General features: G+C 43.9%; 46 protein-coding genes and 1 pseudogene (2 of these 47 running past the window's edge). 32 read left to right on the forward strand and 15 right to left on the reverse strand.

What is annotated here, in order from left to right; translation table 11 throughout:
- The 7 genes from ACVC7Q_RS06745 to ACVC7Q_RS06775 form a co-directional block, all read left to right on the forward strand.
- On the forward strand, positions 1-89 hold the final stretch of the coding sequence (locus ACVC7Q_RS06745; RefSeq protein WP_447265301.1) for an SGNH/GDSL hydrolase family protein. The gene continues 544 nt to the left of window position 1, outside the view; only the last 89 of its 633 coding nucleotides appear in the window; the start codon falls outside the window, past its left edge; its stop codon occupies positions 87-89.
- 147 nt (positions 90-236) lie between these two features.
- The gene (locus tag ACVC7Q_RS06750) at positions 237-632 is read left to right on the forward strand and encodes a CopY/TcrY family copper transport repressor (RefSeq protein WP_447265302.1); all 396 of its coding nucleotides are present in this window, start codon (positions 237-239) and stop codon (positions 630-632) included.
- A gap of 22 nt (positions 633-654) precedes the next feature.
- Positions 655-1,026 carry a cupredoxin domain-containing protein gene (locus ACVC7Q_RS06755; protein ID WP_447265303.1) on the forward strand — a complete coding sequence of 124 codons (372 nt, stop codon included), beginning with the start codon at positions 655-657 and terminating at the stop codon, positions 1,024-1,026.
- 10 nt (positions 1,027-1,036) lie between these two features.
- Positions 1,037-3,259 carry a heavy metal translocating P-type ATPase gene (locus tag ACVC7Q_RS06760; RefSeq protein WP_447265304.1) on the forward strand — a complete coding sequence of 741 codons (2,223 nt, stop codon included), beginning with the start codon at positions 1,037-1,039 and terminating at the stop codon, positions 3,257-3,259.
- A 350-nt stretch (positions 3,260-3,609) separates the two neighbouring features.
- Positions 3,610-5,385, forward strand: coding sequence for a pyruvate oxidase (gene spxB, locus ACVC7Q_RS06765; RefSeq protein WP_006148113.1), 1,776 nt, complete (start codon positions 3,610-3,612; stop codon positions 5,383-5,385).
- A gap of 254 nt (positions 5,386-5,639) precedes the next feature.
- Positions 5,640-5,987 (forward strand): VOC family protein, encoded by a 348-nt coding sequence (locus ACVC7Q_RS06770; protein ID WP_447265305.1) that lies wholly within the window; start codon positions 5,640-5,642, stop codon positions 5,985-5,987.
- A 208-nt stretch (positions 5,988-6,195) separates the two neighbouring features.
- A complete protein-coding gene (locus ACVC7Q_RS06775; RefSeq protein ID WP_447265306.1) occupies positions 6,196-7,635 on the forward strand; it encodes a 6-phospho-beta-glucosidase in 1,440 nt (479 codons plus the stop codon).
- Positions 7,636-7,761: 126 nt separating this feature from the next.
- Here ACVC7Q_RS06775 and ACVC7Q_RS06780 read toward each other — a convergent pair whose 3' ends face one another.
- Entirely contained in the window at positions 7,762-8,295 is a 534-nt protein-coding gene (locus tag ACVC7Q_RS06780) for a hypothetical protein (protein ID WP_447265307.1), read from the reverse strand.
- 203 nt (positions 8,296-8,498) lie between these two features.
- On the opposite strand from ACVC7Q_RS06780, the gene ACVC7Q_RS06785 reads away from it, so the two are divergent.
- Positions 8,499-9,188, forward strand: coding sequence for a response regulator transcription factor (locus tag ACVC7Q_RS06785; RefSeq protein ID WP_447265308.1), 690 nt, complete (start codon positions 8,499-8,501; stop codon positions 9,186-9,188).
- A complete protein-coding gene (locus ACVC7Q_RS06790; RefSeq protein ID WP_447265309.1) occupies positions 9,188-10,075 on the forward strand; it encodes a sensor histidine kinase in 888 nt (295 codons plus the stop codon). Before ACVC7Q_RS06785 ends, ACVC7Q_RS06790 begins: the two co-directional genes overlap by 1 nt.
- 293 nt (positions 10,076-10,368) lie before the next feature.
- Here the strand turns inward: ACVC7Q_RS06790 and ACVC7Q_RS06795 are convergent, their stop codons facing one another.
- The 4 genes from ACVC7Q_RS06795 to pabB all read right to left on the reverse strand — a co-directional run bounded on the left by ACVC7Q_RS06795 (position 10,369) and on the right by pabB (position 14,842).
- Positions 10,369-11,121 (reverse strand): ABC transporter permease, encoded by a 753-nt coding sequence (locus ACVC7Q_RS06795; RefSeq protein WP_447265310.1) that lies wholly within the window; start codon positions 11,119-11,121, stop codon positions 10,369-10,371.
- A gap of 54 nt (positions 11,122-11,175) precedes the next feature.
- Complete coding sequence (locus ACVC7Q_RS06800) at positions 11,176-12,084, reverse strand: ABC transporter ATP-binding protein (protein WP_447265311.1); 909 nt, start codon at positions 12,082-12,084, stop codon at positions 11,176-11,178.
- 371 nt (positions 12,085-12,455) lie between these two features.
- Positions 12,456-13,115 carry an alpha/beta fold hydrolase gene (locus ACVC7Q_RS06805; protein ID WP_447265312.1) on the reverse strand — a complete coding sequence of 220 codons (660 nt, stop codon included), beginning with the start codon at positions 13,113-13,115 and terminating at the stop codon, positions 12,456-12,458.
- The gene (gene pabB, locus ACVC7Q_RS06810; RefSeq protein ID WP_447265313.1) at positions 13,115-14,842 is read right to left on the reverse strand and encodes an aminodeoxychorismate synthase component I; all 1,728 of its coding nucleotides are present in this window, start codon (positions 14,840-14,842) and stop codon (positions 13,115-13,117) included. Before pabB ends, ACVC7Q_RS06805 begins: the two co-directional genes overlap by 1 nt.
- Before the next feature lie 118 nt (positions 14,843-14,960).
- On the opposite strand from pabB, the gene ACVC7Q_RS06815 reads away from it, so the two are divergent.
- The 12 genes and pseudogenes from ACVC7Q_RS06815 (at position 14,961) to ACVC7Q_RS06870 (ending at position 30,140) form a co-directional block, all read left to right on the forward strand.
- Positions 14,961-16,016 carry an acyltransferase family protein gene (locus ACVC7Q_RS06815; protein ID WP_447265314.1) on the forward strand — a complete coding sequence of 352 codons (1,056 nt, stop codon included), beginning with the start codon at positions 14,961-14,963 and terminating at the stop codon, positions 16,014-16,016.
- 302 nt (positions 16,017-16,318) lie between these two features.
- Entirely contained in the window at positions 16,319-21,718 is a 5,400-nt protein-coding gene (locus tag ACVC7Q_RS06820) for a Cna B-type domain-containing protein (RefSeq protein ID WP_447265315.1), read from the forward strand.
- Between the two features lie 505 nt (positions 21,719-22,223).
- Entirely contained in the window at positions 22,224-22,826 is a 603-nt protein-coding gene (locus ACVC7Q_RS06825; RefSeq protein ID WP_021153833.1) for a hypothetical protein, read from the forward strand.
- On the forward strand, positions 22,826-23,617 hold the full coding sequence (locus ACVC7Q_RS06830; protein WP_175062049.1) for an energy-coupling factor transporter transmembrane component T: 792 nt from the start codon (positions 22,826-22,828) through the stop codon (positions 23,615-23,617). The genes ACVC7Q_RS06825 and ACVC7Q_RS06830 overlap by 1 nt, the downstream gene beginning before the upstream one ends.
- Positions 23,593-24,429, forward strand: coding sequence for an ABC transporter ATP-binding protein (locus ACVC7Q_RS06835; RefSeq protein ID WP_447265316.1), 837 nt, complete (start codon positions 23,593-23,595; stop codon positions 24,427-24,429). Before ACVC7Q_RS06830 ends, ACVC7Q_RS06835 begins: the two co-directional genes overlap by 25 nt.
- Entirely contained in the window at positions 24,416-25,216 is an 801-nt protein-coding gene (locus ACVC7Q_RS06840) for an energy-coupling factor ABC transporter ATP-binding protein (protein ID WP_447265317.1), read from the forward strand. The genes ACVC7Q_RS06835 and ACVC7Q_RS06840 overlap by 14 nt, the downstream gene beginning before the upstream one ends.
- A gap of 166 nt (positions 25,217-25,382) precedes the next feature.
- Positions 25,383-25,748, forward strand: a pseudogene (gene pnuC / locus ACVC7Q_RS06845) (nicotinamide riboside transporter PnuC); the annotation flags it as partial.
- Positions 25,749-25,867: 119 nt separating this feature from the next.
- Entirely contained in the window at positions 25,868-26,806 is a 939-nt protein-coding gene (locus tag ACVC7Q_RS06850; protein WP_447265318.1) for an AEC family transporter, read from the forward strand.
- Positions 26,807-26,901: 95 nt separating this feature from the next.
- Complete coding sequence (locus ACVC7Q_RS06855) at positions 26,902-27,333, forward strand: Rrf2 family transcriptional regulator (RefSeq protein ID WP_447265319.1); 432 nt, start codon at positions 26,902-26,904, stop codon at positions 27,331-27,333.
- Positions 27,334-27,411: 78 nt separating this feature from the next.
- The gene (locus tag ACVC7Q_RS06860; protein ID WP_447265320.1) at positions 27,412-28,416 is read left to right on the forward strand and encodes an NADP-dependent oxidoreductase; all 1,005 of its coding nucleotides are present in this window, start codon (positions 27,412-27,414) and stop codon (positions 28,414-28,416) included.
- 13 nt (positions 28,417-28,429) lie between these two features.
- The gene (locus ACVC7Q_RS06865; RefSeq protein WP_447265321.1) at positions 28,430-29,266 is read left to right on the forward strand and encodes an alpha/beta fold hydrolase; all 837 of its coding nucleotides are present in this window, start codon (positions 28,430-28,432) and stop codon (positions 29,264-29,266) included.
- 1 nt (position 29,267) lies between these two features.
- On the forward strand, positions 29,268-30,140 hold the full coding sequence (locus tag ACVC7Q_RS06870; RefSeq protein WP_447265322.1) for an SDR family NAD(P)-dependent oxidoreductase: 873 nt from the start codon (positions 29,268-29,270) through the stop codon (positions 30,138-30,140).
- Positions 30,141-30,202: 62 nt separating this feature from the next.
- On the opposite strand, the gene ACVC7Q_RS06875 is transcribed toward ACVC7Q_RS06870, so the two are convergent.
- Genes ACVC7Q_RS06875 through ACVC7Q_RS06885 form a run of 3 tightly spaced genes read right to left on the reverse strand, consistent with a single transcriptional unit; the run spans position 30,203 to position 31,599 of the window.
- Entirely contained in the window at positions 30,203-30,535 is a 333-nt protein-coding gene (locus ACVC7Q_RS06875; protein ID WP_447265323.1) for a glucuronide permease, read from the reverse strand.
- Between the two features lie 35 nt (positions 30,536-30,570).
- The gene (locus ACVC7Q_RS06880) at positions 30,571-31,044 is read right to left on the reverse strand and encodes an HXXEE domain-containing protein (protein ID WP_447265324.1); all 474 of its coding nucleotides are present in this window, start codon (positions 31,042-31,044) and stop codon (positions 30,571-30,573) included.
- 15 nt (positions 31,045-31,059) lie between these two features.
- Positions 31,060-31,599 carry a TetR/AcrR family transcriptional regulator gene (locus tag ACVC7Q_RS06885; protein ID WP_447265325.1) on the reverse strand — a complete coding sequence of 180 codons (540 nt, stop codon included), beginning with the start codon at positions 31,597-31,599 and terminating at the stop codon, positions 31,060-31,062.
- Between the two features lie 115 nt (positions 31,600-31,714).
- Between ACVC7Q_RS06885 and ACVC7Q_RS06890 the strand changes: the two genes are divergently transcribed.
- Both ACVC7Q_RS06890 and ACVC7Q_RS06895 read left to right on the forward strand, forming a co-directional pair.
- The gene (locus ACVC7Q_RS06890) at positions 31,715-32,611 is read left to right on the forward strand and encodes a cation diffusion facilitator family transporter (protein WP_447265326.1); all 897 of its coding nucleotides are present in this window, start codon (positions 31,715-31,717) and stop codon (positions 32,609-32,611) included.
- Positions 32,612-32,689: 78 nt separating this feature from the next.
- Positions 32,690-33,727: a zinc-binding dehydrogenase gene (locus tag ACVC7Q_RS06895; RefSeq protein WP_447265327.1), complete on the forward strand. Its 1,038-nt coding sequence runs from the start codon at positions 32,690-32,692 to the stop codon at positions 33,725-33,727.
- Positions 33,728-33,783: 56 nt separating this feature from the next.
- Here the strand turns inward: ACVC7Q_RS06895 and ACVC7Q_RS06900 are convergent, their stop codons facing one another.
- The 4 genes from ACVC7Q_RS06900 to ACVC7Q_RS06915 form a co-directional block, all read right to left on the reverse strand.
- Positions 33,784-36,498 (reverse strand): DEAD/DEAH box helicase family protein, encoded by a 2,715-nt coding sequence (locus ACVC7Q_RS06900; protein WP_447265328.1) that lies wholly within the window; start codon positions 36,496-36,498, stop codon positions 33,784-33,786.
- 154 nt (positions 36,499-36,652) lie between these two features.
- Positions 36,653-38,077: a vWA domain-containing protein gene (locus ACVC7Q_RS06905; RefSeq protein WP_447265329.1), complete on the reverse strand. Its 1,425-nt coding sequence runs from the start codon at positions 38,075-38,077 to the stop codon at positions 36,653-36,655.
- Between the two features lie 271 nt (positions 38,078-38,348).
- Positions 38,349-39,158: a Cof-type HAD-IIB family hydrolase gene (locus ACVC7Q_RS06910; RefSeq protein WP_447265330.1), complete on the reverse strand. Its 810-nt coding sequence runs from the start codon at positions 39,156-39,158 to the stop codon at positions 38,349-38,351.
- Between the two features lie 12 nt (positions 39,159-39,170).
- Positions 39,171-39,914 (reverse strand): DeoR/GlpR family DNA-binding transcription regulator, encoded by a 744-nt coding sequence (locus ACVC7Q_RS06915; RefSeq protein WP_447265331.1) that lies wholly within the window; start codon positions 39,912-39,914, stop codon positions 39,171-39,173.
- Between the two features lie 177 nt (positions 39,915-40,091).
- Here ACVC7Q_RS06915 and ACVC7Q_RS06920 point away from each other — a divergent pair, with 177 nt between their 5' ends.
- From ACVC7Q_RS06920 to ACVC7Q_RS06960, 9 genes are all read left to right on the forward strand, one after another.
- A complete protein-coding gene (locus ACVC7Q_RS06920; protein WP_447265332.1) occupies positions 40,092-40,661 on the forward strand; it encodes a sugar O-acetyltransferase in 570 nt (189 codons plus the stop codon).
- Positions 40,658-41,422, forward strand: a complete 765-nt coding sequence (locus ACVC7Q_RS06925) for a nucleoside phosphorylase (protein WP_447265333.1) — start codon at positions 40,658-40,660, stop codon at positions 41,420-41,422. The genes ACVC7Q_RS06920 and ACVC7Q_RS06925 overlap by 4 nt, the downstream gene beginning before the upstream one ends.
- A 31-nt stretch (positions 41,423-41,453) precedes the next feature.
- Positions 41,454-42,836: a TrkH family potassium uptake protein gene (locus ACVC7Q_RS06930; protein WP_447265334.1), complete on the forward strand. Its 1,383-nt coding sequence runs from the start codon at positions 41,454-41,456 to the stop codon at positions 42,834-42,836.
- A 9-nt stretch (positions 42,837-42,845) separates the two neighbouring features.
- Positions 42,846-43,520 (forward strand): NAD-binding protein, encoded by a 675-nt coding sequence (locus ACVC7Q_RS06935; RefSeq protein WP_447265335.1) that lies wholly within the window; start codon positions 42,846-42,848, stop codon positions 43,518-43,520.
- Positions 43,521-43,952: 432 nt separating this feature from the next.
- A complete protein-coding gene (locus ACVC7Q_RS06940) occupies positions 43,953-46,184 on the forward strand; it encodes a TIM-barrel domain-containing protein (RefSeq protein WP_447265336.1) in 2,232 nt (743 codons plus the stop codon).
- Between the two features lie 68 nt (positions 46,185-46,252).
- Entirely contained in the window at positions 46,253-47,860 is a 1,608-nt protein-coding gene (locus ACVC7Q_RS06945) for an alpha-glucosidase (protein ID WP_447265337.1), read from the forward strand.
- Between the two features lie 306 nt (positions 47,861-48,166).
- Positions 48,167-50,416: a 5-methyltetrahydropteroyltriglutamate--homocysteine S-methyltransferase gene (gene metE, locus ACVC7Q_RS06950; protein WP_447265338.1), complete on the forward strand. Its 2,250-nt coding sequence runs from the start codon at positions 48,167-48,169 to the stop codon at positions 50,414-50,416.
- Positions 50,417-50,529: 113 nt separating this feature from the next.
- On the forward strand, positions 50,530-51,405 hold the full coding sequence (gene metF, locus ACVC7Q_RS06955; RefSeq protein WP_447265339.1) for a methylenetetrahydrofolate reductase [NAD(P)H]: 876 nt from the start codon (positions 50,530-50,532) through the stop codon (positions 51,403-51,405).
- A gap of 131 nt (positions 51,406-51,536) precedes the next feature.
- Entirely contained in the window at positions 51,537-54,473 is a 2,937-nt protein-coding gene (locus ACVC7Q_RS06960) for an AAA family ATPase (RefSeq protein ID WP_447265340.1), read from the forward strand.
- A 152-nt stretch (positions 54,474-54,625) separates the two neighbouring features.
- Here ACVC7Q_RS06960 and hutG read toward each other — a convergent pair whose 3' ends face one another.
- The 3 genes from hutG to ACVC7Q_RS06975 all read right to left on the reverse strand — a co-directional run.
- Positions 54,626-55,618: a formimidoylglutamase gene (gene hutG, locus ACVC7Q_RS06965; RefSeq protein WP_003005508.1), complete on the reverse strand. Its 993-nt coding sequence runs from the start codon at positions 55,616-55,618 to the stop codon at positions 54,626-54,628.
- Between the two features lie 82 nt (positions 55,619-55,700).
- A complete protein-coding gene (gene hutH / locus ACVC7Q_RS06970; RefSeq protein WP_447265341.1) occupies positions 55,701-57,242 on the reverse strand; it encodes a histidine ammonia-lyase in 1,542 nt (513 codons plus the stop codon).
- A 232-nt stretch (positions 57,243-57,474) separates the two neighbouring features.
- On the reverse strand, positions 57,475-57,671 hold the 3' end of the coding sequence (locus ACVC7Q_RS06975) for an APC family permease (RefSeq protein ID WP_447265342.1). The gene runs 1,132 nt beyond the window's last position; 197 of the gene's 1,329 nt are visible here — the last part of the coding sequence; its start codon lies off the right edge, out of view — the gene reads right to left on this strand; its stop codon occupies positions 57,475-57,477.

The following is a 57,671-nucleotide window of genomic DNA, read 5'->3' on the forward strand; positions in this document are numbered from 1 at the left end:
AGTTAGCAGAAGCCTATACGACAGATGGCCTTCATTTAAGTGTATCTGGGTATCGCATCCTAGCCCAAGCTCTGCAGGAGACATTATAGGGATAAAAATAGGGAGTGAAAAAAGCCCAACCAGACAAATCTTCAAAGGAAGATTTGTTTTTTTAAAACTTTTGGTTGACAAATGTAAATCTTAGGTATAAAATAGCATCATAAGATTTACAAATGTAGATTTTGAAAGGAGAAACCATGCAAATTTCCAATGCGGAATGGCGCATCATGAAGATTATCTGGATGGAAGGCAAGCAGACCAGCACAGATTTGATCGCGGTCTTATCTGAACGCTTTGATTGGTCGAAGTCAACCATCAAAACCCTCTTGACCCGCTTGGTGGAGAAAGGCTGTCTGACCAGAGAAAAATCTGGTAAAGCCTTTGTCTACTCGCCACTGTTGACGCAGGACCAGAGTTTAGACTTGGTGGTTGAAGATGTGAAAGACAAGGTTTGCTCAAAAAGAATTGTCCAGGTGCTGGAGAACTTAATTGAGGAAAGTGACTTTACGCTAGCAGATCTTAATCACTTGCAGCTGGTCCTTGAAGGAAAGAAAGCAGAGGCTGTCGAAACAGTCCGCTGTAATTGTATGTAATAGAAAGAAAGAAGGAAATTCCATGTTTGGATTGTTGATTAGTATCATTTGTTTACTTTTGGTTGTCTTTATTGCTTGGTGGTTCTTTGCAGACCATGAAAAGGAAAGCGACCATGCGCGCCAAAAATCAGGTTATCAAGAAATTGAAGTCGAAGTCATGGGTGGCTATTCGCCTGAAACCATTGTCCTGAAAAAGAATGTTCCAGCCCGCATCATTTTTAACCGCAAGGACCCCTCCTCGTGTCTCGACCAAGTGGTCTTTCCAGACTTTGGCGTTCATGAAGATTTGCCTTTGGGTGAAAAACATGTCATTGAAATAACGCCAGAAAAAGCGGGTGAATATGGATATTCATGTGGAATGAACATGATGCATGGTCACATGATTGTGGAATAAAGGAGTAGCTATGGCAGAAAAACAAAAAGCAGTTGTGGAAAACGGAGTGCAAAAGATCCGCATTACAGCAGAAAAAGGCTATAGTCCAAAGGAATTTCAACTTCAAAAAGGGATCCCTGCTGAAATCACCTTCCATCGGGTCAATCCTTCCGGCTGTTACAAGGAAATTTTGTTTGAAGATCAGGGGATTTTAGAGCCTTTGGAAGTCGGTGTGGATAAGGTGATATCCTTTACCCCGACAGAAACAGGGGACTTCGAGTTTTCATGTGGAATGAAGATGCAAAAGGGTTCCTACACGGTTGTGGAAAAACGCCGTCGTGTCTTCAGTTTACTGGGTCGCTTTTGGATTACTAGTATCTTTACTCTTCCCTTATTGATCTTGATGATCGGGATGATGGCAGGATTTGTATCCCATCCAGTCAGTCGCTGGGGGACTTTTCTAGCGACAACGCCGATCATGTTGGTAGCAGGAGTTCCTTTTATCAAGAGTGCCTGGGCCTCATTTAAGAAGCACCATTCCAATATGGATACCTTGGTAGCTCTTGGAACCCTGGTAGCCTATGTCTATAGTGTATTTGCCCTTTTTACTGGTCAGCCAGTATACTTTGAGGCTGCGGGTTTTATCATCTTCTTTATCCTCTTAGGGCAAATCTTTGAAGAACGGATGCGTAACAATGCCTCCGAGGCTGTGGAAAAGTTGTTGGATTTGCAGGCAAAAACGGCTCAAGTTCTCCGTGATGGGAACTATGTCGAGGTGGCGGCAGAAGATATCCAAATTGATGACTTGATTCGGGTCCGTCCTGGGGAAAAGATTGCGGTTGATGGGACGATTGTAGAAGGAAGTACGACCATTGATGAGTCGATGGTGACAGGTGAAAGCTTGCCTGTGGAAAAATCAGTTGGTGATGCAGTTATCGGCTCCACTATCAACAGCAATGGGACCATTCTCTTTAAGGCTGAAAAAGTCGGTAGTGAGACCCTCTTATCTCAAATTGTAGACTTTGTCAAAATGGCCCAATCCAGTCGTGCTCCTATTCAAGATTTGACGGATAAGATTTCAGGTATCTTTGTTCCAGTGGTGACGATTTTGGCCATTGCGACTTTCTGGGTTTGGTCCGTGCTTCTGGGCGCGTCGCTTCAAGAGGCCATGCTCTATGCAGTCTCTGTCCTCATTATTGCCTGTCCTTGTGCCCTTGGTTTAGCAACCCCAACAGCCCTGATGGTCGGAACCGGACGTAGTGCCAAGATGGGGGTTCTGATTAAAAATGGAACAGTTCTTCAAGAAGTGCAAAAGATTCAAACCGTTGTGTTTGATAAGACAGGGACTATTACCATTGGCCAACCACTTGTAACCGATGTTGTAGGAGATGAAGCGCGTGTCTTGACACTGGCTGCTAGTCTTGAAACTTTTTCAGAACATCCACTAGCCCAAGCGGTGTTATCCCAAGCAGAAGAAAAAGGTTTGGTGTTATCCCCTGTGGAAAACTTCCAAGCGATTGAAGGAAAAGGGGTCCAAGGTCAGATCGACCAGCAGTTGGTGACCTTGGGAAATGGCAAACTTCATGACGGGACAGCGATGGATCCGGAGCTTGAAAAACGGATGGTAGAGTTGCAAGAGCAGGCCAAAACAGTGATCAGTTTGTCTGTGGATGGGCAAGTGATTGGGTTGATTGCCATTCAAGATGCTCCGAAGGCCAGCTCAAAAGAAGCGATCAAAAAGCTCAAAGAACGGGGCTTGAAAACGGTCATGTTAACGGGGGATAATGAACGGGTGGCCCAAGCTATTGCTAAGCAAGTGGGAATTGACACCGTCATTGCTGATGTCCTTCCTCAAGAAAAAGCTAGCGCCATCCAAAAACTGCAAGAAGCTAGCAAGGTCGCCTTTGTTGGAGATGGGATCAATGATGCTCCAGCTCTCTCGATCGCAGATGTGGGGATCGCTATGGGATCTGGAACGGATATTGCGATCGAGTCCGGTGGCATCGTGCTCACGCAAAATGATTTGCTTGGCGTTGTGCGCGCCTTTGACATGAGTCAAAAGACCTTCCGCAGGATCTTACTCAATCTCTTCTGGGCCTCTATCTACAATATCCTTGGGATTCCAATTGCTGCTGGAGTCTTTGCAGGACTGGGATTGACCCTCAATCCAGAACTAGCAGGTCTTGCTATGGCCCTTAGTTCTTTGTCTGTTTTGACTAGCTCGCTACTTCTCAATGTTGCGAAAATTGATTAAATGAAACAAAAGTGATACAGCATTTTGTATCACTTTTTTTCTCTTTTCCTTAGAGCGACGAGGGAAAAGAGAGGGTATGGAAATATAGTATAATACCCTATTGTAGGATAGTTTGTGAAAATTTCTCAAAAAGTGCATCTGTTATGGAATAGGGATTGAGCATCTCTGAGCAGATTCTTATACATGTGAATTTCTTTGTGATAAATTAATACTGTAATCGTTTTGTAAATCGTTTTCATGAGAAATGTCAGAAAAAACTCATTTTCAAAACGAAACCTGATCGCAAAGATGAAGTAGAAGCGCTATGCTGCATTTTTAAAGGATCAAAATAGATTTAAAGGAGAGTTAGAATGACTCAAGGGAAAATTACTGCATCTGCAGCAATGCTCAACGTATTGAAGACATGGGGCGTAGACACGATCTACGGAATCCCATCAGGAACACTTAGCTCATTGATGGACGCTTTGGCTGAAGACAAAGATATCCGTTTCTTGCAAGTTCGCCACGAAGAAACAGGTGCTCTTGCAGCGGTTATGCAAGCTAAATTTGGCGGCTCTATCGGGGTTGCAGTTGGTTCAGGTGGACCTGGTGCGACTCACTTGATCAACGGTGTTTACGATGCAGCTATGGATAACACTCCATTCCTTGCTATCCTTGGATCACGTCCAGTTAACGAATTGAACATGGATGCCTTCCAAGAATTGAACCAAAACCCAATGTACAACGGTATCGCTGTTTACAACAAACGTGTAGCTTACGCTGAGCAATTGCCAAAAGTCATTGACGAAGCTTGCCGTGCTGCCGTTTCTAAAAAAGGTCCAGCTGTCGTTGAAATTCCAGTAAACTTTGGTTTCCAAGAAATCGACGAAAACTCATACTACGGTTCAGGTTCTTACGAGCGTTCATTCATCGCTCCTGCTTTGAACGAAGTTGAAATCGACAAAGCTGTTGAAATTTTGAACAACGCTGAACGTCCAGTTATCTACGCTGGTTACGGTGGTGTTAAAGCTGGTGAAGTAATCACTGAATTGTCACGTAAAATCAAAGCACCAATCATCACAACTGGTAAAAACTTCGAAGCGTTCGAATGGAACTACGAAGGTTTGACAGGTTCTGCTTACCGTGTTGGTTGGAAGCCAGCCAACGAAGTGGTCTTTGAAGCAGACACAGTTCTTTTCCTTGGTTCAAACTTCCCATTTGCTGAAGTATACGAAGCATTCAAAAACACTGAAAAATTCATCCAAGTGGATATCGACCCTTACAAGCTTGGTAAACGCCACGCTCTTGACGCTTCAATCCTTGGTGATGCAGGTCAAGCAGCTAAAGCGATCCTTGATAAAGTAAACCCAGTTGAGTCTACTCCATGGTGGCGTGCAAACGTGAAGAACAACCAAAACTGGCGCGATTACATGAACAAACTCGAAGGTAAAACTGAGGGTGAATTGCAATTGTATCAAGTTTACAATGCAATCAACAAACATGCTGATCAAGACGCTATCTACTCAATCGACGTAGGTGACACTACTCAAACATCTACTCGTCACCTTCACATGACACCTAAGAACATGTGGCGTACATCTCCACTCTTTGCGACAATGGGTATTGCCCTTCCTGGTGGTATCGCTGCTAAGAAAGATAATCCAGATCGCCAAGTATGGAACATCATGGGTGACGGTGCATTCAACATGTGCTACCCAGACGTGATCACAAACGTTCAATACGACCTTCCAGTTATCAACGTTGTCTTCTCAAATGGTAAATATGCCTTCATCAAGGACAAATACGAAGACACAAACAAACACTTGTTTGGTTGTGACTTCCCTAATGCTGACTATGCGAAAATCGCTGAAGCGCAAGGTGCTGTAGGATTTACAGTTGACCGTATCGAAGACATCGATGCAGTTGTTGCAGAAGCTGTTAAATTGAACAAAGAAGGTAAAACTGTTGTTATCGATGCTCACATCACTCCACATCGTCCACTTCCAGTAGAAGTACTTGAGTTGGATCCAAAACAACACTCAGAAGAAGCAATCAAAGCCTTCAAGGAAAAATACGAAGCTGAAGAGCTTGTACCATTCCGCCTCTTCTTGGAAGAAGAAGGGTTGCAATCACGCGCAATTAAATAATTCCTCTCGTGGAAAATCAAAGATAAATTTGTAGACTTCTCTATTAGGTTACTGCCGACGATTTCATCATTGAAACCTTAATTTTCAATGATGGAATCTAGTGCGGAGCCTAGAAAAAGTCCCAAAGGATTTTTCGTAGTTTGATGAGCAAAGATTTGCCATCAAACTTGGTTCCGCCTTGTTTATTCTTTGATTTTCATAGAGAGAAACTTGAAAAGATAGGAGAAATCCGGTCTTTTTGTGGAGGACAGTAAATGAATTTAAATCAATTAGATATTATTGTTTCAAATGTACCCCAAGTCTGTGCGGAACTGGAGCATATCTTGGATAAAAAGGCAGACTATGTTGATGATGGTTTTGCTCAATTTACGATTGGCAGTCATTGTCTCATGTTATCCCAAAATCATTTGATTCCTTTGGAAGATTTTCAGTCAGGAATCATTCTTCATATCGAGGTTGAGAATGTAGAGCAGAACTACCAACGGTTGAAAGATCTTGGTATCCAGGTTTTGAACGGACCAGCTGTAACAGATTGGGGAACAGAAAGTCTGCTAGTTGAAGGGCCTGCCGGTCTAGTCATTGATTTTTATCGTATGAAATAGGATGCTTAGTCATTTGAAGTTAACCATAATCATTCTTAAAACAGAATATGAGAATATGAACTATTAAAAGATCGGAGTCATCCGGTCTTTTTGTGTTGCATGAAAGCGATAGTTACCTTAGAATAGTATCAGTTTTTCCTAGGATCTTGTAAGACTTTCGGGTTAAAGAAGGGTATAATAGAACTATCAAATCAAGTGAGGTAGAGAGATGACCGACAAACTTCAATTTCCAGATGGTTTCCTTTGGGGCGGGGCAACTGCTGCTAACCAGTGTGAGGGAGCTTATAATGAAGATGGCCGTGGCTTGGCCAATGTGGATGTGGTACCGATTGGGCCTGATCGTCACGCGATTATTACGGGTCAGAAAAAGATGTTCGACTTTGAAGAGGGCTATTTTTACCCTGCTAAAGATGGCATTGATATGTACCATCGCTACAAGGAAGACATTGCTCTCTTTGGAGAAATGGGCTTTAAAACCTATCGCTTGTCCATTGCCTGGTCTCGGATCTTCCCAAAAGGGGATGAATTGGAGCCGAATGAAGCGGGTCTCCAATTTTATGAAGACCTCTTTAAGGAGTGCCACAAGTATGGCATTGAGCCCTTGGTGACCATTACCCACTTTGACTGCCCCATGCATTTGATTACCGAGTATGGAGGTTGGCGTAGTCGCAAGATGTTAGAATACTATGAACGTCTCTGCCGGACCCTCTTCACTCGCTACAAGGGCTTGGTCAACTACTGGCTAACCTTCAATGAAATCAATATGATCCTCCATGCGCCTTTTATGGGAGCGGGTCTCTGCTTCGAGGAAGGGGAGAATGAGGAGCAGGTCAAATACCAGGCAGCCCACCATGAGTTGGTCGCTTCAGCCATTGCCACCAAGCTAGCCCATGAGATTGATCCGAACAACAAGGTCGGCTGTATGTTAGCGGCTGGTCAACATTACCCGCATACCTGTGCTCCGCTAGATGTCTGGGCTGGTCTAGAAGAAGACCGCAAAAACTACTTCTTCATCGATGTGCAGGCGCGTGGGGAATACCCTAATTATGCTAAAAAAGAGTGGGAACGCCAGGGAATCACGGTTGAGATGACTGAGCAGGATCTGCAATTGTTGAAAGACTATACGGTGGACTTTATTTCCTTCTCCTACTATGCCAGTCGGGTCGCTTCGGGCGATCCAGCTGAAAGGGAGAAAACAGCGGGCAATATCTTTGCTTCTCTGAAGAATCCCTACTTAGAAAGCTCAGAATGGGGTTGGCAGATTGACCCTCTTGGTCTCCGCATTACCCTCAATACCATCTGGGATCGTTATCAAAAACCTATGTTTATCGTGGAAAATGGATTAGGGGCAGTGGATACACCTAATGAAGCGGGGGAAATCGAGGATGATTATCGGATTGACTACCTGGCTGCCCACATCAAAGCTATGCGAGATGCTATCCATGAAGACGGCGTCGTCCTCTGGGGATATACGACATGGGGATGTATTGACCTGGTCTCTGCTGGGACAGGAGAAATGAAGAAGCGCTACGGCTTTATCTATGTTGACCGGGACAACGAAGGCAAGGGAACCTTAGCCCGCTCACGTAAGAAATCCTTCTATTGGTACAAAGAAGTCATTGCGACCAATGGGGCTTCTGTTAAATAAAAGTCTCCTCTAGAGCTAAACCATCTTCTGGATGACTCTCTGGCAGCGAACTAAAAAGCTTAGAATTCCAACCACAAGTTGGGGTCCTAAGCTTTTTGTATGTAGCTAAGCCAATTCCTTACTGATTTACTGGTCGTAGTCTAAGACATTGTTTTCGATGACAAACTTAGATTCAGCGGAAATGCTGGCTTCTCCTAGTTGCAACTGCGAACTTCCGTCTGGATTCATGATGTGCCACTGACCGTCCTTGTGGGCAAAGATAGCCTGAAATGTGACGTTATCACTCTTGTGTCGAATAGGTAGAACAAATGCTTGATCAGTATTCTCTAATAGAATCTCTTCTTTTTTTTCAAAGTTATAGATATAAAATTGCCCAGTTCTTTGTCCCAAACCATGAAGTTCATCGACTTTTTGCCAATTCTCAAACTTATTCCGAACAAGGGATTCATTATAAATCTTGTTGAAGGTTTCGTTCCGTTTCTTCGTTTCTTCCTCGTCTAGTGTTTTCTGAAACTCTGCAACCTTTTTAGTCGTTTGAATGGTTTGTCTGTTTTGCTCCCTGATTTGCTGGCGGTGGATGACTCGCATCATTCTTGCAGCAACGCCCAGGATGACGAGGATGGATACAAGGCTGATTTTAGTTTTGGCATTATTTTTCATAGATGATTCTCCCTGTTCTATCATTGGTCCTATTATACCCTTTGAAAGAAAGGATAGTCAAGTTCATCTTGTGATGACCTAACATGCAGATTTGCAGGGGTACTATAGGATCTTATCAGATTTTCATTGACGAAGGTCCCTTTATTTGATAGGCTAGAGGAATAGAAATGATTTGGAGTTCAAAGGAAAAAGGAGTGAGGCAAGTGGCACGAGTTTTATTAATCGAGGATAATAATGATATCCAAGAAATTTTATACAGTCTCTTAAGTGAAGACCATGAGGTTCTTCAGGCTTTTTCAGGTACAGAAGGGCTGCGGCTCTTCCAGCAAGAAGCCATTGATTTGGTCCTACTCGATATCATGCTTCCTGGGAAAAATGGCGATCAGGTTCTGGAGGAGATCCGTTTGCAGAGTCAAGTGCCGGTCATTATGATGACCGCTCTTGGAGACAAACACCTCATTAGCCAGTATCTCCTTGCAGGTGCTAATGATTATATCGTCAAGCCCTTTAATCTGGACGAAGTGGCAGCTCGGGTAACGGTGCAGCTGAGAAATAACAACACTCCGGCACAGGAACCTCAATCATCGAAAAAGCTGACTGTTAAAAATCTGGTCCTGAACCCAGAAACCTTTGAATTGGAGTCCAGAGAACATACGCTTCGCTTGGGCAAAAAAGAATTTCAAATTTTTGAGACCTTACTGGCGCATCCAAAGAAGATTTTTACCAAGGAAGAATTGTATGAAGCGGTCTGGGAAGAAGTTTATCTGCCTGGAGACAATACGCTCAATGCCCAGTTGAGCAACCTCCGAAAGAAAATTGCTCAGCTCGATCCTAATGAGGACTATATTGAAACCGTCTGGGGCTTGGGAGTTCGCTTGAAAGGAGACCAGTAATGTGGGGATTGGTTCTAGTTCTAGTCGTCCTTGTCCTTCTCTTTGGACTGGGTTACCTTCGCCTACTCTCTGCTCTCAAAGATTTGCAAGAGCAAATTCAAAAGAAGCTCCAAAATGGGAGTGGGGTACGGTTGACCTCTCAGGTCTCAAAAAAAGAATTGGTCGCCTTGACCAAGCAGGTCAGTGATCTCTTTGATCAGATCGAGCGGACCAATCGGATTGCCTTTCAAGAGAAGAAAACCTTGGATATGGCCATCAGTAATATTGCTCACGATATTCGGACACCTTTGACCATTGCTTCGGGCTATACCCAACAAATCATCAAGGGTGGGACGCAAGAAGAGGAAAAGCTGAAGAAAATTGCTTCCAATCTTCAAGTCGTCTCCAAACGCTTGGAATCTCTCTTGGAGTACAGACGCTTGATGGAGGGAGCCATCCAGCCTCGGCTTTCAGACGTCAATCTCAGCCAAGTGCTAACCCAACAGTTATTCCAGTATTATGATAGCTTGTCTGAGGCGGGGATTGCGTTAGAGGTAGAGCTTGAAGAACATCTCCATTATGCTACCGATCCTGAGCTTTGGGAGCGCCTCTTGCAAAATATGCTCAGCAATGTCCTCAAGCATGGGAAGGAGCAGGCCCGTCTGACCCTGAACTCGGACGCGGACACGATTCAGGTCGAGCTGCGCAATATTGTGCAACAACCGATTCAGCATTTAGAACAACTGGCTAGTCGCTTCTACTCAGAAAATCTATCGGATACAGAAGAGTCTTCTGGTTTGGGTCTCTACATCATTCAAAATTTTGTAGAGATTTTAGGGGGAGACTTGCAACTGGTAACGGAGGCAGACTGGTTTATCTTGACCATTACACTAAGAAAAAAGGCTTGAGCACTGCTCAAGCCTTTAGATGTAGACAAACTATTATTTTACATTAAAACAGCTAGATACTTTTCAAAAAAAGATTTTTATTTATAGTCATTTAAGAAAATTTATAACTTTTCGCTGTGAGAAAAGTGCCTGAAACACAATAGTTTCAGGCACTCGGGAGTTTTGAGACCTTAGACTCAAAACTAAGTCATGGAACTTCTTTGAAGTTCGTTGACGTCCGTACTCACCTATGGAAAGTTTCTAAAATTACTTTGTCTTCAATCTAAGGCTTGACCGATCGTCAAGCCTTTTTGTTATAAATCTTTGTGTTTAAACGTAGCGAGTCCCAGGAAGCCGAAAACAAGGATGAATCCAAGGGCGATAGAGAGGGTATTGTTCGTTGCTGTCGTACTTTGGACCATGGAATATTGGAATTCCAAGTTTAGATAGTGGAAAATGTCAATGTCTTTAAAGAAGAGCGCAGGAAGGCTTAAGAAGATATTTCCAATGAAGTAGCCAACGAAGGCCAAGGTGATGGATTGGCTGGCGTAAAGGAGGAAGGAAATAATGCTGACCCAAGCCAAGGTGGAGAGGAATTGCATCAGAAGGGTCAGTCCAAAATGAGCCAAGAAGTGCTCAGGAATGGTCCCGATTCCATTGTAGAAGGTCGCGAGCAAGAAGACAAGACCATAAGAAACAAGGAATTGGAAAAGAGCAATGGTCAGGACAACTGCACTTTTGGCAAAGTAGTAGCTGGTGCGCGAAACGCCGTAGGCCAGACTATTCTTGTATAAGTTTTGTGTTAAGTCTGTTCCCAGGACCAAGGTGATGACAATAATGGTAAAGAGAATGGTCACACTGATGCTAGCGGAGTAGTTGGTCAAGGCTTTAAAGCCCGTCCAAACTTCTATCGCTTGGGGTAATTTGGATTCCGTATTGACACCGACGTGACCGGTAGCGCCAAAAATGACTCCAGACAGGATGTTGAGAACGAGAATGGCTTCTGTAATCCAAAAACCTTTGGAGCGAAAAAGTCTATAAAAATCTGCTTGAATGGTATGCAACATGATAAATCTCCTAAATGAAATGTGTGGGATAAGTAATACAAGACGGTGCTTTGACTAGTCTACCAAGTCCGTAAAGAATTTCTCCAAATCTTGACGGGCATAGTAGATTTCGTCCACATCAATATCTGCTTGAACGAGAGCTTTGACAATGACTTTAATATCGTGAGTTTGTCCGAAAATATGGATTTCACCATCCTTATCGATGACCTTGATACGGTGATGGAGTTGATCTTGAACCAGTTGACTCGCAAGGGCTAGCTGGCTGGTCTTGAGGATGATGTAGTCTTCGCCTTGCTCCTCGAATTCAGCCTTGCTAATTTCTTTGATTAGGCGTCCTTGGTCGACAATGCCAAAACGATTGGCAACCAGATAGAGTTCAGAGAGGATGTGACTGGAAATGAGGATGGTCATGCCGAGTTCATCATTGAGACGCTTGATCATCTGACGGAATTCCTTGATTCCGACCGGATCAAGGCCATTGATGGGTTCATCTAGAATGAGGAAGTCGGGCTTGGCAATGAGCGCGATGGCAATTCCCAACCGTTGTTTCATCCCCAGTGAAAAATCACGGAATTTCTTTTTCCCAGTATTATTCAGGCCCACATAGTTCAAAGTTTCTTTGATGACCTGGTCGGGATTCGGAATATGGCGTGCCTTGCAATAGTAGACTAAGTTTTGGTAGGCGGTCATATGCTTGTGAGCCACGGGGCTTTCAATGACGGATCCGACCCGTTTCAGGGCTTGCGTCCACTGGGAGCGATTTGAAGAAGCAAAGAGGGAGACGCTACCGTCAGTTTCTTGAATCAGTTGGGTGATGACCTTGATGAGGGTGGTTTTCCCAGCTCCGTTCTTACCGATGAGGCCGTAGACATCACCTTTGCGAATAGTCACATTCACATCATTTAAGGCGTATTGTTGACCAAATTTTTTACTCAAATGGGAAATTTCTAATACTTTTTCCATGGTTTTCTCCTTCGTCCAAATGACTAGTTGTTTTCTTTACACTCTTAGTATACAGCTTGCTTTTCAAATAACTATCAAGCAATTCTCAAATATTTCTAAAAAAACGACTAACCTTTTAAAAGTTAGTCGTTACTTGTAGTTTAAGTTTTCTAGAGGCTTTCCTTAAGTGAGGACGGACGTCAGCGAACTTCGAAGAAGTTCCATGACTTAGTTTTGAACCTAAAGTTTCAAAACTCCCGAGTCCTTGAAATATCACTATTTCAAGGACTTTTCTCACGGCGGGAAGCCTCAAGGTATTCATGAGTAACTTTAGAAAATAAACATTTCTTTAAAGTTCTTGATTTTTTTAGTTATATAACATGAAAAATACTTTATCTACATTGAGAGGAACTGTTTTTTAAGCTAGCCTCGTCATTTTTAAATTCACCAACAAACTCCTTGATGGCTTGCGCGAGTTCATAGGGTTTCTCTGTATTGAGTAGATGGCCTCCGTCTGCGATTTCTTGATAGCGACCTTTGGGCAGGAGTTTTGCCAACTTCTTAGAAGAAGACTGATTGGCCCAATCTTTGCTACCACAAATCACCAAGCTAGGAAGAGGGCAAGCTTTAGCAGTATCGGTTAGATTGAGCCCTTTTAATTCGGTCAAGATTTGAAGCATCTGTTGTTTATTGGCATCTTGCCTTTCAAAGACATGCTTGGGAAGCAAACGAAAGAGGAGGATCTGGAGCCTGTAGAGGGGATTGGTGGTGAGTTTATATTGTGTTCCTGCAAGGACCAAGCCCTTGAGTTGTGGGAAGTCTTGGCTGGAGAGATCAAGAGCGAGGACACCACCTAGTGAGAGGCCTACCAGAATAAAGGGTTCACTCTCTTGCTGGAGGCGTTCCATCAGCCTTGCTTTGACCTCCTGATAGCTTTCGCTTGGATGAGAGAAAATATCAAAAGTTTTGGAGTGAATGGGTGAAAGGGCATATTGGACTCCTTGCCAAGAGAGGACATCCTGCCCTAGTCCATGTAAAAAAATCAGTTTCATTAGGAATCCTTTCTTTGAAAATCGAGTTCGTAGAGACCACGAAGGGCATTGCAGGCATAGACTCTGTCAGCAAGTTCTAAATCGTTCAGCGTCAAGATTTTTTCTTCAACCTGCTGGGTCTCAAGAAGATGACGCCGGTAGATGCCATCTAATAATGGGAGGTGAGCTGGTGGGGTATAGAGCTTGCCTTTGATCTCTAGGATGAGATTGCCAATGGTTGTTTCTAACAAACTGCCATCAGGTAGATAGAAGATCTGCTCGTGATGGTTAGCTGCTAGATGATTTCGCTGACTCGTTTTGAAATAAGTAAATGGCGTCGCTAAATCAAGCTTCTGCTCTGTCAGTTGGGCCTGTAGATAGCTAGCTGGCAAGTCGGTTAGCTCCGTGATCGTCAGTTGGAAGCTTCCGTTTTTCTGCAAGGCTATGCGACAGCGGTAGTCAAGGCTAGGATCTACATGAACGAGTTGTTCTTGAAGTTCGTTCAGGAGTTTTGGCTCATTATAAGGATAGGCAAAGTAGCGACTAGATTCTCTCAAGCGTGTTACATGTTGGTCTAAGAAAGTCAACTCTCCTTGGTGGATGCGGCCAGTCGTCAAAAGCTCAAATCGAGGCTCTTGCCGGTAAAGAACCGCCGATTTTTGCTTGGTTTCCTGGTATTCACCTTCCCATTTACTGTCCCAAGTGATGCCTCCTCCCACGCCATAGATGGCTTGATCCCCCTGCATTTGAAGGGTCCGGATGGCAACATTAAAAATCCGTTTCCCTTTTGGAAGAAGGATGCCGATCGTTCCACAGTAGACACCTCGAGGAGCCTTCTCCGTCTTTTGGATGATTTCCATAGTGGAGATCTTCGGTGCTCCTGTAATCGAGCCACAAGGAAAGAGAGCTCGGAAGGTTTGGACCAGGTCGATCTCAGATCGCAAGCGACTTTCAATGGTCGAGGTCATCTGCCAAACAGTGGAGTATTGCTCAACTTGGCAAAGATGGGTCACCTGCTCACTTCCAATCTCCGAAATCCGGTTCATGTCATTGCGGAGGAGGTCGACGATCATCATGTTTTCTGCTCGATTTTTCGGATCGGCTTCTAGCCAAGCAGCCTCCTGAAGATCCTTTTGGTTAGTGAGACCACGGCGCGTCGTTCCCTTCATCGGGCGCGTGGTCAGTAGCCGGTCGTCTTGCTCAAAAAAGAGCTCAGGACTGATAGAGAGGATGGAGACATCATCGTGCTGGATGAAGGCATTGTAATGGGCCTTCTGCTCTACCACTAAGCGGTTGTAGATGGCCAAAGGGTCAGACTTTAGCTCTTGAGAAAGCTGGACAGTGTAGTTGACCTGGTAGGTATCTCCTTGGCGAATATGGTGATGGATGGTCTCGATAGCTTCTTGATAAGCAGGTGCCTCTACCTCTTCCTTCCAATTGGCTGGAAGATCCACTGCCCCATAGTCCTCTGGAAAAGGAAGGGTTTCGACCTCCTTGTGGATAGTAAAATAGAGGAGATACTCTCCCATAAGAGGGGCTGGATGGATAGAAAACTTCTTCTCAAAAGCAGGAGCAGCCTCATAGCTGACATAGCCAACCGCATAAAAGCCTTGCTCCTGGTAGGCTTCGACTTCTCTAAGAAGAGCCTCTACTTGGTCGAGGTTTCTAGTTTTTACTTCCTTTATGGGCTTGGTGAAAAGGTGGCGCAATCCAAGCTCTTTAAAATCAATGATGGTTTGTTTATGCATGCTTTGAGTATATCAAAAATAGAGGAAAAAAGGTAGATAAGGATGTAAGATTCCTTGCTTGGCCTTCCCTTTCATGCTAAAATAACCATAGAAACTGCTTTGGGCAAGGAGTAGGACCATGCAAAAGAATCCCCTCTATAACACCTCTAGTATCAGCTTTTTTCAATACCTCTTTGCGATTGCAGTGATTTTGGTGCATAGTGGTCGCTTGACCTCCTATGAGCCACTGCATTTTGGTCTTAAGAGTATGCTCGGCCGGCTAGCGGTGCCATTTTTTATCGTCTGTGCCAGCTTTTTCCTCAAGCAATCCCTAGGGAATTCTAAGAAAATGAAGGCCTATCTGGTCAAAATCGTAAAAACCTATTTGTTTTGGAGTTTCGTTTACCTCCCTTATGCCTGGCTCTTTTTCTCTAGTCTCCATCTTCCTGTTTATCTCTTTCCAGCAGGTGTTCTCATTGCACTGATCTATCTGGGAATGTGCTACCAACTCTGGTATATCCCGGCCTTTTTGCTAGGCTTGTTTTTAGTCAATCAATTGGTCAAACGCCTAGGCATGGTTTGGACGGGGTTGATCACCTTGCTCCTCTATTGCTGGGGCTTGATCGAGACCTATTCGGCTTATCTGGATACCACAAGTCTTCTTAAGGGTTACCAGCTCTACAGCAATTTATTTTTCACAGCTCGAAATGGTCTCTTTTACACGCCCATTTTTATCTATATGGGTTACTATCTATATGATCATTTTCATGCACAAACTTTTAGAATTCACCGTTGGCAAAAGCTAGCCCTTGCCTTTGGTTTGCTCTGCCTCGAAGGCATCATCATTTTTCAACACGAAGGAATTGATAAGAACTTTTTCTTTCTCCTTCCCTTTGTGACCGTTTATTTTGTCAATGCCTGCCTGCGATCGTCCTTTTTGAAAAGCTATGATTTACAGTATTTGAAACAGATGAGTATGGCCCTTTACTTTTCGCATCCGATCTTTATTGAGTTGGTGCGCTATGGCTTTAGGACTCTCCCTCTTTCTTATCCAGACAGGGGCAAGCTGATTTTTGTAACGGCTTTGTTTGGCAGTCATCTCTTTGGGCTGGCCATGCTGTGGGTACGAGATAGAAGGGAAAAACAAAAGATTTTTTCAAATGGTGAAGAGTTAGATGAAATAACCAACCAATAGTAGGGTGTACAAACCTCAAACGGCTTGTTTGAGGTTTTTTGTATGGAAAAATTAAGGGGGAATAAGGATTGGTAGGTCTACTCTGCCTCATTTATAGATGTTTTATTTTCTTGCCCTTGGATGGAAGGAAGGGGAAATCATTACCAGATAGTGACTTATAATATAGACATTAATGCAAATAATGTCTATATTATTAAATACTTATTATTTAATTTGAAAAGCAAAGGATATTCTAAAAAATAAGTGATAAAATTAAAGGAAGGGCCTTTTTGGGAGGCTAACAAAAGTAGAGGAGATAAAACATGAAAAAGCTTAGTTCATTATGGAAAACCTTTTTGAAAAAAGGTTTTGCCATTTTAACGATTTTCATGATGCTAGGCCAGCTTGGTCAAGGGGCTATCACAGCCTTTGCCAATGAGCTAGCAGTCGGGGATAATGGGGCTTTGGATGTTACCCTTATGTATGGGGATAAACAGAACCATCCAGATGGGATGTCCTATTACACGGGGGCGACCATGTCTGGTTATATCCAGATCACCCCTAAGAATTTAACAACGGACATCAATGATGTTACTATTACTTTGAAGGTGCCTGGAAAGTACCTCAGTGAGGTCAGTATCCCTGAGTTTACTAGTGCATCGCAACACGATAAACCATCCGTTACGAAAGTCGGAGATGATTATCAAGTTACGCTTCACTTCACGAATTACCAAAAATCTGAGGTCTTGACCTTGCCGTTTATCGGGAAGTTCCATCGAGGATACCCACCGACCAACTATTCATTGGACATCACGGGTACCTTAAATATCAATGGGCAAGAAACCAAGCTCAATGATATTATTTGGAAACCTAAGTACAACGACTACCGTTTGACCAAGTATATCAATCAAAACTTGAACGAAGCCATGTCCAAGGACTATGCGGAAGCCATGCCTGGAGTGGTCAAAGGGGCTGATGGGAAAAATTATATTGAAACCCCATCATCTGTTCCATTTGCATTTCAATTGGAGGGAATGCAAGGACAGTATGAAGGTCAATACCGTCAATTGGAGTCAGCAACCATCACTGATAAGTTGCCGACCTATACAGATAAAAATGGCAATACCCGGACAGCTGTTTTAGATACAGCTAAGTCTGAAGGTTGGGTAGACAACGGAGATGGAACGGTTTCGAAGACCTTCACAGCCGTACCAAATAATGATCCAGCAACGTATCACATAGATCTGATGATTCAAATCAAGAATACAAGTTACCTCTACTTGAAATTCCCGGATTTGGTATTAGAGAAGGATCAAACGCTGAAGGATGTTCTCAGTAAGGATTTGACAAATACAGGTAGTGTTGTTGGGATCCCTGCTAACCGTGGAGAGGGAGAACCGGATATTACAGCTGAAGATTCTCTTATTTTCCGCTTGACCTCTCGTGACCTGGAAGGGGCTGGAAGTTTTGCCAAAAAAGCAGATGGTGATGTCTATGATTCAACTGAATACAAGGCAGCAAACTATAAGTGGATCATCGCTTTTGATAACAAAACTCCTTCGACACAAAAGAATTTTGTTTTCTATGATGAGACAGTGGACTCTCGGTTAAAATTCACCAAGATTGATTACGCTCGTCTCATGCAAGGAAATTATGGGAATGGCGAACTCGTTAGCAAATACGTGAAACGCTTGATCCTTACTTTGGACGATGGTAGTAAAAAAGAAATTCAGCCAGAAACAGACAAAGATGGCAATGGCTTGATTGATTTAACCAAGTATGGAACCGTTGTCGGTTGGCGGATGGAAATGAAGGATGATTTTGTCCTAAAATCTGGTCAAGGAATTCGCCTCAATACCTATACAAGCTTCAAAGATCCAGAAAAGACTCGTTACGATGAAAATGATGCGACCAAGAATGAATTCAAGAATACAGGTCGTGTCACTTATCAAACACAATCAAATATTGCTAAAGACCAAACATCAGATTGGACCTTTAAGCTGATTCCTTTGAAGGAAAGCTTTGAGATTTCAAAAACGACGGATTACAATGATGTTCGTTATACTGATGGACAAAATATTCGTTTTGGTTTGATGGCAACCAAAGTAGTTTTAGATCCTGATAAGGATTATGGAGACCTGCGAATCATTGATCTTTATGATCCAAATACCCTTAAAGTCGACTATAAAGATTTTGAGAGAAACCTTGCCTCTAATGAAAAAGGTATGAAATTCTTAAAGAGCTACGATGTCATTGAAAACTACCACAATTCTGGACGGACAGCTCTCATCATGCATTTGGATCAAAAAGAGTTTATTAAAGCTTCTCTTCAAGATCTTAATCGCGTGCGTCTACCATTTATCGTGGCCGATCTGAAAGGGAAAGACGATGGTGGGACCTTCACCAATAAAGTTTATGTCGCTGGAAATGGGATCCACGATCTTGAAAATGCCAACCCTGATCGGGTCACGGAAGATGTGTATGATCTGAACGGAAATGGTTCAACAACGGATAAAATTCCATATGCTGAATCAAACTATACGATTGTTGCTGCTGAAGGAATCTATGCACGCAAATATATCGCTAAAAATGATGACCTGTCAGATGCTTCGATTGTGACACGTACCTTCAAACCAGGTGAAACCTTTAACTACAAACTCACCATTAAAAATAATACGGATAAGGCAGTAGAAGACGGAGTCGTCTATGATGTCCTACCAAAAGTAAAAGACGTTAACACACTAGACGGATCTGGTCGGATGACAGAATACACGGTCAGCCTTCGTGGACCAGTGACAGCTCCAGAAGGATGGACGGTCTACTATACAACTGATACAGGCGTTACGACAGATACCATGGCGCAAGCTGCTGACAAAGATATCTGGACAACAGCTGTGGCTGATTACAGTCAAGTAACAGGAATCAAGTTAGTTGCAAATGCTGGTACTACGATTCCTGCGCGTGGTGAAGCCAGCTTTGGTGTCCCAGTTGTGAATCCAAGTGAATTGACAGATGAAGTCAAAGCTTTGATGCAAGAACGTACCAAAGATAACGAAGACAACGGCGGTCGTTCCGGTGTTGTAAAGGCACATAACCAATTTGGTTACAAGGCCAAAGGTCACGAAGGAAATCGTGAGTCCAATACCGTATCTGTACAAATCTTCTCAGCTGCTTTCCAAGTCAAGAAAGTGGATAAGGACAATCCGAAGAAAGTCCTTGAAGGTGCTGAATTTACCTTAACAGATGCAAATGGTGCTGTTGTTGCGACAGCAACTTCTGATAAGAATGGAGAACTCTCCTTTAACACCTTAACAGAAGGAACCTATACGCTCAAAGAAACCAAAGCACCTGAAAACTACAAGTTGGATGAAACAGAGCATGCAGTGGTTGTTACCTACGATGCGGACAAGCAAATCTACCACGTTACAGTGGATGGAAAATCAGTCGGCTCAAAAGCAGTCCCAGTTGAGATTGCTGATGAAGCAGATATCAAGTATATCGATCTTGAAGCTTCAAAAGTTTGGGATGACCAAGACAACCAAGAAGGGCTTCGACCAGCAAGTGTGGAATTCCAACTTTACAAGAATGGCAAAGCTCAAGGAAAACCAGTCACGGTTTCAGCAGCAACAGACTGGAAAGCTCACTTTACGAATCTTCCAGACAAAGACAGTGATGGCAAGCTCATTACCTACACTGTTAAAGAAGTGAAAGTTCCGACTCATTATACGGTCGATACAGAGGAAGCCAGCTTCACAGATGGAAAAGCCACTATCACCAACAAGCGCACTCCTGAGACAACGACGGTTACAGTCAAGAAAGTCTGGGATGATGCTCAAAACCAAGATGGTCTTCGCCCATCTACCATCAAAGTTCACCTCTTGGCAAATGGAACAGAGGTGCAAGCTCTTGATCTGACTGGTGAAGGAGATGAATGGACTCATACCTTCACAGACCTACCCGTCTATAAAGATGGTCAAAAAGTTGTCTACACAGTGACAGAAGACAAAGTGGACAATTACACCACTAAGATTGATGGAACTACGATTACCAATACTTACAAACCAGGTAAGACAAGCCTTACTGTTACGAAAAACTGGAAGGATGCCAATAACCAAGATGGCCTTCGTCCAAAAACAATCAAGGTTCAATTGTATGCTGGTGATCAAAAGGTTGGTAAGGCGGTTGAATTGTCAGCAGATAACAAATGGACCCATACCTTCTCAAATCTAGACGAGAAGAAAGCTGGCCAAGTTATCAACTATACAGTCAAAGAAATCGATGTTCCAGAAGGCTACACACAAGCTGTCGAAGCAACTAACCCAGGTCAAGTAGTCGTGACCAACACGCACGAACCAGAAAAGACCAAAGTAGAAGTGAGCAAGAAGTGGGAAGATGGAGACAACCAAGATGGTCTTCGTCCAGCCAGCATTCAAGTTCAATTGTACAAAGATGGCCTTGCGACTGATCAAGTGCTAGAACTTTCAGCCGCAAATGACTGGAAAGGTGCATTTGAAAACCTTGATGCCAAGGCAGCTGGGAAAGCCATTGCATATACAGTCAAAGAAGTGACTGTCCCAGATGGTTACAAAGTGACGGTCAATGATAAGGACAAGGCCAATGTCGTCTTGACCAACACGCATGAACCAGCTCTCACAGAGATGAAAGTTACTAAGAAGTGGGAAGATGCCAATGACCAAGACGGTCTTCGTCCAAAATCCATTAAGGTTCAACTCTATGCTGGTGATGAAAAAGTGGGAGATCCAGTTGAGTTGTCAGCAGACAATCAGTGGACTCATACCTTTAGTAAATTAGCTGAAAAGAAAGCCGGTCAAGCTATCAGCTACCGTGTGGAAGAAGTCGCTGTTCCTGAAGGCTACCAAGTCACTGCTGATACCTCTGATGCTGCTCACACGATCTTGACCAATACGCATACTCCTGCGGTGATCGATATTCCAGTGACCAAGATCTGGAATGACCAAGACAATCAAGATGGTCTTCGTCCAGCAAGTATCGTGGTGAATCTTCTTGCCAATGGTGAAAAAGTTGCTCAAAAAGAACTGACCAATGCGACAGATTGGAAAGAAAGCTTCACAGGTCTACCAAAATTCAAGGATGGAAAAGAAATCGTCTATACTCTTCAAGAAGAGAAGGTAGCTGAATATACGACTACAATTGATCAGGCTGCTTATACCATTACCAATACCCATGCACCTGGTAAGACAAGTGTCACGGTCACTAAGAAGTGGGATGATGAGAATGACAAGGATGGAATTCGTCCGAAGAGTATTCGCGTTCAACTCTATGCCAATGATCAAAAAGTCGGTCAAGAAGTAGAATTGTCAGCTGAAAACAAGTGGACCCATACCTTTGCAGATTTAGATGAAAAAGCAAATGGAAACACCATCACTTATACAGTGAGAGAAGTCAGTGTTCCAAAGGGCTATGAAGCTCGTAACGACGAGGATGGTAAAGGAAATGTTATGATTACCAACAAGCATGTTCCAAAAGAAACTCCAAAACAACCAACTCCTCCAAGTTCATCTGAACCAAAGAAACCGGGTCAACCTGAACCTAAAAAACCAAGCCAACCAGAGCCGAAGAAACCAGGCAAAATCTTAGGATTCTTACCAAATACGGGTACGACGATCTCCATTATTAGCCTTGTTTTAGCCTTTGTTTTGGCAAGCATAGCAGTTTATATTTTGAAGAAAAAGAAAAAATAAGCTAGTGCTTCCTCTATAAAATGAAACAAACACCAGAAAAAGTGTTTGTTCATATTGAAGACAAAGTCATCTTAGAAACTTTCCTCTGTGAGAAAAGTTTCAGAAGATGGTCGAATAAATCTAATAAATAAAAATATTTCATCTTTAAAGAAGTTATTAGATTTATATAAAAGAACAGTTTGCCTACGGTCTCAACAAACACCAGAAATGGTGTTTGTTTTTTTCTATCAGTTTTCTCCAATTGATTTTCTGAAGTCTTCAGGGATGTTTGATCTATTTTTTAATTCCCGAACGTTTTTAGGAAAATTTCAGAAAATTCTTGACTTCCATGAAAATAGGAGTATGATTAGTTGTGAACTGTTGAACAAGCATTTTAAAGGAGAAGATCCGATGTCGACTAAGGTGATTCTGCTAGAATGAAGGCAGTTCAACCATAAAAATCTATAGAGCGTTGCGTCCGAAAGTCTAAACAGACACGGCTCTTTAAAAACAAAAGGAGAAGATTATGAAAACAGAACCGATTCATCGTACCAGTATGTGGAAATTTAAGTTAAGTGCTGCCACCATGACTTTGATTCCCGCTGCCGTGGGGATTAACTATGTTGCCAAAGCCTTGGCGGAGGGGTTAAAGTTGCCCGTTTGGCTGGGGTCTTTGGGAACCTTTCTTGCCAGCATGTTGGCTGGGCCGGTTGCCGGTGCCATCAGTGGTTTCATCAACAACGTGATCTATGGGCTGACCTTATCGCCAATTTCAACCGTGTATGCGATTACCAGCATCGGAATTGGGATTGCTGTCGGAGTTTTGCACGCCAATGGGTGGTTCTCGTCAGCGCGACGAGTATTTGTTTCTGCTATTATTATTGCCATCGTTTCAGCTGTCATTTCAACGCCACTCAACGTCATCTTTTGGGGTGGTCAGACCGGTATCGCTTGGGGTGACTCATTGTTTGCGGTAATGGTCGCCAATCATGCACCAGTGTGGCTGGCCTCATTTACCGATGAGTTTGTCTTGGATATTTTGGATAAAGTCTGCGTGGCCTACCTGGCATTCTTCATCTATCGTCAGCTGCCGAAGCGGATGGTGCACTTCTTTAGCGGTGATAAATGATGACTGACCAAACATTGATTTCTGGAGCGCCACGGGTCAAGCTCAAGTGGTACCAGGTGATCGATCCGATTACTAAGCTCTTGTTCATCTTGGACATGACGTTGTTGAGCTTTGCCAGTATGAATTTATTGCTTCAGGCCGGATTAATTCTTGTCGCAACACTGCTATTGTTATTTTCCAAATTGAGTTCTACCATCTTTAAGGCGCTGGGATTCAGTCTGTTTCTGATTTGCACCATGCTGATCATCCAAGGGTTATTTTACAGTCGGAATCAAACTGTGCTGTTTTCTGTGCTTGGGGTGTCGTTCTACAAAGAAGGCCTGATTTACGCCACCACTCTGGGTTGTCGAGTATTGGTGATTATTTTGACCAGTGGCTTTTTTATGGTGACCACGAGTATTTCAGAAAACGCGGCCTATTTGGAACTGTCCGGATTGTCTTATAAAACCGTCTACGTTCTGATGTCGGTGTGTTATATTTTGCCGGAAATGATGCGCAATATGCGGAAAATCCAGCAGGCACAAAAAGTTCGCGGAACCAATCCGCAAAAAACGTTGATTCAGAAATTAAAGTCAGTCCTGCCGGTTCTAATTCCATTGGTGATTAAGACCTTGGATCAATCGATGGCGCGGTCGATTTCTCTTCAACTGAGAGGTTTTGATAATCTCAACCGGACTGTCAGAACCTCCCAGCGCGTGTATCGCCTGTCGCGGACGCTGCACATTGGTCTGACTGGATTGGCAATTTTATTGATTGGGTGGAAGATATGGACGAAGATAAACGGATTGTAATTGAAAATTTGACCACTCGTTATCCGGGTACTGAGCAACCGCAACTGCGTCAGATTAACGCGGAGGTTCATACCGGCCAGGTGGTTGGGATTATCGGGAATAGCCACTCCGGCAAATCGACTTTGTGCCGTGTGCTAGCAGGGGTCATTCCCAAAATTGTGTCTGCTGAGATTGAGGGCGACTGGCACATGTTTGGTCAGCGAGTGTCCGACAATTGGCCCGTTTATAATGCCATGAATGGAGTTGTACTGCAAAATCCAGCTGGCCAACTAAGCGGGTTGGCAGACACGGTTGCCGATGAAATCGCCTTTGACTTGATTAATCAGGGAATGGCTGAAGGACTGATTCAAAAACGGGTTGAAGAAGTTGCCACGCAAATGGGGCTGATTGAACAGCTGAATTTGCGTCCCGAGAGCCTTTCCGGTGGTCAGATCCAGCGGTTGGCAATTGCCACGGCGATTGTGGCTAATCCGGCTGTTTTGATTATGGATGATCCGACCAGTCAGATGGATCCCCTTGGCCGCCGGCAATTTTTCCAATGGCTGGCCCAAGTCAAAGAGACGACTGTCTTCATTGTCACCAGTGAAATTGACGATTTGTGCGAAGTCGCCGACGTTGTGTGGGTGCTGCACGAGGGTCAAATGGTAGCCCAGGGCAGGCCGGGTGAGGTGTTTAATCATTTGGCAGCTGACTGGCAGATTCCAGCCCCGACAATCCAGCAACTTGCTCAAAAAATGGATTGGCACTTGGCTGATGGCCGGTATCCGGTGAATGACGCTGATCTGAAGGAGGTTCGTTATGTCCACAATTGAACTGAGCCACCTGACGTTCACTTATCCGGAACGGTCCTTTAGCTTGGATATTGAAGACAAACACTTCGCCGATCCGATGGTGGCGATTGTCGGCCAAAATGGTGCCGGCAAATCAACGCTCTTCAAATTGTTGACGGGCTTGCTGACACCACAAACCGGTGTGATTAAGATCGATGGAGAAAATTTTAATGATTTTAAACCAGTCGAAAAGTTACTGAAGGTTGGGATTACTTTTCAGAATCCTGACGATCAGCTTTTCAACCCGACCGTTCAACGAGAGGTGGAGTGGAGTGTCGCGCAGGTCATGGATGACCACGACACGATTACGAGGCGGGCTTTAGCGGCTCTAAAAAGAGTTGGCTTGGATGATAAAACAGCTGAAAGTCCATATGACCTGTCATTGTCGGAACGCAAGCTGTTGAGCGTTGCCACAGTTTTGGCAGTGGATCCGGCGATTTATTTATTTGATGAGCCGATGATGTCGCTTGATTGGGAAAGCCGGCGCAAGTTGACCGCAATTTTCCATCAGTTGGCAGATTCGGGCCACCAAGTTGTGACCATCACCCATGACATGGATTGGGTCGCCGCCGAGTTTGAGTCGGTGTATGTTATGGAACACGGGAAGTTTGGCTTCGCCGGCAGTCCACGGGAATTGTTCAGCGATCACGAACTTGTCCAGCGAGTGGGATTACTACCACCGCGGATTATGGACATAGCGGAGTCGCTGGGTGATTCACAGACATATTTATCGGTTAATGATTATTGCCAGAAAAATCGAGATGTATAGAAAAAGTCACCTCTGCGGGTTTTCCAGGTTGAAGGATTAACTTCAGCTTCTGGCAAGAACTCACGGTTCTTTTCTACCATTTGTCAAGTCTATCAAGGCTCTAAGTAAAAAAAGAGATAAGACAGTATCTATTCTGAGGTTACTGTCTTATTTTTAACACTTTTTGATCTATCAAGCCCAGTTCAAAAAAGAACAGCAGGAATTTGTTGCCCGTAAATTGGATGCGGTGGGATGGATCAAGTACTTATCAATTAGTGTGCTTTGGTGGTTAACCATTGGTTTCATTTACCAATCCGTTGGCGCCAATCGTCCGTTCCGTGATTCTATTACCGATGCAACCAATGGTGTTGGTCAGCTCTTGATGACAGCTGTTTACCGTGAACAATGGATTTTTTGGGCTGCTACTAATGTTTTCTCGATCTACTTGTGGTGGGGAGAAAGCCTACAAAATCAAGGGAAATACTTTATTTACTTGATCAATAGTCTAGTTGGTTGGTACCAATGGACCAAGGCTACCAAGAAAGGCTACTAGTAACAATTAAAAAAATACAAGAGGTGGGCATGTTGCTCCACCTCTTTTTGTGATATACTAGAGTAGTTTTTGAGACCTTGTGGAAAAACGCTCATTTCAAAGAAGTAAAAGGAGAAAACATGGACATCTTTTTGAGGAGTATATCCGGCATCCTGGTCATTCTGGGGATGATTTTAGTGGGCTTTGTCATAGGTGAAAAAGGCTGGTTTGATGACAAGTCGCGTGGCTTGATCGCAAAATTAGTCACTCAAATCGCTTTGCCCTGCTATATGCTCTACACCATCACACAGCGCTTCACGGCGGATGCCCTCCTAAAAATGTTACCAGAACCGCGTTTTCCTGCCCTGTCTATGGTCATTTTACTTGGCATCGCGACAGCAGTAGCTAGGATCTTTGCAGTGAGACAAGACCACCGGGGTCTCTTTATTTCCATGTTTTTTAACTCCAATACGATTTTTGTGGGTCTTCCCATTAACCAAGCCCTTTTCGGTGATGCCAGTATTCCCTATGTTTTGATCTATTACATGTGTAATACAACCTTTTTCTGGACTTTAGGGACCTACCTGATCCAGCGAGATGGCGAGGGAGAAGCTCAGTTTGATCTCAAAACGAGTCTGAAAAAAGTCTTTTCACCTCCTCTGATGGGCTTCATCTTGGGACTAGTCATGGTGATGCTGCAGATAAAGCTCCCTGCATTTCTAGCCAGTGATTTGCAGTATCTGGGCAATTTAACAACCCCCTTATCCATGATTTTCATCGGTTTGTCGGTATCTCATGTAAGCGTGAAGCAGTTGGTGCTTGGAAAAGATCAGCTCCTCATTCTACTAGGACGCTTCCTGGTTGCTCCACTCCTAATGGCGACCATTGTTTACTGGGCCCCTCTTCCAAGCTTGATGAAGCAAGTTTTTATCATCCAGTCCGCTATGCCAGTGATGACCAATGCCCCAGTCGTTGCCAGACTCTACGGAGCTGATAGCGATTACGCAGCGGTCATGGTGACAGAGACGACCCTTGCTACCATGGTGGTCATTCCGATACTCATGGTGTTGATGGCCTGATCGTTTAAAAAAAAGTGAAGCAAAAGTCTTGCTTTTCTTTTTATTTGTGTTATACTTGTTCTTGAGTCAGATACAAGTTGTCTAAAGGAGTTTATATGGATACAAAATTTTCAGTAGCCTTACATATCCTAACCATGATTAGTGAGAGTAAGGATACCTTAAGTTCTCAAGCACTAGCAACTAGCGTTGGAACCAATGCGAGTTACATTCGAAAGGTAATCGCTTTATTGAAAAATGCTGGACTAATCCAGTCTCATCAAGGAAAAACGGGCTACCAACTTAGTAAATCCCCAAAGGACATCACCTTACTTAACATTTATTTTGCCACACAAGAAGTCAGCCACATCAGCTTATTTCCCGTTCACCAAAATAGCAATCCAGATTGTCCCGTTGGAAAACATATCCAAGGAGCAGTTTCGCCACTATTTGCTAGCGCTGAAGCTCAACTTGAGAAGGAACTAGCCCACCAAACCTTAGAAGATGTCATTAACAATCTTTATAAAGATGCCAAACAAAAACGAAACTGATTTGCATGCAGATCAGTTTTAAAAAGACCATACTTGTATCTTAATTAGATACAACTAAAAAATAGAAAAGAGAAGACAATGAAAGCCGCACAACATACATCATACAACAAAAAGAATATCACACTGAACATCACAGAAGTCGCTACACCAAGTATCACAGACAAAGAAGTTTTGGTCAAAGTCACCGCTGCTGGTGTTAATCCTCTGGATAATATGATTTCCAGAGGAGAAGTCAAGATGATCGTCCCTTATAAACTCCCACAAACTGCAGGAAATGAAGTGGTCGGTATCATTGAAGAGACCGGTAGACAAGTCAAAAATCTCAAAGTCGGAGACCGAGTTTTTGGACGTTTACCACTTGATCATATTGGTGCCTTTGCAGAATACGTAGCCGTCGATAATCAGGCTCTAGCCAAGGTTCCAGACTATTTGTCTGACGAGGAAGCCGCTGCTGTGCCTTTGACTGCCTTAACCATTATGCAAGCCCTAGAACTCATGGGAGCTCAAGCTGGCAAAACCATCTTTATCTCTGGTGGTACAGGCGGTGTCGGTGGGATGGCGATTCCGATTGCTAAGGCTAAAGGTTTGAAGGTCATTACCAATGGAGCTGGAGATAGCGCTGAGCGAGTATTGAAACTAGGAGCAGATCGTTTTATCGATTACAAAACAGAGGATTATACAAAAACGGTTAGCCAGGTTGATTATGTCCTCGATACCCTTGGTGGCGCTGAGACTGAAAAACAAATGTCTATCATGAAAAAAGGTGGTCAGCTTGTGTCCCTCCGTGCGATGCCAAATGGTGACTTTGCCAAACGGATGAACCTGCCAAAATGGAAACAGATCCTACTTGGACTAGCCGGTCGCAAATTTGATAAGATGGCTGACAAATACGGCGTTCACTACCATTTTATCTTTGTGGAAAGCAATGGCGCTCAATTACAAGAGATAGCAGACCTCTTTAGCAAATTGGAAATCAAGCCATCTATCGATACAGTCTATCCATTTGAAGAAGTGAATAGCGCCTTAGACAAGGTCGCTAATGGTCGCTCGCGTGGAAAAACAGTCCTCAGCTTTAAAAAATAAAAAGGAAAACACAATGTCATATCTTACAACTAAAAATCAATACATCACTGTCCAAGGAAACAAAATCGCCTATCGCGAACTCAGCAAAGGCAAATCAAAACTACCTCTTCTGATGCTGATCCATTTGGCAGCAACCCTCGACAACTGGGATCCAAAACTCTTGGACTTGATTGCTGAAAAGCACCATGTGATTGTGGTCGACCTTCCTGGTGTCGGTGCTAGTCAAGGAAAAGTGGCTCCAACCATTCCTGGAATGGCTGAGCAGACAATTGCCTTTGTAAAAGCCCTTGATTACGATAAGATTAATCTTCTTGGCCTTTCTATGGGGGGCATGATTGCCCAAGAAATCATCCGAATCAAGCCTGATTTGGTCAACCGTTTCATCTTGGCAGGAACAGGACCTCGAGGGGGAAAAGAGGTCGATAAGGTTACAGGGAAAACCTTTAACTATATGGTTAAAGCGGGACTTGAGCGCATCGATCCTAAACGCTATATCTTCTATAACCATGATGAACAAGGAAAAATCGAAGCCTTGAAAGTTCTCGGACGAATGGGAATGCGAATCAAGGAATTTGCGGACAAAGACATGAGTGTGCCTGGTTTCTTGACGCAACTCAAAGCTATTAAACGTTGGGGGAAAGATTCTCAAGACGACCTAAGATTTATCACTCAACCAACCTTAATCGTCAACGGAGACAAGGATATGCAGGTTCCAACGGAAAATTCTTATGATATGCATGAAAAAATAAAAGATAGTAAGCTCATCATCTATCCAAATGCTGGTCACGGTTCGATCTTCCAATATGCAGAGGAGTTTTCAAAAGAACTCATTGCTTTCTTGGAGGACTAATATGGTCAAAACCATTCTAATAACCGGTGCTACGGATGGCATTGGAAAGCACTTGGCAAAGAAACTGGCCAGTGAAGGGCATCAGGTCATCCTTCATGGTCGCAATCCTCAAAAACTGGAATTGGCTACTCAAGAAGTTCGGGCCATTTCCCTGAGAGGCAGAGTTTCCAGCTACTTGGCTGATTTTTCAAAATTAGATGATGTTTATCGATTTGTGGAGGAAATCAAGCGAGACTTTCAAAGGATCGATGTCTTGTTTAACAATGCCGGCCTGTATGCAGGAAAAGAACGAAAAGCAAGTGCTGAAAATGTCGAGTTGACTTTTATGTTATCCGTTCTCGTTCCCTATCTGTTAACAACTGAGCTAAGTCCCTTGTTAGAAAAATCGGCTGACGGCCGTGTCATTAATACCTCTTCCTATATGCATCATTTTGCAAAGGTCAAGGATTTGGACTTTGGATTTGAGAACAACTATCATCCAGGATTGGCCTATAATAATTCTAAACTTTATACCATCTGGATGACACGCTATCTAGCAAGAGATTTCTTTTTAAGAGGTTCAAATACCACCATCAATGCCTATCATCCTGGCTTGATTTCAACCAACTTAGGGAATAATTCTAGTGATGAAAAAACGAAGAAGTCCCTCTTTGGACGCCTGATGAAATCTCTTTCAAAAGATCTAGATCAGGGAATCGAAACAGGCTATTATCTCACCTTATCAGAAGAAGTCAGGGGCTTGACTGGCTACTACTTTGATGAAAAGAAAGTCAAGTCGGTATCTGAAAAAGGCTACACATTTGAAAAAGCACAGAAATTGATGGATTACTGCCAAGAAAAGATTAAAATGTTTCAAGAAAAGCAGGATTTTTAATTCCTTATTGATTTCGTAACTACAAAAAAACTCAAGTTTTCATTGATAAAACTTGAGTTTTTTTAGATGAGGGCTAACAAAATGGTAAGAATCAGAGCAATTCCAATCCGAATGACATGGTGGGTTAGATGGAAGTTTTCTTTGTGCTTGCCATTCCAATAGGCTCCGTAGCAAATCAACCCACAACCAATCAGCCAAAGAGATAGTGCGACAATCGGCAAAAAGAAGTAGAGAATGAGAGAGAAGGCCGCAAGGCTACTTCCTAGAAAAAGTAGGTAAATTCCAAGGGTCTTCTTGCCCTTTTTTAATTCGGAAAGGCTGACTAATAAATGAAGAAGAGCAAAAACAAGGGCTGAGAAGACTGTGATGATGCTAAAAATGGGATAAAGTGACATAGATGTTTCCTTTCTAAGATATGATTGTCTAAGTGCTATTTTTTATGACTGGTTTTATTAAGAATCATAAATGATACTACAAGATTTAAAACGATAACCAGTAAAGTCAAAAAAGAGTAACCATAGAGTTTGACTGAAATTTCAATTTTTTTTAGAAATGCGATGGAGAATAAGCTCGTTAAAATGCCCGTTAACAAGCCAGGAACATATTTTCGAAGGACAATTGTCTGAATCAGATGTCCGAAAATATGGTAGATATAAGCAATTACAATGGTTGCGTAAATAGTATAGTTGCTAAACTGATAGCTAAGAAAAAGTGATAGAAGCAGGATCAGAAACTGCTCCAAAACAATGGCATTGAAAGTAAAAGGAGTGTAATAAGAAAGGAATCGAATATCTGGAAACCGTGCTGATAGTTTTTTGACAAAGGATGGCATCCATATGATTTCCTCAAGTTCGTGAAGCATGAATAAGGCTGGAAAGAGAAAATAAAATTGAGTGAGGGTCATTAAAAAAACTTCTTTCTAGTTTGAACCAACTTTCAGTATCTCCAAATAAAACTGGATGACCTCTTGTTCGGTGTAAGTCTTGCCTTTTTTCAACCACCAGCTAAGGGTTTCGATAAAGTGGCTGACGACCAAGTGCTTGAGATAGGAGTGAGGAATGTTGGGGTGTGCTTGAATCAGTTCGTCGGCTAACATGGGGTAGACGTCATGTTCCAGTTCTTTTCGCAGCTGCCGGATAAAATAATCGTTTTTTGAAAGCAAGAGGCTGGTCACATGGTCTTGATTTTTCTTGAAATGCTGAAAGATATGGGCTAGGTAGTCTTGGGGAGAGAGCTGATCATCTCGCTCAAAGAGGTGGTGAAAGAGTTTTTGGCAGAGTTCATCCAGCAAGAGTTCCTTACTCTCGTAATGGCTGTAAAAAGTTGAACGCCCCACATCAGCACGGTCAATAATTTCCTGAACGGTAATGATATCGTAGTCTTTTTGGTTGAGTAAGTGTAAAAAAGCATGATAGATAGCTTTTCTAGTTTTGGTAATACGACGATCCTGTGTTGTCATATGGACACTTTGAACAAATTGTTCAGTAACGTACATCCTAAACAGTTTGCCCCTATCCTTTCTTTTTAGAGTTAGAGATAATACTATTACTAGTATACCAAAGGAAGGTTAAAAAATGAGTTCAAAACGTGCTGTTTGGCTGGCTTTTTTCTTGAATCTAAGCTTTGCCATTGTTGAGTTTATTGCAGGGGGAATCTTTGGTTCCAGTGCTGTTCTCGCTGATTCTGTCCATGACTTGGGGGATGCTCTAGCCATTGGCCTCTCGGCCTTTCTAGAAACGATCTCCAATCGTCAAGAAGATAGTCACTATACCCTAGGCTACAAGCGTTTTAGCTTATTAGGGGCTTTAGTAACGGCAGTCATACTGATGACCGGATCTAGCATGGTGATTTTGGGAAATGTAAGCAAGCTTTTCCACCCTCAGCCTGTCAATGACGAAGGGCTTCTTTGGTTGGGAATGATTGCTATCAGTGTCAATGTGCTGGCGAGTCTGGTCATTCGCAAGGGGCAAACCAAGAATGAATCCATTCTCAGCCTGCATTTTTTGGAAGATACCTTGGGTTGGGTCGCTGTCATCTTGATGGCCATTGTCCTCCGATTTACGGACTGGTATATCCTAGATCCCCTCTTGTCTCTTGCTATTTCCTTCTTTATTCTGTCCAAAGCCATTCCACGTTTTTGGAGCACGCTCAAGATTTTCCTGGATGCTGTGCCAGAAGGGGTAGATATCAAGCAAGTTAAGAATGATTTAGAGCAGTTGGACAATGTCGCTAGTATCAATCAGCTTAATCTTTGGACCATGGATGGACTAGAGAAAAATGCTATTGTTCATGTTTGTCTCAAACGGATGGAAGACATGGAGGTCTGCAAAGAAGCGATCCGTGCCTTGCTCAAAGAGAGAGGCTTTCAAAATGTCACCATCGAAGTGGATGAAGACCTAGCAACTCACCGCGCCCATAAACGCAATATTGAGGAGCTGGAAGTAGATCAAAGTCATCACCACCACCATTAATGAAGAGTTGGTACGAGCAGAAGCCCATGAAAAAGTGTATACTATAGGTAAGTAAGCAATAGAAAGTAGGTCGTCCCTATGAAGAAAACAGTCTATACAAGAGCTGGGCAAGTGGGCCTTGTAGAAGTAGAACGTCCACACATCGAAGCACCAGATGATGTCATTCTTCGCATCGTTCGCACCTGTGTCTGTGGCTCTGATCTATGGAGCTACCGTAATCCAGATATTGAAGAGGGGCACCAAAATAGTGGCCACGAAGCTATTGGGATTGTGGAAGAAATCGGAGAAGCTATTACAACGGTGAAACCGGGTGACTTTGTGATTGCGCCTTTCACCCATGGCTGTGGGGAGTGTGATGCTTGTCGTGCAGGTTATGATGGGACATGTGACCGCCATATCGGCACTAACTGGTCTGATGGGGTGCAAGCGGAGTACATGCGCTTCGAGTATGCTAACTGGGCTCTTGTCAAGATTCCTGGGCAACCGTCAGATTATACAGAAGCCATGCTCAAATCCTTTTTGACGCTGGCAGATGTCATGCCGACAGGCTACCATGCGGCGCGTGTGGCTCATGTGAAACGGGGCGACAAAGTGGTTGTCATCGGGGACGGTGCTGTGGGTCAATGTGCGGTTATCGCAGCCAAAATGCGTGGTGCATCGCAAATCGTCCTTATGAGTCGCCACGAAGACCGTCAACAAATGGCTTTGGAATTTGGTGCGACAGCAGTCGTAGCGGAGCGTGGGGAAGAAGGCATTGCCAAGGTCCGTGAAATCCTTGGTGGAGGAGCGGATGTCGCTCTTGAATGTGTCGGTACCGCGGCAGCTGTCGATCAAGCCCTTGGGGTGCTTCACAATGGGGGTCGCTTAGGCTTCGTCGGTGTGCCTCACTACAACAACCGTGCGCTTGGATCGACCTTTGCCCAAAACATTTCAGTGGCAGGTGGAGCAGCCTCTGTCACCACCTATGACAAGCAGTTCTTGCTCAAGGCCGTCCTTGATGGTGACATCAATCCAGGCCGTGTCTTTACCCATAGCTATAGCTTGGACGATATTAATCAAGCTTATAAAGATATGGATGAACGCAAGACCATTAAGGCCATGATTGTCATTGACTAACAAAAAAATTCTAGTAGAGGCTGTCTACTAGAATTTTTTTGTAGTGAAATCAGTTCTTACTTCAAATCCGACATCACTTGTTTCTTGGTAAAGGTGCGTTCTTGTTTATTGGCTAGGGCCTTGATACGCGCATCTAAAAGGATGGCCCGACCTTCGGCACTTCGGGTATAGACCAGGTCGTACTTACCCAGGCTCTTTCGAATCTGCTCGACAAAGGCTTGGGCCTCTTCTTTACGTTTGTCAAAGAGGCTTGGCACGGCGAAATATTCTGTCTGGTCGGATACTTTTTCCTGGGCTTTTAGGATGTAACGCTGGTTTTCAATCGGTGCGAAAAATTCGATCATGGTTTGCGAGAAGACTTCTTTCTCTCGCATGGTTCCGCCCTTCATATAGATCAGCGTGTTGATGGCATCCTTTCTATCTCGGACCACTTGGATGCGGGTCTCCTGGGTTTGAATCTGGCCAGAAATGAGTAAAGCTTGGTGAATGGCCTGGCCAAAAACTTCTAATCGTTTATAAGGGCTCTTATAGAGATAGTAGCGGAGCCAAGCAAGGAGTGCGAGAACAGCTAAGACGAATAGAAGAATAAGAGAAGCTGTATTCCATCCACCTCTATGTGAATAGTAAATCAGGTTGGCGAAAGAATCGGTCAAAGTAGCGGCCGTCAGCCAACGAGCTAGCTTTCTAGCATCAAAAAATAGGGCCAGGGGCAGGAAGTGTTTATCCACTTGGACCTCGTTTGCAATCTCCATATTCTCCAGAATCGGAAGAGCTTTTTGCCAGCCATCCCGGAGTTCTTGACGATGGGTAGAGCGCTCTAAGGTCTCTTCGTTGAGTTTCTGTAACTGTCTTTTAGTATAGCGGATATTGTCAAAGGCCAGACGCTCGATACCGGATTCGATAAAGGGTTTCTTGTAGTGGAGGCCTAAAAATTGCTTCATCCGTCTTTCTAAGAGCTCCAGATCAGGACTGTATTCTTTCAGCTGATCAGTGATGGCTTCGATCTCTTCCTTTTCAAGATCTGACTTTTCATACCATTTCTTTAAGGAAAGATTGATGGAGACCAGATGCCAGATGTTACTGGTCTTGTCTGGATCTTGGGGCCACACTCGAATGGCACGGCCTCGCATTTGGTTGCTGAGCATAAAGCTACCGACAAAGCTCGCTAGGATTAGGGAGTTGACACAAGGAGCATCCCAGCCTTCTCCTAGAAGAGACTTGGTTCCAATCACGACTTGGATGAGTCCCTCTTGAAAGAGCTGGGTCACAGCTGTCACCAAATCATGTTGCGAACCAACCAAGCGAACCTTGAGAAAGTCATCAGGGGATAATTGGCCGACACTTTGGTAAGTCAGCCGATTCGCTCCTAGAAGCTCTTCTAGTCTTGGCTTAGCAACTGTCGGGATGATAACGATACTACCTGTTAGGACAGCGATGGCAGGAGGAGTCGTTAGCTCTATGCTTTCTCTGCGAATGGATTCAAAATACGAGAGCACTCCCAATTGAGTGAATTGGGCCTCCTTGTCCCCTAGATGAACTTCAAAGTCTTGACGAATGTAGTCTGTTAAGACCAGTTGGCGCAGTTGATTTCCGAGGGCCTGGTATTCCGCCTTGAAAATCTCTCGAACCGCATTGAGTTTTCCCAGGGATTGGTTGAGCAGGAGGTCTTGTTTTTTATTGCGGACCAGTTTGACTTGTTTTCGATCGATCAAGCTCGCTGCTTTTAATTCATGGAGGACTTGCTTTTCGTATTCTTCTGGTAGATTGTACCAGTGGGGAACCTGAAAGAGCAGACCTTGCAGGAGAATTTCAAGCCAGTCCATGGTGAAAGCAGGTAGTTTTTTAGCTCCTAAAAGGTCCTGGAAACGTTTAGGAAAGGCGATTCCCCTGCTTCGAAGAAAAATCAAGGTAGCAGAGAGATACTTGGGTTCATTAAGCAACTCATCATCACTAATCTGACCTGATAAGGCCTGACAGGATTGCAGGTATTGACAAAAGAGGGGGTCTGAAGTCAGTTGCTGCAAGAGAGTGTTCTTTTGTTGGCTAAAGGCATCCAACTGAGCCTGCTCTTCCTTGGTTGGAAAGGCAAAGAAGACATAGTCCTGATGGGGACAAAGGGTCTCTTCCTTGACCAATTCAGGAACCGTAATTTCCTCATCAATCTCGCCACACATGCGGATATACCGTTCCCAAAGGGCAGGGTCCCCTTCATAGGGAGGGGTAGCGGTGAGGGAGATCATCTTTAAGTCAGGGAAGGCTTGACGAAAGGCTTCCAAGCTCTTCCACCACTCATTGCGCAAGTGGTGACATTCATCTAAACAGAGGGTTCCAAGTGAGATGTCTTTGAAAGTAGTAAAGATATCAAAGCCTTTGAAATCAAAGGTTTCAATCTCTGCCTGGTCATCGGTATCTTCAGCTTGCGATTGACCAACGACTTGGTTCATGGCGCTGTGGAGGGCCTGATAGGTAGCCACAGTAATCAGCTTAGGATGTTTGAGGTCCTGAGAGATCAATTGCTCCACTTGGCCTTCATCTTTCAAGAATGCTTGGATAATCCGGTCGACCCATTGCTGGCGAATCGTGACTGTAGGTGCCAAGATAAGAGTTGGTTGCCCAAAACGTCGGATAAATTCGATACCCAAGGTTGTTTTTCCGGAGCCAGGAGCCGCTACCAAATGCAGGTGACCATCCGCCATAAAAGCGTCACTCTTATCGAGAACGCGTTTTTGGTAGTGTCTCCATTGACCTGTAAAAGCTAGTTCTTGTAACATAGGTTTCCTCCCTTGTACTGTCCCCATTATAACATAGCGAAGGACAAGAATCTTTTGGTAGAAGCTGAAGATTTCTACTTTCTAATGAGAATGGCAAACAGGAATCATTCGGACAGAGCGAAAAAGCCCAATCAACGGATTAGGCTTGTTAACGTTAGTCTTTCTTTGTTTTGCGAGAGAGACCAAAGGCAGCACCCATGCTAAGAAGACCAAGGCCAAGAGTTGTCAAGGCAGTTGAGGTCGTGCTTCCTGTATTTGGAAGGCTTGCTTCTTTTTGAGGAAGAGCTGCTGGTGCGATATAGACTTCTGTTTTCACAGGCTCGTTTTTAGCTGGTGTGAAGACTGTCGGTTTCGCAGGAGTGACAACAGCCGGTTTCTGAGGAGTAGGAGTCGGTGTTGCAGGTGTTTGGATGCTAGGCGTTTGTGGTTTTGCTTTCGCCACGCGGTGAGTTTTTGAAATCAACTCATACTTATCTGTTTGGACTTTGAAGACACGACCTTTTTGTACAGTTTCAACAACTTTATTGGCAAATTGAACGTTCAACAAGTCAGCAAAATCTTTGCGGATATCTAGGTAGAGACCATTTGTCCCATTGACCAATGGATCAAAGTCTGTTTTAATAGATTTATATGTTTTACCAACTACGGTCAAAGAGATACCTGCATCTTGAAGGGCCTTCAGAGTCGCTTCTTTCGTTGGTGTATCTTTTGTAAGATCAATGTCCTCGTCTGTAATCAAGAAAGCAAAGCGATGGTTGTTTGCCCCAGTCCCCCAGTTGTAGTCCGCTGAAGTAGCGATGTGGTGCAATGGAACAGTAGCATTTTCATCAGCACCATAAGTTTTGATAGTTTTCAGAGCAGAAATAAAACTTTCTGGATCCGTTGTGAATTTTGATCCGTTAAAATCAAAGTATTGTATACGATCTGATCGTTCAAATGCAACCAATCCCAAGCGTGCTTGGATATTTTTTGCAGATAAATTACGAACAAAGGTCTCAACGTTCTTCATTGTATCATTGATATGTGAATCCATCGAAGTTGATTTATCAATGACAAAGACGATGTCGGATGTTGCTTGGACTTCTTTTTTATTGACGATATCTGCTTCTTTTGTCACTTCGACGAGGCTTGTTTTATTGACGGTTTCTGTCGTTGTCTCAGTGTAGTCAGCTGTTTCTTTGGTTGATGTAGCTGTCTTAGTTGAAGAGACTGGTTTTGAAGCGCCAACAGGTGTGTCTTGATCTGCTAAGCTAGTCGTTTTGATGGTTGCTGTTGAAGTAGTGGTTGTGTCTGCGCCGTCTGTTTTAGCAGATGGGCCAGTTTTCTTGACGTCCACAGCGATGACATCGCCGGTTTTTGCTTTATCAGCAGGAACAACTGGTGTATTGGCTTTGGCATTGATTTCTTCTGTTGCAGCCGTGATAGGTGATTTTGTTTCTGTAGAAGTTGCAGGAGCGGCTTGGGTTGTGCTAGGTGCAACGTCATCAGCAGAAGCAATAGTCGTTCCTGTGAAGACAGTTCCTAAAACAACGGAAGCTAAAGTTAAAGTTTGTTTACGTGAAATAGTATATTTTTTCAAAATACGTCCCCTTTTTAATAAACTTTTTTCTATCATACCGATTTTTCACAAACTTGTCAACGTTATAATAATCAAGGGTTTTGTTGGTTTTTATATCCCTAGTTATTGATAAAAAATCAAACGGGAGAAATATGCATAAAATAGGTTTAATATACAAATTATATAAAAAGAAATAGGATTCCTACAAATTTGCAGGAATCCTTATTTTATCGGCATTTCTACTATATTTTTTATCCGTAAAAAATACTAGCTAGTCACTTTATTTATGTTTCTAAATCAACACATAGGTTTCAACTGCTTGCCCAGCCCCGTTTTCATTGTTGGTCTTTGTCACGACAGTCGCTCCCTCTTTCACTTCTTGTGGAGCGTTGCCCATAGCGACCCCGATGCCTGCTTTTTTGAGCATAGGGAGGTCGTTGAAGTTGTCTCCCATGGTGAGGACTTCTTCTAAGCTCAAGTGGTAGTGGTTGGTGAGCTCAACCAGAGCATCTTCTTTGGAAACGTTCTTAGCTGTGACTTCTAGGTAGTTGGCTTTGGAGAGATAAAAGGCGGTAGAAGGGAAGTCGTCGGCAGAAATAGTGCGATAGAGAGTTTGGATCTCTTCTGGCTCCCCGATTAAGAGCAATTTGTGAAGGAGCTTTGTCGCATCCAGCAAAGGATCCAATAGGGGAAGAATGAGAGGTTTTTCCCCTGTAATCCGGGCCTCCTCTTGACTCCATTGGTCAAGGCGGTCGGTTATCCAGTTTTTTCCACTATAGAGGTTGATCGAAACCTGAGGAAAGTGTTGGTTGGCCCAGTTGATAAAGTTCCGGGCCTCCGTCTTGTTCAAAGGGTGCTCGAAAAGAACCTGCTCTCCCTTTTGGATCAAGGCACCATTGTAGCAAGCCATGGGGCAGTCTTCTATACCGAGTTCTCTGGCAATGGGAGCCATCCCTTTTGGAGAACGAGCAGAGGCCAGTACGAAAGGAATGGTTTCGCGTTTTAAATCCGGGATCAAGGCTGCCAACTGTGGATCGATCTGATGGTGGTCATTTAAGATAGTACCATCGATGTCGCTGATGATGAGACGAATGTGAGACATAATGGGGACCTCCTAATAGAGAATAGTGGTTTCACTGCCGATTTGTTTAAGGATGTCAGGGCTTGGTTTTTGATCAGTAATCCAATAGTCAAATTGCTTGAGACGAGCGAGATAGTAGTTAGCATGTTGGTGGAACTTGACACTTTCTGCTACCAGCACCTTGGTACGAGTCCGCTCAAAAACGAGAGACTTAACCGCAACGTCTTCAGCATCCTCAAAGGTGACTTCGCCATTGGCTAAGCTACTCGCTCCAAAAAAAGCAAGATCAAAGCGAAGATTGTCCAGTATTTGTGCTTGATTCGCGTCATAGTAGAAGCGGTTTTTAGGGTAGAATTTCCCGCCTAAGAGATGAACGTCAACCTGGGAATGGCTACTGAGCTGGATGGCATTGTCAAGGGAATGCGAATAGACCGTGACTTCTTTATTCAGCATGCCAGCAAGCAGTGTCATCGAGGTGGAAACGTCGAGAAAGATCACTTGTCCATCTTGGATCAATTGCAGGGCCTTTTGAGCCATGGCAGTCTTTTCCTTGTTGGCTTTCTGACTGCGGTCTAGGTAAGAAGGGCCGGGTTCTTTGTTTAAGAGGAGAAGTCCACCATGGGTCCTACGGACTAGCTGGCGTTGGCTCAGAAGGGCAAAGTCTCTGCGGATAGTATCTTTTGAGACCTTGAAATAGTCGACCATTTCTTTAGCGGATAGCTGTTTTTTCTCTTCTAAAAGTTCTAGGATTTTTTCGAGCCGTTGTTCCTGGTACATGAATTCGCTCCTTATTGCTGTTCTTGTCTTCATTGTACATCATTTTGTAAGCGGATGCGAGTTTTATTAAGTGTATTTAAGTGTTTATGATCTTTTTCTTATAAAACCTTATTTCTGACGTTTGTTTTAAAGGGGGAATTCTGCTATAATATGTCAAAATAATGTGGAGGTTTCCTTATGGCCAGTGAATATGAAAAAATGATTGCAGGTGACTATTATAGACCTGCGGACCCTGAATTACGGGCTTTGGCCAAAGCTTCTCGGGAGAAACAAGAAGCCTTTAACCAAGAAGTAGACCCTAAAAAAGGGGCCACCATCATCAAAGAGTGGTTTGGCTCTACTGGCGACAACCTCTATCTCAATCGTCAAGTCCTTGTGGATTACGGCGTCAACATCCATTTGGGAGAGCATTTCTATGCCAATTACAATTTGACCATGTTGGATATATGTCCCATTACCATTGGAAAGAATGCCATGATTGGTCCTAATTGCCAATTTTTGACCCCCTTACACCCACTGGATCCAGACGAGCGTAATTCTGGTCTCGAGTACGGAGCTCCGATTACCATTGGGGACAATTTCTGGGCAGGAGGAGGTGTCACCATCCTTCCTGGTGTCACGCTGGGTGATAATGTGGTCGCTGGTGCTGGGGCAGTCGTGACCAAGTCCTTTGGAGATAATGTAGTTCTTGGAGGAAACCCAGCCCGTGTTATCAAAGAAATACCCGTCAAAAAGGAGAAGGGATGATCCAAAAACATGAAATTCCTATTTTAGAGTTTGATGACAACCCGCAGGCAGTCATTATGCCGACTCATGAGGGGTTAGACCTGCACTTGCCTGAAAAATGCGTTTATGCTTTCTTAGAGAATGAGATTGATCGCTTTGCGAAAGCTGTCGGAGCCAAACAAGTAGCCAGCTTTGTCTCAGCTACCAAGACCTATCCGGTTTATGTCATGGAGCACCAAGGAGAGGAAATCTGCTTGGCACAAGCGCCAGTTGGATCTGCACCTGCTGCCCAATTCATGGATTGGTTGATTGGCTACGGGGTGAAGAAGATTATTTCAGCAGGTAGCTGTGGCGTCTTGGTGGACATGGAAGAAAATGCTTTTTTGATTCCGACCAAGGCCTTGCGAGATGAGGGAGCTAGTTACCATTATGTGGCGCCTTCTCGGTATATAGAAGTGGATCGTCGCGCACTGACTGCCATTGAAACGGTTCTAAAACAAGCGTCCATTGCCTATCAAGAGGTCATGACTTGGTCGACCGACGGCTTTTATAGAGAAACGCCCGACAAGGTAGCCTATCGCATTGAAGAAGGATGTAGTGTGGTGGAGATGGAGTGCGCCTCACTGGCAGCAGTAGCTCAGCTTCGTGATGCGGTTTGGGGCTTGCTCCTATTTACCGCAGATTCTCTTGCAGACCTGGGAAATTATGACCAGCGTGACTGGGGGTCTGAAGCATTTGAGAAAGCCTTAGAATTATGCCTAGAAATGGTTCATCACTTGTAGGTTTATTCTCTTTTTATGATACAATGAAGCTATGTTAGTCAAATTATTTTTTAAACAATGGCAGTCTAAGATTAAAAGCCTGTCTCCGGCAAGGCGAATCTTTCTCAGCTTTGCCTTAGTTATCTTGATCGGCTCTTTCTTATTGAGTCTGCCTTTTGTCCAGCAAGCAAGCTCAAAAGCAGGTTATATCGACCACCTCTTTACAGCAGTCTCTATGGTCTGTGTAACGGGGCTCTTTACCCAGTCAGTGGCTTCGACCTATAATGCCTGGGGGCAGTTGATCTGTATGCTCTTGATTCAGATTGGTGGCCTGGGGATCTTGACCTTTATCGGTCTCTTCTTTATGGAAAGCCGCCAAAAGCTCAGCTACAAGGACCGGCAGACCATTCGGGATAGCTTTGGCTTTAGTAATAACCAGAGCTTGGCTCGTTTTGTCCGTTCTATTTTCATTACCACCTTTACCATCGAAGGACTGGGGGCCTTGCTCCTCATGATTCGCTTCATTCCTCGCTTTGGCTGGGACCATGGAATCTTTAACTCCATCTTTGTCGCGGTTTCCGCCTTTTGTAATGCGGGCTTTGATAATTTTGGGGACGATAGTATGATGAGTTTCCAGACCGATTGGTTGGTCAATCTGACCTTGTCTGCCCTTATTATTACTGGGGGCTTGGGCTTTATGGTTTGGTTTGACCTAGCCACCAAGGCCCGCAATCAATCAGGACGGCGAACTCTTCGCTTCCATACCAAGGTGGTTCTCTGGTTAACGGCGGCGATCCTTCTCTTTGGGACAGTGACTAGTCTTATGACCGAGTTTAATAATCCAGCAACGATTGGGTCCCTTCCATTAGGAGAGAAGATCTTGGTCAGCTTCTTCCAAACTGTCAGTATGCGGACGGCTGGTTTTGCTTCGCTAGATTATACAGCAGTCCGGCCAGTGACGCTCTTTATCTATCTCTTACAGATGTTCCTAGGTGGGGCACCAGGTGGGACAGCAGGGGGCATGAAGATCACCACTTTCCTGGTCCTCTTGCTCCTGGCTCGGAAGGAACTGTTGGGGCTACCACATACCAACTTAGGAAAACGAACAATTTCACCGGACCTTGTTCAACGTTCCTTTGGGACAGCGGTGATATTCCAGTTGACCTTCTTAGTGGGGCTATTAGGAATCTGTTTGGTGACGCCGGATGGCCAACGCTTTATTTATTTGGTCTTTGAGGTGGTATCCGCTCTAGCGACAGTGGGAGTGACCGCCAATGTAACCTCGACCTTAAATGGAGCGGGACTAGGCATTATCATGGTCCTCATGTTTATTGGGCGGATCGGTCCCTTGACCCTCATGGTCAGCTTGAACAATTACCAAGCCAAGAAAGTAGATACCTTGCAGTATGCCAAGGCAGACATCATTATCGGATAGGAGAGACTTATGGCAAATCGAACCATTGGAATTTTAGGATTAGGAATTTTTGGACAGAGTGTTCTGAAAACGCTGCAGGACCAGGATGTGGATATTATTGCAATTGACGATCACGCAGATGTGATCAACCAGTATGAATCCATGATTACAACTGGAATTGTCGGGGATATTACAGACTTGGATCTCTTGGATGCGGCAGATATTGGGAATTGTGACACGGTCGTGATCGCGACGGGGGAAAACCTGGAGTCCAGCGTGCTGGCTGTCATGCACTGTAAGGCCCTTGGTGTTGAAAACGTCATTGCCAAGGTTAAAAATGAAGTGACCAAGGAAGTCCTTGAGAAAATTGGGGCTGATTTGGTCATTTTACCAGAGGTAGAAGCGGGAATGTCTCTAGCCAAGATGATCCTCTTCCAACACGGGATTGAAGTCTTCCAGTTGGATGAAGCAGTGGTGGTGGTCGAGTTTACGGTTCCAGCTAGCTGGGTAGGAAAAAGCATCCGAGACTTGGAAATCAGAGACCAATATCAACTCAATATCATCGGCTATCGAGATGGAGAAGACCAGCCTTTGCGAAGTCAGATTGGTCCCGACTTTATCTGGCCAGAAGGGGTGCGCGTGATGGCGGTGACAGACAACCAGTATCTAGATAGAATCCAAGACCTCTTAGAGGAAACAAACTGAGAAAACGACCGAATGGTCGTTTCAGAATGTTGATAACCTATTTTTTAACTAAAATAGGTGAAATGATTCTGCAGAAAAATGATTTTTAATTTTTACTCCGCAGACGCCCTCTGTATCTTAATTAGTCATGGAACTTCCTGGATTGCTGAAATCATCCACTGGATAATTTCACCTAACGTCCGTCCTCAAGGTCGTCAAGAATCTCTTGCCATTTTTCCTCATGCATGCCTCGGCAGATATGTTTGGATCGAGTCTCATGTATCTCTTGATCCATTGGGAAGTTGATCTTATAAAATTTTAGGAAAGGCTCTGTCAGATGTTGACAGGCCTTTTTTTGAGTGCTATAGTAAAAAACGTAAACGCTTACGCAGTGAGGAGAAGCAGATAAAAAGCGGGCAGTCAGATGCCCCATAAAAAGAGGAGGAAAGACAAATGGCAGGATCAGTGATACAGGGAGAGAACTACCGAATCTCCGTATTAACGGAATCTTTGGTGCGCTTGGAATATTCAGAGGGTGGTGTTTTTGAAGATGGTCAGACGCAAGTTGTGCAAAATCGTGATTTTGGACCTGTTGCCTGTGAGGTCGTAGAGACAGAAGAGGTCCTCGATCTGCATACGGAGCATCTCCACCTTCATTTTGAAAAAGGACCTTTTAGATCGGATCGGCTTTTTATCGAGCTCAAGGGTCAGTATGCAGTCTATGGTAGCCGGTGGCACTATGGAGATCAGCCTGAGACCTTGAAAGGGACCAGTCGGACGCTTGACGAGGTCGATGGAGCTATGGAGTTGGAAGATGGGATCTTGAGCAAGGCCGGTTATGCTCTTTTGGACGATTCCAGTTCCTACTTGTATGATGTCGAAAGCGGATTCAGAGCACGGCCATGTCCAGAAGTGGATCTGTATTTCTTTGGTTATGGGCGCGATTATCTAGGGGCCTTGAAAGATTTTTACCATCTGACGGGACAACCCCCCCTCTTGCCACGTTATGCTCTGGGAAACTGGTGGAGTCGGTATTGGCCTTATACCAGTCAGGAGTACACAGATTTAATGGATCGTTTCAAAGCTGAAGGGGTACCTTTGGCTGTCAGTGTGATCGATATGGACTGGCACAAGACAGCAATTCCTGCTCGCTTTGGAAGTGGTTGGACGGGCTATAGTTGGAACCAGGACTTGATTCCTGATCCAGCTGCCTTCTTACATGGTCTGCATGAGCGTGGTTTAAAGGTGACCTTAAATGTCCATCCAGCAGATGGCATTCGTGCCTTCGAAGATGCTTACCCCTTGGTCGCAAAACGCTTGGGATTAGATGCGGAAAAAGAAGAAGCGGCTAGCTTTGACTTTTACAGTCCAGCCTTTCGCGAAGCTTATTTCGAAGATGTCCACCATCCCTTGGAAAATCAAGGAGTCGACTTTTGGTGGATTGATTGGCAACAGGGAAGTCATGGCAAGATGGATCCCCTTTGGTTGTTAAATCACTATCATTATCTAGACAATTGCCGAACAGGTCAAGCTGGTCTCATCTTATCGCGTTATGGGGGTCCTGGCAGCCACCGGTATCCGATCGGTTTTTCAGGGGATACCATTGTGACATGGGAATCCCTAGCCTTTCAACCCTATTTTACCAGCACAGCTTCAAATATCGGTTATACGTGGTGGAGTCACGATATTGGTGGCCATATGAGGGGTTACTATGATGAAGACTTGGCACTTCGCTGGTTGCAATTTGGGGTCTTTAGCCCGATCAATCGTCTCCATAGTTCTTGTAATGCCTTTAACAGCAAGGAACCGTGGTTTTACTCGCCTGAGACCTGTCGCTGGATGAAGCAGTATTTGCGCCTGCGTCACAGCTTACTACCTTATCTTTATACCATGAATGTGGCGACGCATGAAGAAGGACTGCCTTTGGTTCAGCCCCTCTATTACCATTACCCAAACGAAGAAGAGGCTTATGAGGCTAAAAATCAATATTTCTTTGGTAGTGAACTCATGGTGGCCCCAATTACAGAGGCTCTGGATCCTGTCTATCATAGTGCTTCTGTGAGTGTTTGGTTCCCAGACGGAGTATGGTATGATTTCTTCCATGATTGGAAGTACGAAGGAAAAGGCAAACTCACAGTCTTTAGAGCTAGCCAGGATATTCCGGTCTTTGCGCGTGCAGGAGCCATCATCCCTATGGATGCACAACCGCAGACAGGGGTAGAGCTCCCGGAAATGCTGGACTGGCATCTTTTCCCAGGTGACAATCGTTCCTTCGTACTCGTTGAAGGAGAAGGAGATAACCGGGTTGAAACCCGCCTAACTGTCAATTGGGATGAAAGAAAGATTAGACTGGATCTAACAGGGGATCTAGCGCTACTTCCTGAAAAGAGACAGCACCGGTTCTTCCTCCATACCTTTGTGACAGCCCCTATCTTAGTGGACAATCACAGTCAGGAAATTGCGATGGGTGAGCTGCGATCACGTCCTATTGCCAAAGAAGATCGGATGTTTGAGCTCTTGAAATCTGCCAATCTGGCCTACGATAGGAAGAATGAATTGTTTGTGGCTTGTTCAACAGCCAAGGATTTGAAACAGTTGATGAAGATCATTACGCCTTTAGAGGAAGGTTTGCGTCAACGTCTCTTTGAAGTGATTTATTCCAGTGAAGAGAATGAAGACTTGTAAACTCTTGCAATTTCACCCCTATTTTTGTATGATGAAAGTGATTTCACAATCATAAAGGAGAAGAGAAAATGGAACAAAAATGGTGGCATAATGCCGTAATTTACCAAGTTTATCCAAAGAGTTTCAAGGATAGTAATGGCGATGGCATCGGGGATCTCAAGGGGATCACGAGCAAGCTAGACTACTTGGAAAAATTAGGGATTACAGCGATCTGGCTCTCACCAGTCTACAAGAGTCCCATGGATGATAACGGCTATGACATCTCGGATTACGAGGATATTGCCTCCATCTTTGGTAGCATGGAAGATATGGAGGAATTGATCGCAGAAGGCCATAAACGCAAGATCAAAATCATTATGGACTTGGTGGTCAACCATACCTCTGATGAGCATGCTTGGTTTATTGAAGCACGTGAAAATCCAGATAGTCCAAAGCGGGAATTCTATATTTGGCGCGATGAGCCCAATGGCATTATTTCTGCTTTTAGTGGCTCTGCTTGGGAATTGGATGAAGCATCAGGCCAATACTACCTGCATAACTTCAGTAAGAAGCAACCAGACCTCAACTGGGAAAACGAGGAGCTTCGTCATCAGATCTATGACATGATGAATTTCTGGATTGACAAGGGAATTGGTGGCTTCCGTATGGATGTCATCGATATGATCGGTAAGATCCCAGATCAGGAAATCATCAGCAATGGTCCCATGCTCCATCCTTACTTGAAGGAAATGAATCAAGCCACCTTTGGCGATAAGGATCTGCTCACCGTAGGAGAAACTTGGGGAGCGACTCCAGAGATTGCTAAGCAATATTCCAATCCAAAAAATCAAGAATTGTCCATGGTCTTCCAATTTGAACACATTGGTCTTCAATACCAACCAGGGCAACCAAAATGGCACTACGCTAAAGAATTGGATGTGCCAAAATTGAAAGAAATTTTCACCAAGTGGCAGACGGAATTAGGAAAAGACGAAGGCTGGAATTCCCTCTTTTGGAACAACCACGATCTCCCACGCATCGTGTCAACTTGGGGGGATGATGGCGACTACCGTGTCAAATCTGCCAAGGCTTTAGCAATTCTGCTTCACTTGATGAAGGGGACTCCGTATATCTATCAAGGGGAAGAAATCGGGATGACCAATTATCCATTTAAGACCCTCGAGGATGTAGAAGATATCGAGTCAATCAACTATGCCCATGAAGCCTTAGAAAAAGGAGTGCCACTCGAAGTGATCATGGATCAGATCCGCCATATTGGTCGGGACAATGCACGGACACCGATGCAGTGGAATGATGAAGCAGAAGCTGGCTTTACGACAGGTCAACCATGGCTTGCGGTCAACCCAAACTACAAAGAGATCAATGTTGAGGCTGCCTTAGCAGATCCAGACTCCATTTTCTATACCTACCAAGCTCTGGTGGCCTTGAGAAAAGAGCATCCTTGGCTTGTGACGGCTGATTATGAATTGGTGGACGCAGTAGACAAGGTTTTTGCTTACAAGCGGGTAGAAAGAGAGCAAGCCTACCTCGTCGTTGTCAATCTCTCAAGTCAAGAGCAAGACATACCGCTTGTCAATGGAGTTGAAGAGGTTCTCATTGCCAATACCAAGGTAGAGCAAGTCCTAGAATCGGGCAAGTTAGCCCCTTGGGATGCCTTCTGTGTCAAATTAACCTAATGAAGCAAATGAAAAAATTAAGGAACGAACTTCCTTATAAAAGCAGGTCTTTCTCAATAGAGAAGGCCTGTTTTGCTTTTTAGGGGTTGTTCTTCTAGCAGAATCCGCTCAAAAATGGTTCGGTGATGCATGGGCTATAGGAAATATTTATAAGAAGTCCTAGTTTTTGCTTTTATTCTTTGCTCTTAAGGCCCATTAAATCTGTGTTATAGTTTTTAGCTATACCAAAATTCGTGTAAAAGCAATTATACAAGACGGCTATCTTCTGATATGATAGTGTCAATTAGAATTTTTGGAGGACACAACATGTCAACTACAATTATCGGTTTCCCTCGTTTGGGTGAATTCCGTGAATTAAAATTTACAACTGAAAAATACTTTAGAAAAGAAATCTCAGCAGACGAGCTCTTGGCAGCCGCCAAAGACTTGCGTGCAAAACACTGGAACATTGTCAAAGAGCAAGGCATCTCAGAGATTCCTTCAAATGACTTCTCACACTACGACAATTTCCTTGATGCAGCCTTCCTTTTCAACGTTGTGCCTGCATCTGTTCAAAACTTGGATTTGACAGATCTTGAACAATACTTTGCTTTGGCGCGTGGTTACCAAGGTGAAAAAGGGGATGTGCGTGCCCTTCCAATGAAAAAATGGTTCAACACGAACTACCATTACATCGTTCCTAAATTTGAAAAAACAACAGAAGTGAAATTGGCTGGTCACAAGATTTTTGATGAGTACCAAGAAGCTAAAGAATTGGGGATCAACACTCGTCCAGTAGTCGTTGGACCATTCACATTCCTTCAATTATCTGACTTTGAAGATGGTGTGAAAGCGGAAGACTTCGTCGACAGCCTGGCTGCTGCTTACCAAGAAGTCTTTGCAAAATTGGCAGAGCTTGGTGCGACTCGTATCCAACTCGATGAGCCAGCTCTTGTCAAAGATTTGTCAGCTGAAGAAAAAGCTCTCTTCTTGAACCTCTACAACAAACTCTTGGCGGACAAGAAAGGCCTTGAAGTCTTGATTCAAACCTACTTTGGTGATGTTCGTGATGTCTACAATGACCTTGTGAACTTGCCAGTAGATGGTATTGGTCTTGACTTTGTTGAAGGAAAGAAAACACTTGAATTGGTGAAAGGTGGCTTCCCAGCTGATAAGACCCTTTATGCTGGTATTGTGAATGGGAAAAACATCTGGCGCAACAACTATGAAAAGAGCTTAGAAATCTTGGATCAAGTTCCAGCTGAAAAGGTTGTCTTGACTACTTCTTGCTCCCTTCTTCATGTGCCATTTACAACGGCTAATGAAGATTTTGAACCAGCTATTTTGGATCACTTCGCCTTTGCGGTTGAAAAATTGGGTGAATTGCGTGACTTGGATGCCATCCGCAATGGTCAAGGTGCAGAAGCCCTTGCTGCCAACAAAGAACTCTTCGCAACCGAACGTGTCGGAGCAAATGCTGAACTTCATGCTCGTATCGCAGCCTTGACAGAAGCAGACTATACTCGTTTGCCAGTTTTCGCAGAACGCGAAGAAATCCAAAAAGAAGCCTTCAAACTTCCAGCGCTTCCAACAACTACCATTGGTTCATTCCCTCAAACTAAGGAAGTACGTGCTAAACGTTTGGCCTTCCGTAAAGGTGAATTGACACAAGAAGAATACGATGCCTTCCTTGCTGAAACAATTGATGAATGGATCAAATGGCAAGAAGAAGTTGGATTTGACGTGCTGGTACACGGTGAGTTTGAACGGAACGACATGGTTGAGTACTTCGGTCAAAACTTGTCAGGTTACCTCTTCTCTAAAAACGGTTGGGTACAATCATACGGTATGCGTGGGGTGAAACCACCAATCATCTGGGGTGATGTCACTCGTCTCAACCCAATCACTGTGAAATGGTCTAGCTACGCACAAAGTCGTACGGATAAACCTGTTAAAGGGATGTTGACTGGACCTGTTACCATCCTTAACTGGTCATTCCCACGTGAAGATATCTCTATCAAGGATTCTACTCTTCAAATCGCTCTTGCCATTAAGGATGAAGTTCTTGACCTTGAAGCTGCAGGCGTGAAAATTATCCAAATCGACGAGGCTGCTCTTCGTGAAAAATTGCCACTCCGTCGTAGCGACTGGTACGAAGACTATCTTGATTGGGCGATTCCAGCCTTCCGCTTGGTACACTCAACTGTAGCGCCAGATACACAAATCCACACACACATGTGTTACTCAGAATTTACAGATATCATCCCAGCTATCGACAACTTGGATGCGGACGTTATCTCATTTGAAGCTAGCCGTTCAAACCTTGAAATCTTGGATGAGTTGAAAGCAAAAAACTTCCAAACAGAAGTTGGACCTGGGGTATACGATATTCACTCACCACGTGTCCCACAAGACGGTGAAATTGATCACACTATCGAAGCGATCTTGGCGAAAGTACCAAGTGGCAAAGTTTGGATCAACCCTGACTGTGGTTTGAAGACTCGCGGAATTAAAGAAACAAAAGAAAGCTTGATCAAACTAGTTAATGCTGCTAAAGAAGCGCGTGAACACTTGTAAGAAAATGTTTCGAGGACCTTCTATCATCGTGTAGAGGGTTTTCGAATCATCCCTTATTCTAGAAACAGTGGCTCAGAGTTCTTGATCAACGAAACAAAAGAAAAGGATAGAATATGTCACAACACACACCGTCTCTGTCATTTGAAGTTTTTCCTCCAAATCCTGAAGTAGGCAATGCCAAACTCTTACGTGCTTTGGAAAATATGCAGGAGCTAGCCCCTCACTTCATTAGTGTGACCGCTAGCAATAATAAATACAATATCAAAGAGACGACGGTTGCTTTAGCCAATTACATTCAAAATGAATTGTCTATTCCGACAATTGCTCACTTGCCAGCAGTTTATTTGACCAAGGAAAAAGTGGCTGATACTCTTCATGAGTTAGATGAAGTCGGGGTACATCGGATCTTGGCTCTGCGTGGGGATATTATCCCTGGTGTGGAACCTTTAAAAGACTTTCGTTATGCAACGGACTTGATTGAATTTATTAAAACAGAAGCTCCTCACTTTGATGTGATTGGTGCTTGTTACCCAGAAGGTCACCCAGATTCTCCAAATCAAATTTCAGATATTCAAAATCTGAAAAAGAAGGTAGATGCAGGATGCTCTAGCTTGGTCACTCAACTTTTCTTTGACAATGAGCGTTTCTATGATTTTCAAGATAAGTGTACTTTAGCTGGGATCAATGTTCCTATTCATGCAGGAGTGATGCCGATTCTCAATCGCAATCAGGCTCTTCGCTTGTTGAAGACTTGTGAAAATGTCCATATCCCACGGAAATTTAAAGCCATCCTTGATAAGTATGAGCATGATCCAGAGTCTCTTCGCGCAGCCGGCTTGGCTTATGCAGTCGATCAAATCGTTGATTTGGTTACTCAAGATGTGGCAGGTGTCCACCTCTATACCATGAACAATGAAGATGTCGCTTACCACGTCTACCAAGCAACAAAGGCTTTATTTGCTCATCAACCGAATTTTGAAGTGAATTGATCAACACTTTTAGTAGGAATTGTAGAGATTGAGAAAGATTTTTCTCAGTCTCTTTTTTCTTGGGCCAATCGCTTGCTAAAAGACAACTTTTTTTTTATAGTATTAATATGAAGATTTTGGAGGCGTTTGCAATGAAGAGAGAACTCACCTTGAAGTTATTTGGACCCCCTAAGGTTGTATTTAATCAGAAAGATATTCGTTTTTCCTTCTCGAAGATGGAGGCTTTATTCTATTACTTGGCTGTAATGGGTGAGGTCAATCGTGACGAAATAGCCGGTATTCTTTGGGGAGATAAAGAAAACCAAGTAGCTCGGAAAAATTTACGGAATACCGTTTATCAAGCCAACAAAATCTTTGAAGGAGATGTGATCGTCTCTCCGACGAGGAGCAGTTTGGCTCTGAATCCTGATTTGAGCCTTTCTTTGGATGTACAGCTCTTTGAAAGGAATCCAATCAGTCATTTAGATCTCTATCAGGGGGACTTCCTAGAAGGATTTTATGTCAAGGACGATGAAGATTTTGATCAGTGGGCTTCTCGCAAACGGGATGCTTATAGGAAGCTCTACGTCGAAAGCTGCTATCAAAAGATTAAAAAGGTCGGTTTCGGAGATCCTAGTATAGAACTCTTGCTCCATCATTTGGTAGAGCTGGATGAATTTGAAGAGAAAAACTACCAGCTCTTGATGGAGTATTATAGTTTCCATCACCAGCTAGGAAAATTTTTCGAGACCTATTATAAACTTGTTGATTTATTGGATCGCGAGCTCAGTGTGCGTCCCAGTCGAGCGATTGAGGAACTTTATCACTCAGTTTTGAAAGCCAAACGAACTCATAAACTGACGAATCGCTTGAATATCCGTGAACTTTCCTTTTTTGGCCGCAAACAAGAACTCTCACAACTCGAGGAATACCTTTCCTTAGTCGAGACGGGTGAAGCAGTAGGTCCTTTTCTCGTGATGGGGCAATCTGGGACAGGTAAGAAACGTCTGTTACGACAGTTGGTCTTGATGACCAATCGCAGTTTTAACTTTATCAAGGTTGAAGGAAAAGCCACTAGTCAACGCTTCGAAGGAAGTATTTGGAATGATCTCAAACAAGCTCTAGAGAAACTGGGAGATGAGATGGGGATTCCATTTCTGGAAGGGGAGGATGATCTCATTTCAGTGTGGAATCAGCTTCAAGGCCTTAGCAAAGAAAAACCGCTCCTGATTCTTCTTGAAAATGCCCAGTGGATCGATGTAGTGTCTCTAGAAAAAGTGAAACAACTAGAAGAGCGAAGAAATCAGGAGAAATGGCAACTAATTTTTACAGCGGAAGAGCCCCTACCAGATTTCTTCGTCAACTTCTTGGGGGGCTTGAAGGTAGAGAAACGCTTGTCTCAACTAGAGTTGACCAATTTTGAACCAAGTGAAAGTCGTGCTCTCTTGAAAGGGGAACTGGGAGCTATAGAGCCGGCCGTGATAGAGCAGATGGTCGAATGGAGTGAGGGCAGTCCGTTCTTCCTGTCCAGCTATATCGAAGAGTGGAAAGAAAATGAAAATTTAGAGCCCTTGCCGGATATCATCCAAGCTTATCTTTCTCAGGAACTTGGAGATATGAGCAGTGAGGAAGAGGCCCTTCTTCACTACTTATCTTGTTTTCATAAGCCAATCTCCCTGTCTATCTTGGCGGAATTAACGGCTACAGAGCTTCCTGTTTTGACAGAATTAGTTGAGCCATTATCTGAAAGAGCGATCGTCTCAATCGTAGAAGAAGGGGAGGATCTCTTGGTTCAATTTTGCAAGCAATTGGTAGCCATGTACTTTTACCATCTCCTCTCGCCAGCTAGACGGCGCCTCTTCCACCAACAAATTGCGCAGAAATTGGAAGAAACCTTAGAAGATTCAACGGACCTTCTCTTTTATAAGGAAATTGCCTACCAATACAAACAATCGCAAAATCCCTTGCGCTCCTTATCGTTTGAGTTGACCTACTTAGAAGAAATCCTTCAGCTGGAGCATGAACTGTTTCCGATTTATTCCAAGGCAGATGAGGGGCTCCTATCAGATGGTACAAATAGCCACTTGGACATTTTGGGAGAGCTATCCCGCTTACGCCAAGAATTAGATAACCTATTTTCAAGGCACCAAAGAGATAGAGAATACAAGTATTTGCAACTGCGTTACTTGTACCTAGAAGGTCGCTATTTTATTCGAAGTGGGGAGTATCAAAAGGGGATTCATGATATCCAAAAAGTCATCTCCTATGCGCGGGAACTCAAACAGTCAGACTTCCTCTTAGAGGGTTATCGGCAAATCATTTATTATTGCATTCAAACAGAAAACATTTCTGAGATGGCCTATTATACAGATTTGGCTCTGGAAGATGCCATCCAAGCCAACAATCATGAGGTCATCGCGATCCAGTTGCGCTTGAAAGGCTTGTATCATCTGATGGTTGGGGATGAGGAGCAGGCGACCCGGCATCTGTATCGCTCCATTGATTGCTTTAGTTTGACCAATAGTATGCAGACCAAGTATGCCATTCAAATTGCGGCTTCTTTGGCCTACCTCGCTGAAATAGAGCAAATTAGGGGCCATTTCCAAGTAGCCGTCACCCACTTAGAAGAGGTCTTGCGTTTGGTGGGAGATCAAGCGGTTGATTCTGTCCGTGTCGTATTTGATATTGATCTGGGCATCGCCTATTATTGGAAGGGAGATTTGGTTCAAGCACGCCTCTGTTTTGACAGAGCCCAGAAGATTTTATCCAGTGTTCGTTTCCCTTGGAAGGAAGAATTGCTCGAATTTTATCAATCCTTAATCGCTTGCCAGCAAGGAGATCAAGAGAAGGTTGCGGCTTATCTGGCTCGAAAAGAAAGGACGATGAATCCATCTGCTAATTCACGGGATAAGGGGATGGTTCATTATCTATTAGCTTTCTTATCTAATCAAAAGGAGAAGGGAGAAGAGCTCGATCCTGCCCTGAGTACCTTCTTGAAAGAAGAGAAGAATTACTATAAGAAAGTGGCAGAGCAACACTTGAATCCCTACAGAGATCGTCAGTTTCTTAAGAAATTAAAAGACATGTAGTGTCTCTTGCCTAAATCATAAGAAAAGACTAAGTGGCCAGGCCTCCTTTCGGATCTTTGTCGGAAAGGCTACTGCGTCTGATAATGAAGAAAAAGCATAGAAATACCCTAGCAATGAGTGTTTCTATGCTTTTTTCGTGACTCGAAATGTTCTTAGTTCAGTTTTTGTTGCGCCAATATTTGGGTTAAGTAAAAGATAAAGGTCGCAGCAAGATTTGAAGTGTGGTTGTCAATGTCATGAGGAGGAGAAACTTCTACGACATCAAATCCGATTAGCTTACCACTAGCGGCAATGTGTTGGAGAAGCATGAGGGCTAGTTTGGGGTCGACTCCAAGTGATTGGATGGCACTAACACCAGGGGCAGAACCGACCGCAAAGCAATCCATATCAATAGAAAGATAGACCGCGGTTTGGTTTTCTAAAAATTGATCGATTCGATCCAGAATGGCTTGGTGACTCATCTGGAAGAGATCTTGGCCAGTTAAGAAATCAATGCTTGGTGTTTTAGCGACATAATTAAAGAGGAAGAGGTTGTTATTGTGCTCTTGGATCCCAAGGATGAGGTAAGGGAAGTCCTGACCTTTTTCTTTGGCGTGATCAGCCATTTGACGAAAACCCGTTCCAGAATTGGGCCCGGTTTGGTCGTAAGGACGCAGATCAAAGTGGGCATCCAGATTGATCACAGCCAGTTGTTCATCCTTTTTTAAGCTCGATTGGATCCCTAGGTAGTGGCCGTAAGCAGTTCCGTGACCGCCTCCTAGGACGATGGGTTGGATTCCTAATTGGTACATGCGCTGGATCGCTTGTGAGAGACTTTCTTGGAGTTCTTCTAGCGAATGGTTGGGCCCGTCGATATTTCCCACATCATACACTGTTACATTGGTTCCCCAGTGCCATGGAAGTTTGGCGATTTGAGAACGGATGGCTGTAGGACCTTCGACCGCTCCTACGCGCCCATTGTTGATATAGACTCCTTTGTCGCTCTTAAAGCCGATGATCCCAAAGGTCATCCCCTCAAATGGAGTGAGGGTCTCATCGTTTAGGTCTAAAAATTTGGTGACCATTCCCCATTTGGCAGTGTAGGGATTGTCCTCGATGCTACCTTGGTAGTAGCTATAGGTCATTGGATAGTAGTTTGTGAGCAAGCCTGTCGCCTCCCTTATTTTTCTGAAAGCATGCAGAGGCTGAGAAGATCGCCAGCCTCTGTTTTGCTTTATCCTTACTGAATCAGTATTGAATGCTTAAGTCAACTGCTTTTTCGATGGTTGCTAAGAATTCTTCGCTTTCGACAACAGCAGATGCTTTATTGAGTTCTTCAAAGATTTCGATATCTTTGTCAAATTCAATGAAGTTCAGTTTTTGGCGAATCAGCTCATAAGCTGGTTTTGTACCTTTACCAAGTTCATGATTCTCTGGCTTGAGATCCAAGGCTTGGCAAGCTGCCATGATTTCAGTAGCAACGATGCGACGGGAGTTCTTAAGAATTTCTGCTGCTTTACGAGCTGCAGTCGTCCCCATGCTGACGAAATCTTCTTGGTTTTCACAAGAAGGAATAGAATCGACGCTAGCTGGGTGAGACAAGATTTTGTTTTCAGATGCAAGGGATGCACACGCATACTGCGTAATCATGAAGCCTGAGTTGAGTCCAGGGTGTTTAACCAAGAAGGATGGCAATTTGCTGAGTTGGCTGTTGACCAAGCGTTCTACCCGACGTTCAGATACGTTTCCGATTTCAGAAAGGGCGATCCCTAGGAAGTCAAATGGTTGTGCCATTGGTTCACCGTGGAAGTTCCCGCCGGAGATGACGTGGCCTTCTTTGGTAATGATTGGGTTATCTGTGACAGAGTTGATTTCGATTTCAACTTTTTCTTTTACGTAAGCGATCGAGTCCTTGCTGGCTCCGTGGATTTGAGGGATACAGCGGAGTGTGTAAGGATCTTGGACCCGTTGTTGGGTTGCAACGGTTGTGTTCTTGCTTCCTTCAAGGAGGTTACGGATATTGCGAGCAGTTGCCAATTGTCCACTTTGAGGACGGATAGTATGGAGATCTTCTTCGAATGGACTGGTAATCCCATTGTGGACTTCCATTGAGAGAGCACCGGCAATGTCAGACAGTTTGAGCAGTTGGATACCGTCGTAGGTTGCAAGAGCTCCGATACCGGTTAGAACGGTTGTACCATTGATCAAGGCAAGCCCTTCTTTGGCAGCCAATTGGATCTTTTCAATACCAGCTTGGTCGAGAGCTTCTTGGCCGCTTAAGAGTTGACCCTTGTAGTAGGCCTGTCCAAGTCCCAACATTGGTAAAACCATGTGAGATAGAGGAGCGAGGTCTCCAGAAGCTCCGAGAGAGCCTTTTTCAGGAATATAAGGAGTGACTCCTTTGTTGAGCAATTCTAACAGTTTTTCAACGGTTGACAGACGAATGCCAGAATAGCCTTTCAAGAGAGAGTTGATACGGATTAGCATGATGGCACGAACGGCATCTTCTGGAAGTGGATCACCGAAACCAGATGAATGAGTTCGGATCAAGTTTTCTTGCAGTTGAACAGTATCTTCTGGAGAGATGCTGACATTACAGAGGGAACCAAAGCCAGTGGTCACACCATAGACAACTCGTTTTTCACGGACGATATCATCGACAATTTTACGGGATGCGACGACAGCTTCTTTTGCTTGTTCGTCAAGCTCACATTGGGCACCATGGCGAGCGACAGCGATGACGTCTTCGAGTGTTAAGCTATTGCCGTCTAAATGAATCAATTGAGTCATATAAAACCTCCGATTATGAATAATTGTTCTGTGGAAGTAGATGTGTTTACTTCAGTTTGGATACCAAACATGAGCCCATTGTCTATTTATCTTAGGATAATTGAAAGCAGTCTTAGAGAAAAGGGCTCAGGTTTGATATTCGTGAAAGCATAGATGGGCTAGGGAGCAAAACCGAGCTTCGCTCCCGACTACGTTCCCATCTAGTGTATTAAGAAAACGAGTGAAGAATGCTTTATGATTTACCTAGTTTATCGCCGTGGAAAACAAAGTAAAGTCCACTTGCAATCGCGAGACCAATGGCCCCCCAAACAAAGTTCATTAGATTGTCCCCTGCGATCATCAAGATACTGATCACAACAGCTAGAACAGGGATAACAGGACCAAATGGCACTCGGAAGGTAACCTTTTTGTCTGGGTACATTTTTCTGA

The sequence above is a fragment of the Streptococcus sp. W151 genome, from assembly GCF_053010205.1.

Coding starts and splice junctions, on each gene's coding strand:
- ACVC7Q_RS06795 (WP_447265310.1), bottom strand. CDS start 11,121: ATGTTGCATACCATTCAAGCAGATTTTTATAGACTTTTTCGCTCCAAA.
- ACVC7Q_RS06755 (WP_447265303.1), top strand. CDS start 655: ATGTTTGGATTGTTGATTAGTATCATTTGTTTACTTTTGGTTGTCTTT.
- ACVC7Q_RS06760 (WP_447265304.1), top strand. CDS start 1,037: ATGGCAGAAAAACAAAAAGCAGTTGTGGAAAACGGAGTGCAAAAGATC.
- ACVC7Q_RS06870 (WP_447265322.1), top strand. CDS start 29,268: ATGGTCAAAACCATTCTAATAACCGGTGCTACGGATGGCATTGGAAAG.
- ACVC7Q_RS06830 (WP_175062049.1), top strand. CDS start 22,826: ATGACTGACCAAACATTGATTTCTGGAGCGCCACGGGTCAAGCTCAAG.
- ACVC7Q_RS06815 (WP_447265314.1), top strand. CDS start 14,961: ATGCAAAAGAATCCCCTCTATAACACCTCTAGTATCAGCTTTTTTCAA.
- ACVC7Q_RS06920 (WP_447265332.1), top strand. CDS start 40,092: ATGGCCAGTGAATATGAAAAAATGATTGCAGGTGACTATTATAGACCT.
- ACVC7Q_RS06890 (WP_447265326.1), top strand. CDS start 31,715: ATGAGTTCAAAACGTGCTGTTTGGCTGGCTTTTTTCTTGAATCTAAGC.
- ACVC7Q_RS06820 (WP_447265315.1), top strand. CDS start 16,319: ATGAAAAAGCTTAGTTCATTATGGAAAACCTTTTTGAAAAAAGGTTTT.
- ACVC7Q_RS06855 (WP_447265319.1), top strand. CDS start 26,902: ATGGATACAAAATTTTCAGTAGCCTTACATATCCTAACCATGATTAGT.
- ACVC7Q_RS06945 (WP_447265337.1), top strand. CDS start 46,253: ATGGAACAAAAATGGTGGCATAATGCCGTAATTTACCAAGTTTATCCA.
- ACVC7Q_RS06895 (WP_447265327.1), top strand. CDS start 32,690: ATGAAGAAAACAGTCTATACAAGAGCTGGGCAAGTGGGCCTTGTAGAA.
- ACVC7Q_RS06865 (WP_447265321.1), top strand. CDS start 28,430: ATGTCATATCTTACAACTAAAAATCAATACATCACTGTCCAAGGAAAC.
- ACVC7Q_RS06780 (WP_447265307.1), bottom strand. CDS start 8,295: ATGAAAAATAATGCCAAAACTAAAATCAGCCTTGTATCCATCCTCGTC.
- ACVC7Q_RS06935 (WP_447265335.1), top strand. CDS start 42,846: ATGGCAAATCGAACCATTGGAATTTTAGGATTAGGAATTTTTGGACAG.
- pabB (WP_447265313.1), bottom strand. CDS start 14,842: ATGCATAAACAAACCATCATTGATTTTAAAGAGCTTGGATTGCGCCAC.
- ACVC7Q_RS06860 (WP_447265320.1), top strand. CDS start 27,412: ATGAAAGCCGCACAACATACATCATACAACAAAAAGAATATCACACTG.
- ACVC7Q_RS06880 (WP_447265324.1), bottom strand. CDS start 31,044: ATGACCCTCACTCAATTTTATTTTCTCTTTCCAGCCTTATTCATGCTT.
- ACVC7Q_RS06940 (WP_447265336.1), top strand. CDS start 43,953: ATGGCAGGATCAGTGATACAGGGAGAGAACTACCGAATCTCCGTATTA.
- ACVC7Q_RS06750 (WP_447265302.1), top strand. CDS start 237: ATGCAAATTTCCAATGCGGAATGGCGCATCATGAAGATTATCTGGATG.
- ACVC7Q_RS06805 (WP_447265312.1), bottom strand. CDS start 13,115: ATGAAACTGATTTTTTTACATGGACTAGGGCAGGATGTCCTCTCTTGG.
- ACVC7Q_RS06915 (WP_447265331.1), bottom strand. CDS start 39,914: ATGTACCAGGAACAACGGCTCGAAAAAATCCTAGAACTTTTAGAAGAG.
- metE (WP_447265338.1), top strand. CDS start 48,167: ATGTCAACTACAATTATCGGTTTCCCTCGTTTGGGTGAATTCCGTGAA.
- spxB (WP_006148113.1), top strand. CDS start 3,610: ATGACTCAAGGGAAAATTACTGCATCTGCAGCAATGCTCAACGTATTG.
- hutH (WP_447265341.1), bottom strand. CDS start 57,242: ATGACTCAATTGATTCATTTAGACGGCAATAGCTTAACACTCGAAGAC.
- ACVC7Q_RS06910 (WP_447265330.1), bottom strand. CDS start 39,158: ATGTCTCACATTCGTCTCATCATCAGCGACATCGATGGTACTATCTTA.
- ACVC7Q_RS06840 (WP_447265317.1), top strand. CDS start 24,416: ATGTCCACAATTGAACTGAGCCACCTGACGTTCACTTATCCGGAACGG.
- ACVC7Q_RS06850 (WP_447265318.1), top strand. CDS start 25,868: ATGGACATCTTTTTGAGGAGTATATCCGGCATCCTGGTCATTCTGGGG.
- ACVC7Q_RS06875 (WP_447265323.1), bottom strand. CDS start 30,535: ATGTCACTTTATCCCATTTTTAGCATCATCACAGTCTTCTCAGCCCTT.
- metF (WP_447265339.1), top strand. CDS start 50,530: ATGTCACAACACACACCGTCTCTGTCATTTGAAGTTTTTCCTCCAAAT.
- ACVC7Q_RS06925 (WP_447265333.1), top strand. CDS start 40,658: ATGATCCAAAAACATGAAATTCCTATTTTAGAGTTTGATGACAACCCG.
- ACVC7Q_RS06825 (WP_021153833.1), top strand. CDS start 22,224: ATGAAAACAGAACCGATTCATCGTACCAGTATGTGGAAATTTAAGTTA.
- ACVC7Q_RS06775 (WP_447265306.1), top strand. CDS start 6,196: ATGACCGACAAACTTCAATTTCCAGATGGTTTCCTTTGGGGCGGGGCA.
- ACVC7Q_RS06885 (WP_447265325.1), bottom strand. CDS start 31,599: ATGACAACACAGGATCGTCGTATTACCAAAACTAGAAAAGCTATCTAT.
- ACVC7Q_RS06960 (WP_447265340.1), top strand. CDS start 51,537: ATGAAGAGAGAACTCACCTTGAAGTTATTTGGACCCCCTAAGGTTGTA.
- ACVC7Q_RS06835 (WP_447265316.1), top strand. CDS start 23,593: ATGGACGAAGATAAACGGATTGTAATTGAAAATTTGACCACTCGTTAT.
- ACVC7Q_RS06770 (WP_447265305.1), top strand. CDS start 5,640: ATGAATTTAAATCAATTAGATATTATTGTTTCAAATGTACCCCAAGTC.
- ACVC7Q_RS06790 (WP_447265309.1), top strand. CDS start 9,188: ATGTGGGGATTGGTTCTAGTTCTAGTCGTCCTTGTCCTTCTCTTTGGA.
- ACVC7Q_RS06800 (WP_447265311.1), bottom strand. CDS start 12,084: ATGGAAAAAGTATTAGAAATTTCCCATTTGAGTAAAAAATTTGGTCAA.
- ACVC7Q_RS06930 (WP_447265334.1), top strand. CDS start 41,454: ATGTTAGTCAAATTATTTTTTAAACAATGGCAGTCTAAGATTAAAAGC.
- ACVC7Q_RS06900 (WP_447265328.1), bottom strand. CDS start 36,498: ATGTTACAAGAACTAGCTTTTACAGGTCAATGGAGACACTACCAAAAA.